General features: G+C 66.3%; 46 protein-coding genes, 6 tRNA genes and 1 pseudogene. 31 read left to right on the top strand and 22 right to left on the bottom strand.

All coding sequences use genetic code 11. The features are described 5' to 3' along the window. Positions 1-223: 223 nt before the first annotated feature. Genes M5J20_RS09630 through thrE form a run of 3 tightly spaced genes read right to left on the bottom strand, consistent with a single transcriptional unit; the run spans position 224 to position 2,810 of the window. On the bottom strand, positions 224-757 hold the full coding sequence (locus M5J20_RS09630; RefSeq protein WP_253579045.1) for a hypothetical protein: 534 nt from the start codon (positions 755-757) through the stop codon (positions 224-226). Positions 758-783: 26 nt separating this feature from the next. Then, complete coding sequence (locus M5J20_RS09625) at positions 784-1,284, bottom strand: histone (protein ID WP_253579043.1); 501 nt, start codon at positions 1,282-1,284, stop codon at positions 784-786. A 44-nt stretch (positions 1,285-1,328) separates the two neighbouring features. Continuing rightward, positions 1,329-2,810, bottom strand: coding sequence for a threonine/serine exporter ThrE (gene thrE / locus M5J20_RS09620; RefSeq protein ID WP_253579041.1), 1,482 nt, complete (start codon positions 2,808-2,810; stop codon positions 1,329-1,331). Between the two features lie 93 nt (positions 2,811-2,903). Here thrE and M5J20_RS09615 point away from each other — a divergent pair. From M5J20_RS09615 to M5J20_RS09605, 3 genes are all read left to right on the top strand, one after another. Continuing rightward, positions 2,904-2,976, top strand: a tRNA-Thr gene (locus tag M5J20_RS09615). 277 nt (positions 2,977-3,253) lie between these two features. Continuing rightward, complete coding sequence (locus tag M5J20_RS09610) at positions 3,254-3,958, top strand: response regulator transcription factor (RefSeq protein WP_253579039.1); 705 nt, start codon at positions 3,254-3,256, stop codon at positions 3,956-3,958. A 113-nt stretch (positions 3,959-4,071) separates the two neighbouring features. Next, positions 4,072-5,367 carry a sensor histidine kinase gene (locus M5J20_RS09605; RefSeq protein WP_256478246.1) on the top strand — a complete coding sequence of 432 codons (1,296 nt, stop codon included), beginning with the start codon at positions 4,072-4,074 and terminating at the stop codon, positions 5,365-5,367. Here M5J20_RS09605 and M5J20_RS09600 read toward each other — a convergent pair. Beyond that, positions 5,333-5,743 (bottom strand): HIT family protein, encoded by a 411-nt coding sequence (locus M5J20_RS09600; RefSeq protein ID WP_253579035.1) that lies wholly within the window; start codon positions 5,741-5,743, stop codon positions 5,333-5,335. The two genes, M5J20_RS09605 and M5J20_RS09600, sit on opposite strands and share 35 nt — an antisense overlap. A gap of 31 nt (positions 5,744-5,774) precedes the next feature. Here M5J20_RS09600 and purD point away from each other — a divergent pair, with 31 nt between their 5' ends. Then, positions 5,775-7,181 (top strand): phosphoribosylamine--glycine ligase, encoded by a 1,407-nt coding sequence (purD, locus tag M5J20_RS09595; RefSeq protein WP_253579032.1) that lies wholly within the window; start codon positions 5,775-5,777, stop codon positions 7,179-7,181. A 184-nt stretch (positions 7,182-7,365) separates the two neighbouring features. Beyond that, positions 7,366-8,796 (top strand): adenylosuccinate lyase, encoded by a 1,431-nt coding sequence (purB, locus tag M5J20_RS09590; protein ID WP_253579030.1) that lies wholly within the window; start codon positions 7,366-7,368, stop codon positions 8,794-8,796. Between the two features lie 163 nt (positions 8,797-8,959). Here the strand turns inward: purB and M5J20_RS09585 are convergent, their stop codons facing one another. Then, complete coding sequence (locus M5J20_RS09585; protein ID WP_253579028.1) at positions 8,960-9,580, bottom strand: hypothetical protein; 621 nt, start codon at positions 9,578-9,580, stop codon at positions 8,960-8,962. A 19-nt stretch (positions 9,581-9,599) separates the two neighbouring features. Here M5J20_RS09585 and M5J20_RS09580 point away from each other — a divergent pair, with 19 nt between their 5' ends. Genes M5J20_RS09580 through M5J20_RS09570 form a run of 3 tightly spaced genes read left to right on the top strand, consistent with a single transcriptional unit; the run spans position 9,600 to position 13,321 of the window. Continuing rightward, complete coding sequence (locus M5J20_RS09580; RefSeq protein ID WP_253579026.1) at positions 9,600-10,487, top strand: phosphoribosylaminoimidazolesuccinocarboxamide synthase; 888 nt, start codon at positions 9,600-9,602, stop codon at positions 10,485-10,487. Between the two features lie 11 nt (positions 10,488-10,498). Next, a complete protein-coding gene (locus tag M5J20_RS09575; protein ID WP_253579024.1) occupies positions 10,499-12,598 on the top strand; it encodes a S9 family peptidase in 2,100 nt (699 codons plus the stop codon). 48 nt (positions 12,599-12,646) lie between these two features. Beyond that, the gene (locus M5J20_RS09570; protein WP_253579022.1) at positions 12,647-13,321 is read left to right on the top strand and encodes a DUF2334 domain-containing protein; all 675 of its coding nucleotides are present in this window, start codon (positions 12,647-12,649) and stop codon (positions 13,319-13,321) included. A 400-nt stretch (positions 13,322-13,721) separates the two neighbouring features. On the opposite strand, the gene M5J20_RS09565 is transcribed toward M5J20_RS09570, so the two are convergent. The 4 genes from M5J20_RS09565 to M5J20_RS09550 form a co-directional block, all read right to left on the bottom strand. After that, on the bottom strand, positions 13,722-14,618 hold the full coding sequence (locus M5J20_RS09565; protein WP_253579020.1) for a metal ABC transporter permease: 897 nt from the start codon (positions 14,616-14,618) through the stop codon (positions 13,722-13,724). Further along, complete coding sequence (locus M5J20_RS09560; protein WP_253579018.1) at positions 14,618-15,301, bottom strand: metal ABC transporter ATP-binding protein; 684 nt, start codon at positions 15,299-15,301, stop codon at positions 14,618-14,620. Before M5J20_RS09560 ends, M5J20_RS09565 begins: the two co-directional genes overlap by 1 nt. 11 nt (positions 15,302-15,312) lie before the next feature. Further along, entirely contained in the window at positions 15,313-16,248 is a 936-nt protein-coding gene (locus M5J20_RS09555; protein ID WP_253579016.1) for a metal ABC transporter solute-binding protein, Zn/Mn family, read from the bottom strand. Positions 16,249-16,353: 105 nt separating this feature from the next. Then, entirely contained in the window at positions 16,354-18,246 is a 1,893-nt protein-coding gene (locus tag M5J20_RS09550; RefSeq protein WP_253579014.1) for a Rib/alpha-like domain-containing protein, read from the bottom strand. 312 nt (positions 18,247-18,558) lie between these two features. On the opposite strand from M5J20_RS09550, the gene purS reads away from it, so the two are divergent. The 3 genes from purS to purL are packed head-to-tail and all read left to right on the top strand — an operon-like array spanning position 18,559 to position 21,814. Continuing rightward, the gene (gene purS, locus M5J20_RS09545; RefSeq protein WP_253579012.1) at positions 18,559-18,789 is read left to right on the top strand and encodes a phosphoribosylformylglycinamidine synthase subunit PurS; all 231 of its coding nucleotides are present in this window, start codon (positions 18,559-18,561) and stop codon (positions 18,787-18,789) included. Next, positions 18,786-19,466, top strand: coding sequence for a phosphoribosylformylglycinamidine synthase subunit PurQ (purQ, locus tag M5J20_RS09540; RefSeq protein ID WP_253579010.1), 681 nt, complete (start codon positions 18,786-18,788; stop codon positions 19,464-19,466). The genes purS and purQ overlap by 4 nt, the downstream gene beginning before the upstream one ends. An 8-nt stretch (positions 19,467-19,474) precedes the next feature. Then, positions 19,475-21,814, top strand: a complete 2,340-nt coding sequence (gene purL / locus M5J20_RS09535; RefSeq protein WP_253579008.1) for a phosphoribosylformylglycinamidine synthase subunit PurL — start codon at positions 19,475-19,477, stop codon at positions 21,812-21,814. Positions 21,815-22,097: 283 nt separating this feature from the next. On the opposite strand, the gene M5J20_RS09530 is transcribed toward purL, so the two are convergent. Beyond that, positions 22,098-23,105, bottom strand: a complete 1,008-nt coding sequence (locus tag M5J20_RS09530) for an acyl-CoA thioesterase (protein ID WP_253579006.1) — start codon at positions 23,103-23,105, stop codon at positions 22,098-22,100. 24 nt (positions 23,106-23,129) lie between these two features. Here M5J20_RS09530 and M5J20_RS09525 point away from each other — a divergent pair, with 24 nt between their 5' ends. From M5J20_RS09525 to purM, 3 genes are read left to right on the top strand one after another with little or no spacing between them, the layout of a single operon-like run. Next, positions 23,130-23,507: a sterol carrier family protein gene (locus M5J20_RS09525; RefSeq protein ID WP_253579004.1), complete on the top strand. Its 378-nt coding sequence runs from the start codon at positions 23,130-23,132 to the stop codon at positions 23,505-23,507. Position 23,508: 1 nt separating this feature from the next. Beyond that, a complete protein-coding gene (purF, locus tag M5J20_RS09520) occupies positions 23,509-25,005 on the top strand; it encodes an amidophosphoribosyltransferase (protein ID WP_253579002.1) in 1,497 nt (498 codons plus the stop codon). Further along, positions 25,002-26,078 (top strand): phosphoribosylformylglycinamidine cyclo-ligase, encoded by a 1,077-nt coding sequence (gene purM / locus M5J20_RS09515; RefSeq protein WP_253579000.1) that lies wholly within the window; start codon positions 25,002-25,004, stop codon positions 26,076-26,078. Before purF ends, purM begins: the two co-directional genes overlap by 4 nt. Before the next feature lie 258 nt (positions 26,079-26,336). Here purM and M5J20_RS09510 read toward each other — a convergent pair whose 3' ends face one another. Further along, complete coding sequence (locus tag M5J20_RS09510; RefSeq protein ID WP_253578998.1) at positions 26,337-26,564, bottom strand: DUF3073 domain-containing protein; 228 nt, start codon at positions 26,562-26,564, stop codon at positions 26,337-26,339. A gap of 129 nt (positions 26,565-26,693) precedes the next feature. After that, positions 26,694-27,818: a CAF17-like 4Fe-4S cluster assembly/insertion protein YgfZ gene (ygfZ, locus tag M5J20_RS09505; RefSeq protein ID WP_253578995.1), complete on the bottom strand. Its 1,125-nt coding sequence runs from the start codon at positions 27,816-27,818 to the stop codon at positions 26,694-26,696. A 32-nt stretch (positions 27,819-27,850) separates the two neighbouring features. On the opposite strand from ygfZ, the gene M5J20_RS09500 reads away from it, so the two are divergent. After that, positions 27,851-28,768 (top strand): aminodeoxychorismate lyase, encoded by a 918-nt coding sequence (locus M5J20_RS09500; RefSeq protein WP_253578993.1) that lies wholly within the window; start codon positions 27,851-27,853, stop codon positions 28,766-28,768. Positions 28,769-28,799: 31 nt separating this feature from the next. Here M5J20_RS09500 and M5J20_RS09495 read toward each other — a convergent pair whose 3' ends face one another. Further along, entirely contained in the window at positions 28,800-29,444 is a 645-nt protein-coding gene (locus M5J20_RS09495; RefSeq protein ID WP_253578991.1) for a heme-binding beta-barrel domain-containing protein, read from the bottom strand. A 23-nt stretch (positions 29,445-29,467) separates the two neighbouring features. Between M5J20_RS09495 and mshD the strand changes: the two genes are divergently transcribed. The 5 genes from mshD (at position 29,468) to pstB (ending at position 34,808) form a co-directional block, all read left to right on the top strand. Next, a complete protein-coding gene (gene mshD / locus M5J20_RS09490; protein WP_253578989.1) occupies positions 29,468-30,361 on the top strand; it encodes a mycothiol synthase in 894 nt (297 codons plus the stop codon). Between the two features lie 155 nt (positions 30,362-30,516). Further along, positions 30,517-31,707, top strand: a complete 1,191-nt coding sequence (gene pstS, locus M5J20_RS09485; RefSeq protein ID WP_253578987.1) for a phosphate ABC transporter substrate-binding protein PstS — start codon at positions 30,517-30,519, stop codon at positions 31,705-31,707. 172 nt (positions 31,708-31,879) lie between these two features. Further along, complete coding sequence (gene pstC / locus M5J20_RS09480; protein ID WP_253578985.1) at positions 31,880-32,986, top strand: phosphate ABC transporter permease subunit PstC; 1,107 nt, start codon at positions 31,880-31,882, stop codon at positions 32,984-32,986. A gap of 168 nt (positions 32,987-33,154) precedes the next feature. Next, on the top strand, positions 33,155-33,994 hold the full coding sequence (gene pstA, locus M5J20_RS09475) for a phosphate ABC transporter permease PstA (RefSeq protein ID WP_253579049.1): 840 nt from the start codon (positions 33,155-33,157) through the stop codon (positions 33,992-33,994). Between the two features lie 37 nt (positions 33,995-34,031). Further along, a complete protein-coding gene (pstB, locus tag M5J20_RS09470; RefSeq protein ID WP_253578983.1) occupies positions 34,032-34,808 on the top strand; it encodes a phosphate ABC transporter ATP-binding protein PstB in 777 nt (258 codons plus the stop codon). 270 nt (positions 34,809-35,078) lie between these two features. Here pstB and phoU read toward each other — a convergent pair whose 3' ends face one another. Next, on the bottom strand, positions 35,079-35,753 hold the full coding sequence (gene phoU, locus M5J20_RS09465; RefSeq protein WP_253578981.1) for a phosphate signaling complex protein PhoU: 675 nt from the start codon (positions 35,751-35,753) through the stop codon (positions 35,079-35,081). Then, positions 35,743-36,915 carry a tRNA dihydrouridine synthase DusB gene (gene dusB, locus M5J20_RS09460; protein ID WP_253578979.1) on the bottom strand — a complete coding sequence of 391 codons (1,173 nt, stop codon included), beginning with the start codon at positions 36,913-36,915 and terminating at the stop codon, positions 35,743-35,745. The genes phoU and dusB overlap by 11 nt, the downstream gene beginning before the upstream one ends. Positions 36,916-37,075: 160 nt before the next feature. Between dusB and scpC the strand changes: the two genes are divergently transcribed. Next, the gene (scpC, locus tag M5J20_RS09455) at positions 37,076-38,587 is read left to right on the top strand and encodes a succinyl-CoA:acetate CoA-transferase ScpC (protein WP_253578977.1); all 1,512 of its coding nucleotides are present in this window, start codon (positions 37,076-37,078) and stop codon (positions 38,585-38,587) included. Between the two features lie 143 nt (positions 38,588-38,730). Here the strand turns inward: scpC and cydC are convergent, their stop codons facing one another. The 4 genes from cydC to M5J20_RS09435 are packed head-to-tail and all read right to left on the bottom strand — an operon-like array spanning position 38,731 to position 44,369. After that, positions 38,731-40,254, bottom strand: coding sequence for a thiol reductant ABC exporter subunit CydC (gene cydC, locus M5J20_RS09450; RefSeq protein WP_253578975.1), 1,524 nt, complete (start codon positions 40,252-40,254; stop codon positions 38,731-38,733). Then, complete coding sequence (locus M5J20_RS09445; protein ID WP_253578973.1) at positions 40,251-41,789, bottom strand: ABC transporter ATP-binding protein/permease; 1,539 nt, start codon at positions 41,787-41,789, stop codon at positions 40,251-40,253. The genes cydC and M5J20_RS09445 overlap by 4 nt, the downstream gene beginning before the upstream one ends. A 6-nt stretch (positions 41,790-41,795) precedes the next feature. After that, a complete protein-coding gene (gene cydB, locus M5J20_RS09440) occupies positions 41,796-42,800 on the bottom strand; it encodes a cytochrome d ubiquinol oxidase subunit II (protein WP_253578971.1) in 1,005 nt (334 codons plus the stop codon). Further along, positions 42,801-44,369: a cytochrome ubiquinol oxidase subunit I gene (locus M5J20_RS09435; RefSeq protein WP_253578969.1), complete on the bottom strand. Its 1,569-nt coding sequence runs from the start codon at positions 44,367-44,369 to the stop codon at positions 42,801-42,803. 165 nt (positions 44,370-44,534) lie between these two features. Between M5J20_RS09435 and M5J20_RS09430 the strand changes: the two genes are divergently transcribed. The 8 genes and pseudogenes from M5J20_RS09430 (at position 44,535) to M5J20_RS09395 (ending at position 46,709) form a co-directional block, all read left to right on the top strand. Further along, positions 44,535-44,607, top strand: a tRNA-Lys gene (locus tag M5J20_RS09430). An 82-nt stretch (positions 44,608-44,689) separates the two neighbouring features. Further along, positions 44,690-45,223, top strand: a pseudogene (locus M5J20_RS09425) (ZIP family metal transporter); the annotation flags it as partial. 39 nt (positions 45,224-45,262) lie between these two features. Beyond that, positions 45,263-45,676, top strand: a complete 414-nt coding sequence (locus M5J20_RS09420; RefSeq protein ID WP_253578967.1) for a YccF domain-containing protein — start codon at positions 45,263-45,265, stop codon at positions 45,674-45,676. A 57-nt stretch (positions 45,677-45,733) separates the two neighbouring features. After that, positions 45,734-45,806: transfer RNA gene (locus M5J20_RS09415), tRNA-Glu, on the top strand. A gap of 1 nt (position 45,807) precedes the next feature. After that, positions 45,808-45,884, top strand: a tRNA-Asp gene (locus M5J20_RS09410). 155 nt (positions 45,885-46,039) lie between these two features. Further along, positions 46,040-46,113 (top strand) — tRNA-Asp (locus M5J20_RS09405). 26 nt (positions 46,114-46,139) lie between these two features. Continuing rightward, a tRNA-Phe gene (locus M5J20_RS09400) sits at positions 46,140-46,212 on the top strand. A 212-nt stretch (positions 46,213-46,424) separates the two neighbouring features. Then, positions 46,425-46,709, top strand: a complete 285-nt coding sequence (locus M5J20_RS09395; protein WP_253578965.1) for a GNAT family N-acetyltransferase — start codon at positions 46,425-46,427, stop codon at positions 46,707-46,709. Here M5J20_RS09395 and epsC read toward each other — a convergent pair. Then, positions 46,706-47,296, bottom strand: a complete 591-nt coding sequence (gene epsC / locus M5J20_RS09390; protein WP_437177643.1) for a serine O-acetyltransferase EpsC — start codon at positions 47,294-47,296, stop codon at positions 46,706-46,708. The two genes, M5J20_RS09395 and epsC, sit on opposite strands and share 4 nt — an antisense overlap. An 82-nt stretch (positions 47,297-47,378) precedes the next feature. After that, complete coding sequence (gene cysK / locus M5J20_RS09385) at positions 47,379-48,320, bottom strand: cysteine synthase A (protein WP_253578963.1); 942 nt, start codon at positions 48,318-48,320, stop codon at positions 47,379-47,381. 324 nt (positions 48,321-48,644) lie between these two features. Between cysK and ramA the strand changes: the two genes are divergently transcribed. Together ramA and murA are read left to right on the top strand one after the other, a co-directional pair. After that, positions 48,645-49,490: an acetate metabolism transcriptional regulator RamA gene (gene ramA / locus M5J20_RS09380; RefSeq protein WP_253578961.1), complete on the top strand. Its 846-nt coding sequence runs from the start codon at positions 48,645-48,647 to the stop codon at positions 49,488-49,490. 33 nt (positions 49,491-49,523) lie between these two features. After that, positions 49,524-50,780 (top strand): UDP-N-acetylglucosamine 1-carboxyvinyltransferase, encoded by a 1,257-nt coding sequence (gene murA / locus M5J20_RS09375; RefSeq protein WP_253578959.1) that lies wholly within the window; start codon positions 49,524-49,526, stop codon positions 50,778-50,780. A 396-nt stretch (positions 50,781-51,176) separates the two neighbouring features. Here murA and M5J20_RS09370 read toward each other — a convergent pair. Further along, the coding region (locus M5J20_RS09370; protein WP_253578957.1) for a hypothetical protein at positions 51,177-51,449 on the bottom strand (273 nt) is incomplete at its 5' end.

The raw sequence follows: 51,449 nt of genomic DNA, 5'->3' as shown, positions 1-51,449 counted from the left end.
GGCATACACCCCCTCACCCGCTTCAACCCTGGCCAGCGCAGCCTGGCGCACATGCATAGGCGTCGAACGTCGACCCACAACAACCTCCCGGTCAGGTGGCGCATTCACCACATGACACCGCCGGGGCCATAATTGGGGTCTGACTATGGGGGCATGCAATCTGGGGGGCACCGGATCGAGACTGGCTGCCGTGGGCCCGGCTGCCGGTGGGACCGTTGAGGCGCTAGAGGCGCATGAGGCGGATGCTCGGCGGGTCGACCAAGACGTCCGCGGATGTGCCGGCCGGGGTGGCCGGGGCGGTGGGGGTGGTGATGAGGAGGCGCTCGGTGTCGGAAAGCGAGCGGACTTCGAAGGTCGCCCCGGGTTGAAGCAGCTCGGTGAGCTGGTCGTGGGTGTGGCGGGCGCCGCCGACGCAGGTGTCGCCGGGCGCGTCGAAGGTGATCGAGGTGAGGGCGAGGGACGTGGCGGCGTCCGGCGCATCAGCGGCCGGCCCGGTGGCGCCGCCGACCGTGGCCTGGCCGGTCAGTGTGGCGCAGGGGGTGGTGCCGGTGAAGTCGAGGGTGTCGCCGCGTTGTTTGACCTGCACGTTTGCTTTGCCGGCGGCGTCGAGAGGCAGGTCGCCGGGGAGGGCGGGGTCGGTATAGACGGCGACAACCTGCCACGTCGGGGGCTCGGCGCCGCAGGACGCGAGGGTCGGGCCGAGCAGCAACGGGGCGGCAACGGCCAGGGCGAGCGGGGAGCGGAACGGGCGGCGCATGGGCGAGGCGGGGCAGGAGACCGGGCCTAGCTCTCGGTGGTGGTGGTGGTGGTCTTCTTCGCGGTCTTCTTGGCCGTGGTCTTCTTGGCGGCCTTCTTTGTCGCCTTCTTGGCGGTCGACTTCGCCGCGGTCTTGGTGGCCTTCTTGGTCGTCTTCTTCGTGGCCTTCTTGGCGGTGGACTTCGTGGCGGTCTTGGTCGCCTTCTTGGTGGTCTTCTTCGTCGCCTTCTTGGTCGTCTTCTTCGCGGCGCCGGAGCGGCCAGAAGCGCCCGCGCCGGAACCCGCACCGGAGCCGGTAGCGTCGGCGGCGGAGTCGGCGCCGTCGGCAAGCGCGGCCTCGCGCTGCTCGTTGTAGTTCTTGTACACGAAGCCCTTGGGCTCGACGCCCAGCATGGACATGAGCGTCACGCCGTCGTGGAAGTCCTCGGCGTAGGTGGCCACGATCCGCCGCGCGCCGGAGGCCGTTTGCTCCTCCATCTCAATGATGGCGTCGTGGGCCGGGCGGGAGTCGGTGATCTTGGGTGGCACTTAGGGTTCCTCCTGGTGGAAAAAACGAACGTCGGAAAGCAAGTTTAGCGCTTACGGGGGCGGCGGAGTTGCTGGAAGGTGAAGCGGCCGACGCGGCGGAGTGCGCGATACGGCATGTACAGCTGCGGGGCGCGGATGCGGCGGGCGATCCACTCGCCGAAGACCACGCCGCCGGCGAGCGCCATGCAGGTGGCGATGGCGGAGAAGATGTTGGTGAGGCCCACGACCATCTGCTCGTTCATCACGGCGTACATGCCGCGGTAGACGCCGGAGCCGGGGAGGAAGGGCGTGACGCCGGCGACGGCTGTGATCACGGGGCTGATGCCGAAGCGGCGCGCGATGAGGCCGCCGGCGAGGCCCACGACGAGGGCGCACGCGGCGGTGGCCATGAAGCGGTCGGTGCCGAAGGGGATGAGGAAGACGTAGTAGATCGCGGAACCGGCGGCGGCGGTGATGAAACTCACCGCGATGGCGGCGCGTTCGGCGAAGCAGGTCACGGCGAAGGCGGCGGCGGCCGTGGCGCTGCCGAGGATGCGCCAGATCACGGAATCGAGGCTGGGTTTGCCGGGCATCGTCTCGACGGGTGGGAGGCCGACGCCGAAAAGGTCGGAGACGAAGAGGCCCATGGCCACGCCGGCGACGATGCCGCCCGTGTTCAGCGCGGTGTTGAAGAAGCGGGCTGAGGCGGTGACGGGGGAGCCGGTGACGCCGTCGAGAAGCGATTGCACCAGCGTGAGGCCTGCGAGCAGGACGACGATGCCCGACGCGATGACCTGGCTGGGCACGATCGTGCGGCCGATCGAGGCGGAGAAGTCGTAGAAGATGGCGGCCGGGATCGTCGCCAGGAAGCCGCCGAGCACGCAGTGGAAGAAGTACGGCAGCGAATTGCGCGAGAGCACCTTGTTGAAGCCCATGATGAGGAACGCGGTGAGGCCGCCGATCAGCGACATGAGCAAGTCGCCGCCGAGCAGAATCGCCACCGACGCGCCCATCAGCGCCCAGCCGCCGAGGAAGCGGGTGTTGCGGTAGGGGATGGGGGCGTTCTCGATCTCGTCGAGAATCTGCTCTGCGCGCTCCGGGCGCACCTCGCCGCCGCGGATGCCGCGGATCAGGCGGTCGGCTTCCTGCAGCTTGTGGTAGTTCTCGCTCATCATCGTGACCACGCGGAACACCGTCACCGGCGTGCGGCGGTCCGTGCCGATGATCGCGTTCATCGTGATCGTGTTCACCGTGATGTCCACGTGGCAGTAGTGCAGGCCGTACGACGACGTCACGGTGCGGATCTGCGCGATCGCGTCCGAGCTCGTCGTGCCGTTCGCGATGAGAATCTCGCCGATGCGCGCGCCGATCTGCATCACCGCCGCGACCTGCGCCGGATCCGTGAGATCCACCGGCGCGAGCACGGACGGCGGGGGAGACGTGCGCGCCTCATCAATCGTTGCCACGTTCTGGCGCGCACTCGGGTGCAGCGCCGCGCGCAGCCGCTCGCTCCAGCTTGCCGACGTTCGGATACTCTCCCTCTCCACCCCACAAACCCTAAGGGATTGGCGGTGTTTCGCGCAGCTGGCGGGTGTGTGTAGGCTTTTGCAGAGCATTGGCGGTGAATTCGCCGGTGCGGTGCTGGAGTGGCGCAATCGGTAGCGCAACGGTCTTGTAAACCGTAGGTTGCGAGTTCAAGTCTCGTCTCCAGCTCACGTTCTCTTTTTCTTAAATGCGCCACACTTTGGTTTTTCGGGAACTATGTGTGCATCGCACATCTATGTGGAGAAAAACCAAAATGTAGCGCATTAGCGCGAAGGGTTTGTCGCTTCCCGGGGCGGGGGAAATGCCCGGGGGGCGGGGGAAATGAACGTCGTAAAGCAAAAAGCCCTGAAGTTGTGTCCGCGCGTACAGTGGGCGTACAGGAAACGTTCAGCGCGCGGGTGTTGAATGAGCGTGTTTGCGAAGTTTGCGCGGGAAAGGATGCGACATGGCCGATAACCAGGGCGTGAAGGTGCTGGTAGTTGATGATGAGCCGAACATCGTCGAGCTGCTGACGGTGAGCCTGAAATTCCAGGGCTTCGAGGTGGAGAGCGTGAATTCCGGGCAGGAGGCGCTGGAGCTGGCGCGCACGTTCAAGCCGGACGCGTACATCCTGGACGTGATGATGCCGGAGATGGATGGCTTCGAGCTGCTGGGCAAGCTGCGCTCCGAGGGCCTCGACGGCCCGGTGCTGTTCCTCACCGCAAAGGACGCTGTGGAGGACCGCATCCACGGCCTGACCATCGGCGCGGACGATTACGTGACCAAGCCGTTCAGCCTGGAAGAGGTGATTACGCGTCTGCGCGTGATCCTGCGCCGCGGCAACGTGACGGAGGGCGCGAATGAGGATTCGACGCTTCGCTACGCGGACCTCACGCTGAACGACGAGACGCACGAGGTGACCAAGGCCGGCAAGATCGTCGACCTGTCGCCGACGGAGTTCAACCTGCTGCGCTACCTCATGCTCAACGCGGAGGTTGTGGTGAGCAAGGCGAAGATCCTGGACAACGTGTGGCACTACGACTTCGGCGGCGACGGCAACGTGGTGGAGTCCTACATCTCCTACCTGCGCAGGAAGGTGGATCAGGGCGAGCAGCAGCTGATCCACACGGTGCGCGGTGTGGGGTACGTGCTGCGTACGCCGCGTCAGTAACCGGGCCGGGGAGGCTTTGAGTGCGGTACCCGATTTCTGCGCGGCACTACCGCGTGACCACCCCGCTGCAGAAACGCCTGGTTGCGCTGGTGGTGGCGGTGGCGTCGCTGGCGATGCTGCTCAGCTTCACCATCGTCTACTTCCTCATGCAGCAAATTCTGTACCAGCGTGCGGATGACCAGCTCGAGGAGGGCCTGGAGACCTGGGTGGGCCAGACGGTGTGGCTGCCGGTCTACGGCGCGCCCAGCGAGTTCTACCAGAGCATCATGGTGCCCGGCCACGACACCCCCTGGGCGCCGACGCCGTCGACATCCCCGCCGGATTGGTCGCAGTTGAAGGCCTACGACAAGGCGCAGACGATCGGCTCGGTCGAGGGCAGCGAGGTGAACCGCCAGTGGCGCGCGATGGCGCACCAGGAAGACAACGGCACCGTCAAGCTGGTGGCGAAGAAGCTCGACGCTGAACGACGCATGCTCACCGGCCTCGCCTTGACCGAGGCAGCGATCGGCGCGTTGGCCACCCTGGGCATCGTGGTGGTGGGCCGGGAGCTGGTGCGGCGCTCGCTGGCGCCGCTGCGCGAGGTGGAGTCAACGGCGCTGGCGATTGCCTCCGGCGACCAGAACCGCCGCGTCCCCGCCTGGCCGCGCGACACGGAGGTGGGCAAGCTCTCCTACGCGGTGAACACCATGGTCACGCAGCTGCAGGACACCGCCGCTGAGGCGCAGAGCAAAGAGGAGCAGATGCGCCGCTTCGTGGGTGATGCGTCGCACGAGTTGCGTACGCCGCTGACGTCGATACGCGGGTACGCCGAGTTGTACCGCTCCGGCATGGCGCCGGACGCGGACATGGTCTTAAGCAAGATCGAGCAGGAGTCGGCGCGCATGCAGCTGCTCGTCGAGGACCTGCTGGCGCTGACCCGCGCCGAGGGCACCCGCCTGGACATGCGGCAGGTGGACATGCTGGAGCTCGCGGCGAACGCGGCCAGCTCGGCGCGCGCTGCGTTCCCGGGCCGTGTGATCCACATCAACCACGACTGCACCCGCCCCCCGGTTGTCGACGGCGACCCGGACCGCCTCCACCAGGTGCTGCTCAACCTCATCTCGAACGCGTTCAAGCACGCGGGCGAGGAGGCGGAGGTGACCATCACGCTGCGCGACAACCTGGACCGCCTGTTCATCGACGTCGCCGACAACGGCATCGGCATGAACCCGGACGACGCGGCGCACATCTTCGAGCGCTTCTACCGCGCCGACACCTCCCGCCACCGCGCCAACGGCGGCGGCTCCGGCTTGGGCCTGGCGATTACGAAATCCCTCGTCGAGCAGCACGACGGCACCATTTCGGTGCAGACCGCGCCGGGCGAGGGCTCGACGTTTACAATTTCGCTGCCACTGCCGCCTGAAGCGTAGCGGCGGCCTGGTCCATCTTGGCTGGATCGGTGGCATCGGCACGCATGGCGCTGGAGAGGTCGTAGCCGCTCATGTCGTCGGCCGGGAAGACGTGGATGTGCGCGTGCGGCACCTCGAAGCCCGCGATGAGGTAGCCGGCGCGCTCGCAGTCGAACTCCTCGACAATCGCCTGGCCGACAGCCTGCGCAACCTCGTTCATGCGCGCCCACAGTTCCGGCGCGAGGTCGGTCCACTTGTCCACTTCCTCCACCGGCACGATCAGCGTGTGGCCGTACGCCACCGGCTCGATGGTGAGGAACGCGGCGACGGTCTCGTCGCGGTACACGAAGCGGCCGGGGATCTCGCCGGCGATGATCTTGCTGAAGACGGTGCTCATGTACGCCGACGCTACCTGTAATCTCGGACCCATGCGCATCCTCGTCATCGGTTCGGGCGGCCGCGAACACGCCCTGCTTCACGGGCTGGCTGGCCACGAACTCACGGTTGCACCGGGCAACGCCGGGATGCATTCGCTTGCCGACGTCCGCCCCGTCGACGTCCAAGATCCCGCAAGCGTCGTCGCTTTGGCGCGCGAGGTGGACGCCGAGTTCGTGGTGATCGGTCCCGAGATCCCGCTGGTCGCGGGCGTTTCCGACGCGCTGCGCGAGGCCGGCGTGGCGGTCTTTGGGCCGTCTCAGGCCGCCGCGCAGCTGGAGGGCTCCAAGGCGTTTGCGAAGGACGTCATGGCGGCCGCGGGTGTGCTGACGGCGTCGGCGACGCAGGTCGCGCCGGGTTCTGGCGCGGCCGACGCGGCGGCTGCGCTCGAGGCCGCGCTGGAGGCCGCGCTGGACGAGTACGGACCCACCTACGTGGTCAAGGACGACGGCCTCGCCGGCGGCAAGGGCGTCGTGGTCACCCCGGACCGCGAGGCCGCGAAGGCTCACGCCGAGGCTGTCCTCGCCGCCGGCAACCCCGTGCTTTTCGAGTCCTTCCTCGAAGGCCCCGAGGTCTCCCTCTTCTGCCTCGTCGACGGCGAAACCGTCGTCCCGCTCCTGCCCGCGCAGGACCACAAGCGCGCCTACGACAACGACGAAGGCCCGAACACCGGCGGCATGGGCGCGTACTGCCCGCTGCCGTGGCTTCCCGACGACGGCGTAGAGCGCATTGTCGCCGAGATCGCCGAGCCCGTCGCGCGCGAGATGGTTGCCCGCGGCATCCCCTACCAGGGCCTCCTCTACGTCGGCGCCGCGTGGGGTCCGTTCGGCCCGGCCGTCGTCGAGTTCAACGCCCGCTTCGGCGACCCCGAAACCCAGCCCGTCCTCTCCATGCTCGATCCTTCGGGGCCTTCGCTTGCCGACGCTTTATTCGCCACCGCCACCGGCACCCTCTCTTCCTTGCCGTCGCTCGCCTGGAAGCCGGGCTTCGCCGCGACCGTGGTGCTGGCCTCGTCCGGCTACCCGGCCGGGCCCAAGACCGGTGACGTGATTTCTGCGGGCGACGGCGCGAGCGGCGGCGCCGCCGGCGGCGCCGCGCTCCTCGACGATCCGACCCGCGTCCTCCACGCCGGCACCGGCCGCAACGAGGACGGCGACTACGTTTCCGCAGGTGGCCGCGTGTTGAACGTCCTCGGCCACGGCGAGACTCTCGAGGCCGCCGTCGCTGCCGCGTACTCGGTGATCGAGCAGATCGAGCTGCCCGGTTCCTTCTACCGCAAGGACATCGCGCGCCCGGCCATCGAAGGCGCGATCGCCGTCGTCCCCGCAGAGGACACTTCCGCCGGAGACACTTCCGCCGGAGACACTTCTGCGGGGGACACCTCTGCGGAAGGCGAGTAGTCCGAAACGCAATGCGACACATTGTGGATTCCGCGGATCTATGTGCGCGACCCACACATAAAACTGCGGAATCCACAATTTGCTCCATTTCAAAACGGACAAACTGTGTTCCGGCGGGGGCGGGGAAGGAAACGTCGGAAAGCGAACGTCGGAAAGCGGAAAGCGCCGTGCGATAATTGGGGGCATGACCTCGAAACCCAAGAATTCCAACGTCCTGTCCAACCGCTACGCGTCGCCGGAGATGGCGACGCTGTGGAGCGCCGAGCACAAGATCATCCTCGAGCGGCAGCTGTGGATCGCCGTGATGCGCGCGCAGCAGGATCTGGGCGTGGAGATTCCGGCGGGCGCGATCGAGGATTACGAGCGCGTGATTGAGCAGGTCGATCTGGCGAGCATTGCGCGTCGAGAGGCGGTGACGCGCCACGACGTGAAGGCGCGCATCGAGGAATTCAACGCGCTGGCGGGGCACGAGGAGATCCACAAGGGCATGACCTCGCGCGATCTGACTGAGAACGTCGAGCAGCTGCAGCTGCTGCGTTCGCTGGAGCTCGTGCGCGGGAAGGCGGTGGCGACGCTGAAGGCGATCGGCAACCGCGCCGCCGAGTACCAGGAGCTGGTCATGGCCGGCCGCAGCCACAACGTCGCCGCGCAGGCGACGACGCTGGGCAAACGCTTCGCGACGGCCGCCGACGAAATGCTCATCGCCGTCGAGCGCATCGAGGAACTGATCGCACGCTACCCGCTGCGCGGCATCAAGGGCCCGATGGGCACCGCGCAGGACATGCTCGACCTGATGGGCGGCGACGAGGAGAAACTCACCGAGCTGGAGGCCGCGATCGCGCACCACCTCGGTTTCGACCGCGTCTTCGACTCCGTCGGCCAGGTGTACCCGCGCTCGCTCGACTTCGACGTTCTGTCGGCGTTGGTGCAGCTCGGCGCCGGCCCGTCCTCGTTGGCCACGACGATCCGCCTCATGGCCGGCAACGAGACTGTCACCGAAGGCTTCAAGGAGGGCCAGGTCGGCTCCTCCGCGATGCCGCACAAGATGAACGCCCGCTCCTGCGAGCGCGTCGGCGGCTTCCAGGTCATCCTCCGCGGCTACCTCACCATGGTCGCCGACCTCGCCGGCCAGCAGTGGAACGAGGGCGATGTGTTCTGTTCCGTGGTGCGGCGCGTCGCGCTTCCCGACGCCTGCTTTGCCATCGACGGCATGCTCGAAACCTTCCTCACCGTGCTGGACGAGTTCGGGGCCTTCCCCGCCATGATCAATAGGGAGCTCGACCGCTACCTGCCGTTCCTTGCGACGACCCGCATTCTGATGGCTTCGGTGCGCGCCGGCGTCGGCCGCGAGACCGCGCACGAGGTGATCAAGGAGAACGCCGTTGCCATGGCGCTTGACATGCGCGAACGCGGCACCGAGCAGAACCTCGTGGAGCGTTTGGCTGCCGACGATCGGTTGCCCCTCGGCGCCGCCGAGCTGGAGGCCGCGCTTGCCGACCGCCACGCCTTCATCGGCGCCGCCGAATCCCAGGTCACGCGCGTGTGCGCCCGCATCGACGAGCTGGTGGCCAAGTACCCCGACGCCGCTGCGTACCAGCCCGGCGAGATTTTGTAGTTCCGGGCGGGGGCGCCGGTTGTCCTTGAGGGCTGTTTGCCCTGGTCGCCGTTGCCGGCAAAACCCCAGGTCGCTACATTTGTCGACAGAATCTTTCATTCGACCGGCAAATCCCCAGGTCGCTACATTTGTCTGCAGAATCTTTCTGAGCGACGCCGTCGCCCTACTCCGACCAGACGACGACGGTGTCTTCGGCGGCGGGGAACGGGGCGGTAAGGCGGACGGCGTTGGCGGGGACGCCGTAGAGGCCGGACCAGCTGGCGACGTAAGTGTCGAAAGCCTCGCCGGCTGCGGCCATTTCCCGCAGGTCAGGGGTGTATCCGGTGGGGGTGGTGAGGTCGCCGCACATGGAGGGGTCGGGAATGGTGTTGGCGCGCAGTTGCGGGGGCAGCTCGGCGGCGGCGCTATCCTCGCTGCCGCCCGAAGCGCCGGCGCCACCGCCGCTGGCGCCACCCACCTCGTCAACAACAACCGGCTCGAACACGGGCACCGGGACGGTGACGTCGACGTCGAAGTCGCCGACCTCGACGGGGGCGAGGCGGACGGGGTAGCAGTGGACTTCGGGGTAGGTGGGGGAGGCGTCGATAAGCGAGGGCTCTGAAACGGTGACCTGCCACGTGACGGGGACGTTGAACTGGTGGTCGGCGGTCACCACGTCGGCGGTCTCCCCGAAGCCGAGGGCAACGGCGGCGGGGCCGACAGGCGTCGGCACGCTGAGTGGGGCGGGCGCAGCGCACGCCCCGAGGAGCAGTGTCAACGGGAGGACCCAAGCAGCGCGGCGCATGGCGAATATACTAACCCGCATGCGTGCAGACCTCTCTGACTACAAGCATCTGTCCGGCGGGAAAGTCCGCGAGATTTACCAGGTGGACAAGGACACGCTGCTGATGGTGGCGAGTGACCGGATCTCGGCGTTCGATTTCAGCCTGGAGCCGGCGATTCCGGATAAGGGGCGGATCCTGACGGCGACGTCGATGTTCTTCTTCGACCTGCTGGATGTGCCGAATCACCTGGCGGGCCCGATCGATGATCCGCGCATCCCTGAGGAGGTGCTCGGCCGCGCGATGGTAGTGAAGCGCCTGGATATGGTGCCTTTCGAGTGCGTGGCGCGCGGGTACCTCACCGGTTCGGGCAAGAAGGAGTACGACCAGCGCGGCAAGGTGTGCGGCGTCGCGCTGCCGGAGGGGCTGACGGAGGCGTCGCGCCTGCCGGAGCCCATTTTCACGCCGGCGACGAAGGCTGAGCAGGGCGATCACGACGAGAACGTGACGTTCGAGCACATGGCGAGCAAGATCGGCACGGAGCTGGCGGAGGAGCTGCGCGACCTCACCCTTGAGGTGTACAGCGCGGCCGCCGCGCACGCGGAGAGCTGCGGCATCATCCTCGCGGACACGAAGCTGGAGTTCGGCATCGACGCCGACGGAACGGTCGTGCTTGCCGACGAAGTCCTCACCCCCGATTCGTCCCGCTACTGGCCGGCGGATTCCTACGAGGAAGGCAAGGTGCAGCCGAGCTTCGATAAGCAGTACGTGCGCAACTGGCTGACCGGCCCGAAGGCGGAGTGGGATCCGGCCGAGGGCACGCAGCCGCCGGAGCTGCCGGGCTCCGTGGTCGAAGCGACGCGCGACCGCTACATCGAGGCCTACGAGCGCCTCTCCGGCAAGCGTTTCGCCGACTGGCCGGGGGCGTAAACTCGGGCGGTATGTCTGCACCTCAACCGCCCGTCGCACGCAAAGCCCCGATCACCCGCTCGTTCCACGGCCGCGAGTTCGCGGACAACTACGAGTGGCTGCGCGAAAAGGAAAACGCGGAGGTCATCGCGCATTTGGAGGCGGAGAACGCCTACACCGACGCGATGACCGCCGGCCTCGCGCCGCTCACGGAGGCGGTGTACGGCGAGATCAAGTCGCGCGTGAAGGAGACGGACATGTCCGTCCCGCAGCGCCAGGGCGATTGGTGGTACTACGGCCGCACGCAGGAGGGCCAGAGCTACGGCATCTCCTGCCGCGTGCCCGTCGCGGGCGACCCGTGGACCCCGCCCGAGGTCACCGAGGACATGTCAGGGGAGCAGGTGCTTATCGACGCTAATATCCTCGCCGACGGCCACGAATTCTTCGCGATGGGTGCTTCGTCCGTCGCAACGAGCGGCCGCCTGCTCGCGTACTCCACGGACACGGTCGGCGACGAGCGATTCGAGCTGCGCATCAAGAACCTGGACACGGGCGAGCTTCTCGACGATCATTTGACCGGCCTCTTCTACGGCGCCGTCTGGGCGGGCGAGGAGTACTTGTTCTACCTGCGCGTCGACGATGCGTGGCGCCCGCACCAAGTGTGGCGCCACCGCGTGGGCACCGCGCAGGACGAGGACGTGCTGGTGTACCAGGAAGATGACGAGCGCTTCAACGTCGCCATCGGCGCCGACCGCGCCGAGCAGTACCTGTACATCGTCGCCGCCAGCCCGCTGACCTCGGAGTATCGCGTCGCCCCGCTCGCCGAGCCGACCGCCGACTTCGAGATCCTCTGGCCCCGCGAGTCCGGCGTGGAGTACCACCCGGATTACGCCGTGGTGGACGGCGAGGAGTACTGGGTGGTCACCCACAACGCGTTGGGGGCGAATTTTGCGGTTGGTGTGTGTCCGATCGTCGATACGCTCCCTGCCCTGCGCGATTTGAAGCAGCTCGTGCCGCATTCGGACACGATGCGCGTGGAAGGTGTGGACACCTACCGCGACTTCATGTTCGTGAGCTACCGCCGCGAGGGCATTTCGCGGCTCGCGGTGGCGGAGGGGTTCGCGCCGCTGCGCGAGCTGGAGTTCGACGAGGAGCTCTACACCGCGTCGCTCGCCGGCAACCCGGAGTGGGACGCGCCGGTGGTGCGCATCGGCTACACCTCGTTCACGCAGCCTGGGCAGGTATTGGACTATCGCGTATCGACGTCTGAGTTCACCCTCCTCAAGGAACAGGAAGTGCAGGGCGGCTACGACCCGAGCGAGTACGAGGCGTTCCGTCTGTGGGCCACGGCCGAGGACGGCGTCGAGGTGCCTATCTCGGTGGTCCGGCGGGTTGGCGGCGCTGCGGCGGAGGGGCCGGCGCCGCTGCTGCTGTACGGATACGGCTCCTACGAGGCGTCGATCGATCCGGCGTTCTCGGTTGCGCGGCTGTCGCTGCTGGACCGCGGCATGGTGTGGGCGTGCGCCCACGTGCGCGGCGGCGGCGAGATGGGCCGCACATGGTACGACCTTGGCAAGATGCTGCACAAGCGCAACACCTTCACCGACTTCATCGCCTGCGCCGATACCGTCGTCGAGGCCGGGTTGACCACTTACGGCCAGATGGTCGCCGAGGGCGGCTCCGCCGGCGGCCTCCTCATGGGCGCCGTTGCCAACATGGCGCCGGAGAAGTTCGCCGGCATCCTCGCGGTCGTGCCGTTTGTGGACCCGCTGACTTCGATCCTCATGCCCGAGCTGCCGCTCACCGTCGGCGAATGGGAGGAGTGGGGCGACCCGTACCACGACGCCGAGGTTTACGACTACATGACCAAGTACGCCCCCTACGAGAACGTGGTGGCGCAGCAGTACCCGCCGATCCTCGCCGTGACCTCGCTCAACGACACCCGCGTCCTCTACGTCGAGCCCGCCAAGTGGGTGGCCAAGCTGCGCGAGGTGGCCGGCGGCGGGCCTTTCCTGCTGAAGACGGAGATGTCCGCCGGCCACGGCGGCGTGTCCGGCCGCTACGCCAAGTGGAAGCAGACGGCGTTCGAGTACGCGTGGGTGCTCGACGCGGCTGGGGTCGGCCGGGAGTAGTTTGGCTTCACCCAGCGGTGTGCGGCCGGCTGTGCGACAATGTTCCGTATGCCCGGCCGCTTGCTCGTTTCGATCTCCTCGATTTTCGACGCAACGCTGGACAACGTCACAAGCCTCGTCCGCGAGCTCGACCGCGAGGAAATTCCGGTATCGCTGCTGGTCGCGCCGCACATCGATAAGAAGTGGCACCTGGCGAAGGACAAGAAAACCCGCAGCTGGCTGCTGGAGCAGCGCGGCGAGCGGGCGCTGCTCCTCAACGGTTTCGACCAGCCGGTGCAGGGCCGCCGCTCCGAATTCGCCACGCTCGAGGAACACGAAGCGCGCCTGCGCCTCAAAGGCGCCACCCGCCAGATGGAGGCCCTGGGCTTCGATCTCGACATGTTCGCGCCTCCGCGCTGGCGGCTTTCCGACGGTACCTTAGAGGTCCTCGACGAATTCGACTTCGCCCTCGCGGTTTCCGAGCGCGGTATTTACCGCCTCGACCACGACGATTTCGTCCAGTGTCGAAATCTTTCCGTCGGCGAGGGTTATGGCGCCGCGAAGTGGTGGCGCCGCAACATCATCCGCGCCGCCGAGCGAGGTGCCGAGCGCGGCAACACTATCCGTTTGTCCGTCTCCGGCCGTGAGCTCGGCGACAAGAAGGTCCGCCGCGACTTCCTCTTCGCCGCCGTTTCCGCAGTTCGCGAGGGCGCCGAGCCGTCCGACTACCGCGCGTTCCGGTAGTCATCTCCATTTGGGAGTTTTGGAACCTCTATCTGGTAACCCCACTTTGGGAGCGTGGGTGTTTCTAGATGGGAGTTAGTCCTGGTCGCGGTCCGGCCCGACCCTCCGAGGATGCGAACAGCTCCCAGATGCGGGCAACCAGATAGGGGTTACCAGTTTGAGGCTCCCAGGCTGAGGCTCCCATCTTGTAGGCCGAGGTCAGGCCGCTGCGTTCCGATCCTCTGTTCCGATCCTCTCTTTTGATCCTCTTTTGCGAGCCTCACTTCCCGAGCCGCTCGCCACGATCCAGAGGGTTATATGCAGCCGATTTCAATGAATTAATGCGACTGGATCGTCTCGGGAGGCTCGGCAACAGAGGATCGATCTGGAGGATCGGAACGCGGGCCCGGGACCTGGGGGTTTAGACCGCGGGATTGGTCGGCGCGGCGACAGCCGTGGCGTCGGTGCGGGAACCCACCCGGATCCTCCGCCCGCGCACGGCGGCAACCGCCCGGCACACCAAGTAGATCCCGAAAGAGATGAAGGCGACGAAGACGGAGACGGGGATGCCGGGGGCCAGCGACAACACCATGCCGCCCACGGCGGCGACCTCGGCAAACACGACTGACAACCAGACGGCGCGGACGGGGTTGGCGGTCACGCACGCGGCGGCGGCGCCTGGAGTGATCAGCAGGGACATCACCAGCAACGCACCGACGATCTGCACCGACTGCGCCGACGCCACACCAACCAACACGGCGAACAGCAGCGACATCGACCGGACGGGGACGCCGCAGGCGGCGGCCATCTCGGGGTCGGAGGAGGCGAAAATGAGGGGTCGCCAGAACACGAGGACGACGGCGCAAACGAAGAGCGTCGTCAAGGCGAGGAGCCACACGTTCTGGGCGGACACACCGACGATTTGGCCGGTGAGCAGCGCCAACGCGCGGTTGGAGTTGCCCGGGTAGAGGTGGATGAACAGCACGGAGAGGCCCATGCCGAAGCTCATCACGACGCCGACGGCGCTGTCCTGCTGGCCCCGAAAACCAAGCGCCGCCAGCACCAACGCGGCGACGACGGCACCGGCGACAGCGCCGAAACCGACGTTCAGGCCGAACAGCAGCGCGGCGGAGGCGCCCATCAGTGCGAGCTCGGAGGTGGCGTGCACGGAAAACGACATCTGGCGCAGCACGATCAGCGGCGCCATTACGCCGGACAGCACGCCCAGCAGCGCGCAGCACACCAGCGTGGTCTGCACGAAATCGACGCTGAGCAAATACGAGGTGTCAGCCCACCAAGACGACCACCAAGACGACATCACAGCACCACCATCCGGCCGTCGACCTCAACGACGTCGACGCGGGTGCCGTAGAGGTCGCTCAAGACGTCGGAACGCATGACCTCGGCAACAGGGCCGACGACGTGCCCCTCCGGTCCGATGTACAGCACCCGATCGACCACTCCGAGCAGCGGATTTATCGAGTGCGTGACGCACATAACGGCCGCCCCGGACCCCGCCAGGCGCGCAACGGTGTCGCGTTGGCGGGCGGGATCGAGGGAGAGCAACGGTTCGTCGGCAAGCAAAAGCTCCGGCTCCTGCGCAAACGCCTGTGCCTGGCGGATGAGCTGCTGCTGCCCGCCGGACAAGAGCCCCACGCGCTGGTCCGCGAAGTGCAGGGCGCCGACCTGGGCGAGGTGCTTTTCGACGTTCGCTTTCGGGGCGCGTCGCAACGCACCCGGCGCCATCGCGAGGGAGACGAGGTCGCGGCCGCGCATGGGGAGGTCGCGCGGGAACATGCGCTGTTGGGGGATGAGTCCGATGCGGGCGTCGGTGCGCACGGTGCCCGCGGTGAGGCGGCGCGTGCCCAGGATGGTGCCCAGGAGCGTCGATTTGCCGACGCCGTTCGGCCCTAGGACGGCGATGAATTCGCCGCGCGCCACGGTCAGGTTGAGGCCGGACCAGAGGGGGGCGACGGCGGCGTCATCGAAGTGGAGGATCACGAAAGGGGAGTTTAGTGAGTCGCGTGCGGCAACTCAGCGTGCGAGTGCGGCTCCGCCTTCTCGACGATCGCGGCGATCTCATCCACGACCTGCTCGAAGTAGTCGAGGAAGTGCATGCCGGCCGGCGGGGTCTCGCGCATCTCGACGATTGGGACGTTGTGGTCGCGCGCCGCCTGCGCGAGGCGCTCCGTGGCGTTGTTGGTGCTCTGCGGGTTGACCACGAGGAAGTCGAGGATGCCGCTCTCGACGAGCTCGAGCATCTCGGCGACCGCGTTCACGGACGGCTCGGACTCGTCGAGGGTCGCCTGGAGGTAGGCCTCCGGAGTGATGTCGTGCAGCTCGGTGCCCCAGATCAGCGGCGCGGCGATCGGCTCCGTCATGGCGAGGTGCACGTGGTGGAAGCTGGCGAGGCGCTCCTCGATTGCGTCCATCCGCTTGACGACGTCCGCCGCCGAACCGCCGACGCGCTGCTCAACCTGCTTCGCCACTTCCTTCACCTTGGCGGGGGAGAACCAGACGTGCTCCAGCTCGTCGAGGGAGTCGGGGATGTGGGCGTGGCTGTGGTCGTGCTCGCCCGTCGCCGGCGGCACCGCGAAAATGATCCGGTCCTGCTCGGCGACGGTGTAGATCGCTGCGTCGTAGTGGCCGCCGTTGGCCACCACCGTGCCCGCCTCCCGCACGCGCGCGAGATCCTTCGCGGCCGGCTCGAAGTGGTGCGGGTCGATGGACTCGTCGCTGATAATCGATTCCACATCTTCACCCAGCACCGCCGCCGCCACGTCGGCCCACACGTTCGTCGTCGCGATCACGGACTCCGCACCGCTTGCCGACGTCTCCTGCGTCGCGCCCGTCGTCGTCGCGGATTCACTGGAGCAGGCCGCGAGCGACGCAGCCGCGAGCATCGCCGCCGCGCACGCGGCCAGCGGCTTACCGAAAACCATTTTCATACACGCAATTTAACCACTAACGAAAACGGCTTTCAATTCGTGGCGCTGGAAAGCAGAAACCCCGCCCGAAGGCGGGGCTCATGCTTCACGACGCTCGGTTACTACCTAGCGGGAGGAAGAACCGCCGCCCGGGGTGCACACCGTGGCGATGTGGGCTGCGGCGTTGATGCCGTAGACCAGTGCCGCCAGGCCGCCGAGGAGCTGCGCCGAGTTCGTGCCGAATTCACGGAGCTGCTCGTCGAGTGCTGCCATCGGCAGTGCGAGCGCCGGGACGAACGCGTTGAACTGCTTCTGGATATCAGCGTTGATGTCGCCGAGCTGGCTGGACATCTGGTTGCCCATGTCGAGACCGGTGCCGGCGAGGATGCCGATCGGGATGAGCGCGAGCAGCGGCAGGCCCCAGCCGAGTGCTGCAGCGGTGCAGCGCTCCTGCTCTTCGGCGGTGAGCTTGGAGACCTTGGAATTGTTGCTTCGAGCGATCTTGCCGAAGTTCTGTGTGGTGCCATCGGCGAATGTAGCTACAAGCTCGTCCTTACCGTTGAACTCCAGCTTGGTGATGTTGACGACACCATCCTTGCCGTCGCGGCCGTCCTTGCCTGCGGCACCGGTGTCGCCCTTGTCACCCTTAGGGCCCTGGGAACCGGAGCCGTTCGAGCCGTTACGGCCGTCTTTACCGTCCTTGCCAGGAGCGCCGGTGTCGCCCTTCGGACCCTGGGCTCCGTCCTTACCGTCGGTGCCTTTGACCTTGCCCAGTTTCTGAATGGTGCCATTGGTCAGGGTGACCACGAGTTCACCTTCGTCGTTAACCGTGAACTCCTTTACGCCAACGCCATCCTCGCCCTTGGCACCGGTGTCACCCTTGTCGCCCTTTTCGCCTCGGGTGCCCTGCTCGCCTTGCGGACCCCGCTCGCCTTGCGGACCCTGCTCGCCTTGCGGACCCTGCTCGCCTTGCGGACCCTGCTCGCCTTGCGGACCCTGCTCGCCTTGCGGACCCTGCTCGCCTTGCGGACCCTGCTCGCCTTGCGGACCCGGGGTACCAGTCTGATCGGCGGGCTTCTCAGTTACCTCGTATGGAACCTCCACGAAGTCTTTAGTCCCGTCTGGGTACGTGACCACAACAGTCGTTTCGAAATTGCCAACATTAGAGGTGCTTGGGGTCGATTCAAACTCAAAGGTAGTGCCGCTGGGGAGCTCATCGACGTTTGCAATCAGACCCTCCGGCTCCAGGCTGTCACCTTGCTGAACTTTCTTGTCCTCGGCAGCCCCAGGCGTGTACTTGGATGCATCGGCGGGGGGATAGGTTCCGTTCACTACACCGCCGCGGATTTTAACCGGCAGTTCGGCATCTTTTGCGTCTACCGAAAGCAGCTCGAAATCTTTAGCGTTGTCATTAGTGTCATCACCCAAGACGGCGCGGCGCATAATCTGGTTTGCGCGCACATCTTTCCCTACCGAGATAGGGGTGCCCTCCATTAGCTTGTTCAAGGGGCTCTGAGTAGCGCCCCAAGTCACGGAGTCAATGATTTTGTCCTCCGGGTCCGCTACAATAAGCCGGCCTTCACGGTAATCCAATTCGAACCTGTTTCCGTCGTATTCTTGGTCGGCATAGCCATCATCGAAGACCTTCGACTTGTCATAGTTACCGGAGCGATAGGTGCCCGCTCGCACGATGAAATTGCTCTTCGGCTCGATAGTGCCTTCCAGGCGGATGAGGTTTTCCTCGAGTGTGGTGTAATCCTGATAGGGCAGCTGGCCTCGAAGTGACCATCCATCAATGCTGATCGGCAGGTCGGTTGGATTGTACAGCACGACGTAGTCGTGTTGGAACGTAGACCAGAAAATGCCCTCGCTGCTGCCGTATTGCCCGCCGCCAGCGTGAATTTCCTGAATCACAAGGTCCGAGCCGTCTGGTTTGGCCTGTGCTGACGGAGCTACCGCCACAGTGCCAGCCGCAAGGGCAATCACAAAGGTCGTGCTTAGCGCACGGAACGAGTTCATGGACATGTAAAACCTACCTCGGGAACTAGATGGGAAGAAGGGTGATGCACCCGCCAAGGTAGGCACGAATCTGTGCAAAAGCTTGCGGCGGTGCCAGGCTTCTCCAAGAATTAACTTTGGATTCACCTTCGCTACTGCGTCCACACCGGCGACCACGTTCGCCATTCAAGACGATGCCCAACCCCCACCGTCGTAAAGCAAAGCCCTCGCCCGCACCCGTCACCCCCAAACCCGCAGCTCACGCCCAAATTGCGCGGTCCGATATACTGAACGTCGACCTCCACCTCTACTTCTCAAACACGAAGGATTCTCATGGCACGAGTCGTGGTTAATGTCATGCCCAAGGCTGAAATTCTGGATCCGCAGGGCCAGGCGGTGCAGCGCGCGCTGGGGCGGATCGGCATCGAGGGTGTGCAGGATGTGCGCCAGGGCAAGCGGTTCGAGATCGAGGTGGATGATTCCGTCACGGACGAGGACCTGCGCCGCATGGCTGAGACGCTGCTCACCAACACCGTGATCGAGGATTTCGAGGTTGTGCGATGAGCGCAACCATCGGCGTAATTACGTTCCCGGGCACGCTGGATGACGTGGACGCGCTGCGTGCCGTCCGTCTCGCCGGCGCGACCCCGCGCGAGCTGTGGCACGCGGACTCGGACCTCGACGGTGTGGACGCTGTCGTGGTCCCCGGCGGCTTCTCCTACGGCGACTACCTGCGCTCCGGCGCGATCGCGGCGCAGGCCCCGATGATGGGCGCCGTGATCGAAGCTGCCAAGGGCGGCATGCCGGTGCTGGGCATCTGCAACGGCTTCCAAATCCTCACCGAAGCCGGCCTGCTGCCGGGCGCACTCACCCGCAACCAGGGCCTCAACTTCCACTGCGTGGACACGTTCCTCGAGGTGGCCAACGCTGACACGGCCTGGACTTCGCGTTTCGACGCTGGTCAGCACATCTACATCCCGGCCAAGCACGGCGAGGGTCGTTTCCAGGCCACCCCGGAGACCGTCGAGGCGCTGGAGAAGGAAGGCCGCGTGGTGTTCCGTTACACCGACAACTTCAACGGCTCCGTCAACGCCATCGCTGGCGTGACCAACGAGACCGGCCGCGTTGTCGGCCTCATGCCGCACCCGGAGCACGCGATTGAGCTGCTCACCGGCCCGTCTGAGGACGGTCTGGGCCTGTTCCATTCCGCGATCGACGCGATTTCCAAGATCGGAGCGTGATCAATTCCATGACTGTGGTGAACGATACCGTCGAGAAGGCGACTGCAAACCCGGACCTCGCGCAGCCGTACGCCGAGCTGGGCCTGAAGGACGACGAGTACCAGAAGATCAAGGACATCCTGGGCCGCCGCCCGACGGACGCGGAGCTGACCGTCTACTCCGTGATGTGGTCCGAGCACTGCTCCTACAAGTCCTCCAAGGTGCACCTGCGCTACTTCGGACAGACGATGACGGAGGAGATGGCCTCCAAGCTCCTCGCCGGCATCGGCGAGAACGCCGGCGTGGTGGACATCGGCGGCGGCGACGCCGTGACGTTCCGCGTGGAGAGCCACAACCACCCGTCGTTCGTCGAGCCGTACCAGGGCGCGGCCACCGGCGTCGGCGGCATTGTGCGCGACATCATGGCCATGGGCGCGCGCCCGATTGCCGTGATGGACCAGCTGCGCTTCGGCGCGATCGACACCGACGACACCAAGCGCGTCCTGCCGGGCGTGGTGCACGGCATCGGCGGCTACGGCAACTGCCTGGGCCTGCCGAACATCGGTGGCGAGACCGTCTTCGACCCGGCGTACGCGGGTAACCCGCTGGTCAACGCGCTGTGCGTGGGCACGCTGAAGGTCGAGGACCTGCACCTCGCGTTCGCCTCCGGTACCGGCAACAAGGTGATCCTCTTCGGCTCCCGCACGGGCCTCGACGGCATCGGCGGCGTGTCCGTGCTCGGCTCCGCCACCTTCGAGGAGGGCGAGGAGCGCAAGCTGCCGGCCGTGCAGGTCGGCGACCCGTTCGCCGAGAAGGTGCTCATTGAGTGCTGCCTCGAGCTCTACCACGCCGGTGTCGTGGTGGGCATCCAGGACCTCGGCGGCGGCGGCCTCGCCTGCGCGACCTCCGAGCTCGCTGCTGCCGGCGACGGCGGCATGCGCGTTGACCTCGACGCCGTCCCGCTGCGCGCCGAGAACATGTCCGCGGCGGAGATCCTCGCGTCCGAATCCCAGGAGCGCATGTGCGCCGTGGTCGCGCCGGAGAACGTCGACCGCTTCATGGAGATCTGCGCGAAGTGGGACGTCGGCGCCGCCGTGATCGGCGAGGTCACCGACGAGCGCGACCGCCTCGCCGTCTACCGCAACGGCGAGCTGGTCCTCGACGCGCCGCCTTCGACTATCGACGAAGGTCCCGTCTACGAGCGCCCCTTCGCGCGCCCGGCTTGGCTTGACGACGTGCAGTCCGCGGGTGCCGACGGCGGCGTGGAGAAGTCCGACGACCTGCGCGGCACCTGGCTGCGCATGGTCGCCTCGCCGGCGCTGTGCTCCCGCGACTTCATCACCGAGCAGTACGACCGCTACGTGCGCGGCAACACCGTCCAGGCCAAGTACGCCAACTCCGGCGTGCTGCGCATCAACGAGGAATCCCGCCGCGGCGTCGCCGTCTCCGCCGACTCCTCCGGCCGCTACACCTACCTCGACCCGAACATGGGCACCCGCCTGGCGCTCGCGGAGGCGTACCGCAACGTTGCCGTCACCGGCGCACGCCCCGTCGCCGTCACCAACTGCCTCAACTTCGGCTCCCCGGAGAACCCCGCCGTGATGTGGCAGTTCCGCGAGGCCGTGCACGGGCTTGCCGACGGCGCACTCGAACTCACCATCCCCGTCTCCGGCGGCAACGTGTCCTTCTACAACCAGACCGGCGAGACCCCAATCTTGCCGACGCCTGTTGTCGGCGTCCTCGGCGTCATCGAGGACGTGGCCGAGGCCGTGCCGCACGCCATCCCGGCCGCTGTGGAGGAGCCGCTCACCCTCGTGTTGCTCGGAGAGACCCGCGACGAGTTCGGCGGTTCCGTGTGGCAGGACATCTCCGGTCAGGGCCTGGCCGGCCTGCCGCCGCAGGTGGATCTGGCTAACGAGGAGCGCCTCGCCGAGTACCTGCTCTCCGCAGGCGCGGATGCTGGCGCGGATGCTGGCGCTCGCGCCATCGTCGCCGCTCACGACCTCTCCGAGGGCGGCCTCTCTCAGGCTGTCTTCGAGATGCTGCTTGGTTCCGACAAGGGCGCTGAACTGGATCTTTCCGGCGTCAACGAGGACGTGTTCACCGCGCTGTTCTCTGAGTCTGCGTCCCGCGTGCTCATCGCCGTGACCGGCGACCGCGCCGACGCTGCCGTCCAGCGCGCCGCCGATGCCGGCGTTCCGGCCACCGTGATCGGCACGACGACCAACGACGGCGTGATCCGCGTCGCGGGCGCTGGCGTCGAGGCCGCCGCGGGCTTCGAGATCCCAGTCTCCGAGCTCGCCGGCGCCTGGGCAGCGACCCTGCCGCAGCACTTCGGCCACGCAACCGCGCCGAACGCCGCAGTGTAGTTCGCTGCGCGTAGCCCGCCGAGCGCCCTGCGCGAAGCGCCCTGCGCCAAGCGCCCCGCGCAATGCGAAAAAGTCCTTTCCCGCCGCCGAGCGGGGGAGGACTTTGTCTTTTCCTTAATGCGCTAATTGTGTGATTTCCGAGATCAATGTGTGCGGCGCGCACATATGTCACGGAAATCCAAAGTATGGCGCATTTCAAAAAAAGAAACACGCTCCCCGAGGCGAGACAGGGAGCGAGCTCCTCGCGCGCGCACCCGCACCTCGCGCGCGCACCGGCGGCGAACTAATCTCGGCGCTGGGCGGCACCGGGGACGCGGACGAGCGGGACCGGCTCGTACTCGGCGCGTAGATCTTTCAGGGTCTGGGTGTGCTCCCAGAGCCGCTTGTCTTCCTCAGTCACCGGGGTGAACTTGCGGGCGGGCAGGGGATTGCCGTCGACATCGATGCCGATGTACGTTACGGAGGCGTGGATCGCGTCGGTGAGGCTGTCGCGCCCGCCGCGCGGATCGCCGGAGCGCACGTGAATGGAAGTGTGCAGCGAGCGGGAATCGGTGCGGGTCAACCGCGCCTCAACCTCAATCAAATCGCCGATGTGAATCGGCTGGTAGAAGCGGATACCGCCGGCGTAGACGGCTACGGTGCGCTCGCCGGTCCACTCCATCGTGCAGGCCACGCCGGCCTCGTCGATCCACTCCATGGCGGTGCCGCCGTGGACGTTGCCGCCCCAGTTCACGTCCGTCGGCTTCGCAAGGAAGCGGTTCACCAAAATGGGCGCGGTGGAATCGTCGGTGTAGCTCTGCTCGCTCATCTCGGCTTCGATGGCTTTGCGCAGGTCGATGCGGGAGAGTGCGGCTTCGGCGACGCGTCGCTCTTCGTCGTCGGAAGGCACGAACTCCGGCACCGGAGTGGGGCGGCCGGTGACAGCGTCCTTGGCCACGAAGATGACCAGGCAGTCGCAGGCGCGGGTGAACACGCCCTGGCGTGGGTCGGCGCTCAACACCTCGTTGACGATGTGCATTGAGGAGCGCCCGGTCATGGCGATGCGGGAGCGCACCTCCACGATGTGCCCGGAGGGAATGGGCCGGGTGAAGTGGATGTGGCCCACGTACGCGGTGACGCAGTACGTGCCGGACCATTGCGCGGCGCACGCGTAGGCGGCTTTATCAATCCACTCCAGCACGCGGCCGCCGGAAACGCCTTGGGCGCCGGCGAAGAGGACGTCGTTAGGCGCGGCCATGAAGCGCAGCGTGATGGAGGGGGACTTCGTTGCGGCGACGGGCGTGTTCGGCATGGGCATAACCCTAATATGGGCCGCATGGCAAAGAAGCTGGATCCCGCGGAAACGAAGCGTGCGGTGGATGAGGTTGCGGGGTGGCTGCAATCGAACGTCGGCAAGCCAAGTCGGAGCCAGCTGGCCGCGGCGGTGCGGGCGACAGCGCGGACGCTTGCGGAGGAGCTCCCCGGGCACGCGGTGGAGCTGCGTGTGCCCCCGTTTGTGGCGGTGCAGTGCGTGGAGGGGCCGCGGCACACGCGCGGCACGCCGCCGAATGTGGTGGAGATGGACCCGGAGACGTGGCTCAAGCTGGCGACGGGTGTGAGCACGTTCGAGGCTGAGCTGTCCGCGGGCAGGGTGGATGCGTCGGGGTCGCGTGCGGCTGAGGTTGCCCGCGGGCTGCCGGTGGTGAGGCTGTAAGATGACGGCTGTGCAGACCGGTTTCGATGCCACGCGTGCCGATGAACCCCGCGAGGAATGCGGCGTGTTCGGCGTGTGGGCTCCACAGGAAGACGTGTCCAAGCTGACCTATTTCGGTCTTTTCGCCCTGCAGCACCGCGGCCAGGAAGGCGCGGGCATTGCGGTGGGCGATCACGAAAATATCGTGGTGTTCAAAGACACCGGCCTGGTCAGCCAAGTGTTTGATGAGTCGGTGCTCGACGCGCTGCAGGGTGATGTGGCGATCGGCCACACGCGCTACTCCACGGCCGGCGGCAATTCGTGGGAGAACGTGCAGCCGATGTTCCGCACGTCGCCGAACGGCACGGACGTGGCGCTGGCCCACAACGGCAACCTGATCAACTACATGGAGTTGCAGCAGGAGGCGATTGCGAAGAAGCTCATCCCGGCCGCCGGCGTGAAGGGGCAGGGCTCCTCCTCCGACACCGCCGTTGTGTCCGCGCTGCTTGCGGATCTGATCCGGGACGAGCGCACGCTTCTCGACGCCTGCCGGGAACTCCTCCCACGCATCAAAGGCGCCTTCTGTTTCATGATCACCGACGGGCACACGCTCTTCGCCGCGCGCGACCCGCACGGTGTGCGCCCGCTTTCGCTCGGGCGTCTCGACGGCGGCTGGGTGATCGCCTCGGAGACGGCGGCGCTGGATATCGTCGGTGCCTCGTTCGTGCGCGACGTGGACCCGGGCGAGATGATCTGGGTGGACGCGTCGGGCGTGCACTCGGAACGTTTCGCCGAGGAGACCCGCGCGCACTGCGTGTTCGAGTACGTCTACGTCGCGCGTCCGGATTCGGTGATCGACGGGCAGACGGTGAACTCGGCGAGGATTGATATCGGGCGTCGGTTAGCGCGTGTGCTCCCGGTGGACGCGGATCTGGTGATGCCGGTGCCGGAGAGCGGCACGCCGGCGGCGATCGGCTACGCGGCCGAGTCCGGGATCCCGTTCAAGCAGGGCCTGATGAAGAACGCGTACGTGGGCCGCACGTTCATCCAGCCGTCGGATACGCTGCGCCAGCTGGGCCTGCGCCTGAAGCTGAACCCGGTCCGCCAGGTGATTGAGGGCAAGTCGCTCGTGGTTGTGGACGATTCCATCGTGCGCGGCAACACCCAGCGCAAACTGATCCGCATGCTGCGCGAAGCCGGCGCGGGCGAGGTGCACGTGCGCATCGCGTCGCCGCCGGTGAAGTGGCCGTGCTTCTACGGCATCGACTTCGCCAGCCCCGGCGAGCTCATCGCCAACCACGGCCGCGGCGGCTCCGACGCGGAGATCGCCGAATCCATCCGCACAATGATCGGCGCGGATTCGCTCGCTTTCGTGCCTATCGACGACATGGTTGCGGCCTCCAAGCATGCCCCAACCGACCTGTGCGCCGCGTGCTTCACCGGCCACTACCCGCTGGGTCTGCCCGAGGGCAACCCCAATGCCGACCTTGTCCGCCGCATCCAGAGAGGTGAATCATGAGTGAAAACCCTGCCGGAAACCCGGTGTCCTACGAGGCCGCCGGTGTCTCCATCGAGGCCGGCGACAAGGCCGTCGAGCTGTTCGCGCCGCACGCCAAGCGCGCCACCCGCCCCGAAGTCCGCGGCGGCCTCGGCGGCTTCGCCGGCCTCTTCGCGCTGGGCAAGTACAAGGAGCCGCTGCTCGCTGCGGGTTCCGACGGCGTAGGCACCAAGCTCGCCGTCGCCCAGGCGATGGATAAACACGACACCATCGGCATCGACCTGGTGGCCATGTGCGTCGACGACCTGGTGGTCTGCGGCGCCGAGCCGCTGTTCCTGCAGGACTACATTGCCATCGGCAAGGTCGTGCCGGAGAAGGTCGCCGAGATCGTCGCCGGCATCGCCGAGGGTTGCGTCCAGGCCGGTTGCGCGCTGCTCGGCGGCGAGACCGCCGAGCACCCCGGCGTGATGGACCCGGATGAGTACGACGTCTCCGCCACCGCCGTCGGTGTCGTTGAGGCCGACGAGCTGCTCGGCCCCCACCGCGTCCGCGAGGGCGACGTGATCATTGGCATGGCCTCTTCCGGCCTGCACTCCAACGGCTACTCGCTGGCCCGCCACGTGCTGCTCGAGCGCGCCGGCCTGCCGCTCGACGGCCACATTGAGGAGCTCGGCCGCACCCTCGGTGAGGAACTCCTCGAGCCGACCCGCATCTACGCCCTCGACTGCCTCGAGCTGGCCGCGGAGTGCGACGTCCGCACCTTCTGCCACGTCACCGGCGGCGGCCTGGCCGGCAACATGGAGCGCGTGATCCCCGAAGGCCTCGTCGCCGAGATGCACCGCGCGACCTGGACGCCGGGCCAGATCTTCCGCACCATCAAATCCATCGGACAGGTGCCGGATGAGGAGATGGAGAAGACCTTCAACATGGGCGTCGGCATGGTGGCCATCGTCTCCGCCGCCGACCGTGACCGCGCGCTGGCCATCCTGGCCGCCCGCCACATCGACAGCTGGGTGCTCGGCGAGGTCCGCGCGGCCGGCGAGGCCGACGGCGGCGCGCGTGCCGTGCTCACTGGCACGCACCCGCAGTACTAGCGCTGCTTGCGTGCTTGCTTTGCGCTGACAGCTCCAATGTGTGCCGATCGTTGGAGCTGTCAGCGATTGGAGCTCTCAGCGTCACCTCTCTGACCTGCGGGTTTCAAATCGACGCCTGTCCACGACGACGTTGACAGCTCCAACTTGCATATGAAAATGGAGCTGTCAGCGAAAGCGGGGCGGGGAAGAGAACGTCGGCAAGCAAAAAGCACCCCGAAGGGTGCTGTGCAGAACGCGCGGACCACGCCGCGCTACAGGCTAGCGAGCTGCCGCGGCGTTGCCGCCGAAATCATCAGCGTCGTCGTCCCAATCGGCGTAGTCAGCGTAGTCGCCGTACTGGTCCACCTCGTCATCCTCGTCCCAGCTGTTCGCCGGTGCCTGACCCGCGAGCTCACGCTGCAGGGAGTCGAGGTCCATTTCGGGAGAGTTGTACTTGAGCTGGCGAGCGACCTTGGTCTGCTTTGCTTTGGCGCGTCCGCGACCCATGGCGTGACCCCCTTGAGGTGGTTCGGGCGGCCTAGAACAGGCGGCCTCTTCTATTCGAAAGTATTGTCCTGCGTGACATCATAGCCAATACCCCCAAAAAATTCCCTTCCGCCCTGTATGCTGCGCGTTTTACGCTGGCCCCAGACCTCGCTTGAGCTTTTCGACGGCTGCCTTACCCGCCTTCTCGCCTTCGAAAACCGGGAGGGACGCGGGGTCGACGGAGGCGGCGGTGCCGTCGATATCTAGGGGAGTGTCGGGGAGGGCGGAGCGCTTGACCAGGGCGAGGGCGATGGGGCCCTCGTCGGCGTCGTGGATCACGGTGCCGAGGCGGCCTACCTTGCGGCCGTTCGCGGTGATCACGGTGCCCGGCTCGGGCTCGGTGGGGGAGGAGCCGTCGAGCTGCAGCATGACGAGGAGGCGGGGGGAGCGGCCGAGGTTCTCCACGCGCGCGACGGTTTCCTGGCCGCGGTAGCAGCCTTTGTGCAGGTGGACGGCGCCCGGCCAGGCGCCGGCGCCTTCTGCAGCGCTGGCGCCAGCACCGCCGGCATCGCCGCCGCGGGTGATGAACCGCGGCACCTCGTGCGCAATGGACTTCTCGTCCAGGTCCGCGCGCAGTTCCGGCTCGCCGGCGCGCACGCGCTGGGCGGTGTACGCCAAAAGGCCGGTGAGGTCGCCGCCGGCGTCGGTCCACGCGCGGGCGGCGGCGGGAAGTTCGGGGCGGGGAAGACAGACGTCGATACGCGAAAAGCCCTGCAGCCACGGCACCTCGCGCTCCCACAGCGCCCCGGGGATGCGCTGCGCGAAGCCGGCGGGGCCGAGGAGGGTGACGATGGCGAGGTCCGCCTCGTCGACCGTGACGTCGGACCAGAAGATCATGCGGCGCAGGTAGTCGAGGAGCGAGGGGCCTTGGGCGGCGGGAACGTCGAGGTGGAAGGTGGTGCCGTCGTAAAGCATGTCGGCGTGGTGCAGCACGTGGCCCTGCATGTCCAGGTCGAGCGCGGCGCCGGCGAAGCCGGGGGAGGCGTCGTCGAGCTTCTGCGAGAGCAGGTTGTTGAGGAATACCGGCGCGTCCGGCCCGGCGACGGTGATCACGGTGCGCTGGGAGCGGTCGACAAGCCCGGGGCGCTCGGCGAGGCGGCGCTGCTCGCCGAGGGGGTCGCCGTAGTGGAGGGGGACGCCGGCGGCGTCGAGAAGCGAGGCGCCTTCGGACGCGGCGGCGCCGGGGAAGTCCAACAATGCAGAGCGGTACGTCACGCGGCCCGATCATAGGGGCATAATGGCGGGTTATGGGTCAATCGCTGCTTCCCCCTGAACCCGTGATCTACCTCGTGGAGCCGTTCGGCGGGCCGATACGCAGGCAAAACCCCAACATGCCGCACGTGTTTTGGGATGACGCGGCCGTCACCCGCGGCGACGGCGTCTTCGAGACAATCCTGGTCCGCGGCGGGCGCGCGCTGAACCTGGACAAGCACCTCGCGCGCTTCACCCGCTCCGCTGCCGCGCTCGCGCTGCCCGAGCCGGACGCGCAGCAATGGGTCAAGGCCACCGAGGAGGCCGTCGCGGATTACTGCAGGGAGCGCATGCTTGACGACGATCCTTCCCTCGCCCCCGAAGCAAAATGCATGTGGACCATGACCCGCGGCCGCGAGACCACGGGCGTGCCCACCGCGTGGCTCACCGTGCGCCCGGTTGCCGACGACGTGCTGCGCCAGCGCGAGGAGGGTGTCGCCGTGGTGACCACACCGAGGGGCCTCAGCGTGGCTGCCGACGTGCCGTGGATGGCCGTCGAGGCGAAGACGTTGAACTACGCGGCGAGCATGGCGGCGCTGCGATGGGCGCGCTCGCAGGGCTACGACGACGTTATCTATACGGAGCCCACAGACGACGGAGAGCGTGTGCTCGAGGGTGCGACCAGCAGCGTGGTCATGGTGAAGAAAGACCAGCGCCTGCGCACCCCCGCGCCTGGGCCCGGCATCCTGCCCGGCACCACGCAGGCGGCGCTATTCGACTACGCCTCCGAGCGCGGCTGGAAATGCAAGGCCAAGGACATCTACCTGGGCGAGCTGTACAAGGCGGAGTCGGTGTGGCTGGTCAGCTCCACGCGCATCTGCGCGCGCGTGACCAGGCTGAACGACAAGAAGCTGCCGGTGCCGGACAACGAGGCGGAGATCCGCGAGCTCATCGCCGCGGCGGTAGGGCGCTGACGCGCCCTACCCGGCAGGGTGCGTTGGCGCCCTAGCCCGCGACGCGCTCGAGCTCGGCGGACATGTACGGCACGAGCCCGCCGTCGACCACGCGCTCGTCCACCCAGCCGAGGTTGTTGTTCGGCATCAGGCCGTACAGGCGGCGGCCCGGGCCGTGGTCGGCGGGGCCGGTTTCGGTGGCGATGGTGCTGGCGCTCTCGATGCGCCACGCGCGCTCGTTGACCGGCTGGCCGTAAAGCACCTCCACGAGGCCGCGGGAGCTGGTCAGCGTCACCTCAATCTCGTCCTTCTCGGAGATGCGCCAGAAGCCCACCTCGCGCTGGTCGGCGCCGGCGGCGCCGCCTTCGTCGTCGAGACGCCAGATGCGGGACTCGAAGCGCAGGTAGTTCTCGCCGTCGTGGGAGATGACCAGCTGCTGGCCGAAGCTGTACTGCTCGCCGTGGTCATCCGCCTGGCCGGTGCCCTGCCACACGCCGACGAGCGGCAGCAGCGCCAGCAGCCCGTCGTGCAGGCTGGGGCCCTGGCGGAGGTTCGCCGTGTCATCCTCCAGCGGGAAGTCCTCGAAGCCGAGGCCCGGGATATTGCGGTGCGCGGTGCGCTTCGACTGCTCCGCGGCGAGGTTCACGGCCGCGCTGCCGTCGAGGGTGTCTTTGGTGGTGATTTCGTTGTCAGACATGCGTCCCAGCGTAGCCTTGGGGCATGACAGCCGAGATTGCACGCACATCCGCGCCGGTGGCAGGCGCACAGGCCCTGCTCGACGAGGTCGAGGCCCACGACGGTATCGCCGCCTTCTCCGAGCAGTTCCTCGCCGCGCTCGACGACCCCGCCCGCGAGCACACCCACCTCGTCGCGCACGAGGGCGAGCACCTCATCGGCGTCGCGTCCTGTGCGCCGGACGGGGGAGTGGAGCTTGCCGTCCACCCGGATTTCCGCAGGCAGGGCGTTGCGTCGGGGCTCATTGCGCGTATCGACGATCCTTCGAGCAAGGCCTTCTGGGCCCACGGCGACCTCGAGGCGGCCCAGGGTCTGGCGGCTGCACGGGGCATGGAAAAGACCCGCGAGCTGCTGGTGATGGCCATCGACGCGGACGCGCTGGAGGCCGGTCCGGTTGAGCTGCCGGAGGGGTTCGCCGCGTTGAACTACACGGAAGCGTGCGAGCGTTTCGGGCGCGACGAGGTGGAGCAGGCGTGGTTGGACGTGAACAACGACGCGTTCTCGTGGCACCCGGAGCAGGGCGGATGGGATCTCGACCGGCTCCACCGCGGGATGGCCGCGGAATGGTTCGACCCGGAAGGGGTGTGGTTGCTGTATGACGAGCGTCGGCAAGCACCTGTGCTCGCAGGGTTCCACTGGACGAAGCGGCACCCGGGCGGGACTGGTGAGGTCTATGTGGTTGGCCTGTCTTCGAGTTACCGGGGGGAGGGAATGGGGGGGCCTCTCATGGGGGTCGGGCTGAAACACCTCGTGGAAGGTGGATCGTCGCAGGTCATCCTGTATGTCGAGGCCGATAACGAGCCCGCGGTGAAACGCTACAATGAGATCGGGTTCACAATTGCGGAATCACATGTTGTGTATCGCAATCAAGTCTCCTAGCTGGGCTTTTACAGCCAATTTTGAGAGTTCATTGATTGTTAACTTGCCTAGATACCGATGGTTAACCACCGCCCCGTAGCTTTACCGGCTGTGAGTAATCGGAGTTGATCTGCGTCTGCCAGAAGGCAGGAGTGGTTCAAGCCCTTCGGGAACCGATGCTCTTTGCATTGATCTACTTAACACCGGAAAGGTACCCCGTGATCCGCAACTTCAAGCGCACCGCCGCAATCATCGGCGTCGTCGCAGCATCCTCCGCTTCCCTCGTTGCCTGCGGCAACTCCAACGACACCGCTGCAGACAACACTGCAACCGAGACCGCGGTTGAGACCGCTACCGACGCAGCTGCAACCGAGACCGCTGCCGCCAAGGGCGACTACGAGCTCTCCGGCCAGACCGGTTCCCTCGTTGCTGAGGGCGCTTCCTCCCAGCAGAACGCTATGGACTACTTCGGCTCCGTGTACGCAGCCGAGGTTCCGGGTGCCTCCCTGGCCTACACCCCGTCTGGCTCCGGCTCCGGCATCAAGAACTTCATCGCTAACCAGGCTGTCTTCGCTGGTTCTGACTCCCCGCTGAAGGAGGAGGAGGTCCAGCAGGCTGCTGACCGTTGCGGTGGCAACGAGGCATGGCACCTGCCGTTCGTCATCGGCCCGGTTGCAATCGCTTACAACCTGGACGGCGTTGACGAGCTGAACCTGACCGTCGATAACATCGTCGACATCTTCCAGGGCACCATCACCAACTGGAACGACCCGGCCATCGCCGAGTCCAACCCGGGTGCTTCCCTGCCGGACCAGGACATCAACGTCTTCTACCGCTCCGACGAGTCCGGTACCTCCGACAACTTCCAGAAGTTCCTGAAGGCAGCTTCCCAGGACAAGTGGGAGTCCACCGGTAAGGCATTCCCGAACGCTGTTGGTACCGGTGCAAACGGTTCCTCCGGTGTTGCACAGGAAGTTTCCGCTACCCCGGGTGCTATCACCTACGTCGAGGCTGGCTTCGCTGACCAGAAGGCAAACATCGACTTCGGTGCTGGCCCGGTTGAGCTGAACGAGGAGTCCGTGGGCAAGGCTCTGGACAACCTGACCTTCAAGACCGAGGGCCACAACATGGTTGTTGACTCCTCCGCTCTGTTCGCTTCCCACGACAACGGTGCATACCCGCTGGTTCTGACCACCTACGAGATCGTCTGCTCCGCCGGCTACGACGAGGCAACCGCTAACCAGGTGCGCGACTTCCTGAACATCGCTCTTGACTCCCAGGATGATGAGCTGGCTGACGCTGGCTTCATCCCGGTTACCGGTGCTCACGCAGACCGCCTGCGCGAGGCCATCAACGCGATCCAGTAAGACTCGCTACTTCGGGCCGCGGGACCTGACCTTGTCGTAAGGTGCTGCGGCCGATAGACCCCCCCATCTCTGACACATAGTCGATTTCGGGGGGTCTATCTGTGCGGGGATGCAGGCAGTGTTCTGCGTCACCGTTGCTTAATCCAACCCATATCCCAAAGGATTCGCGAACATGGCTGACAACGAACTGCCTGCTACCGAACACGACGACCGCGGCGCAGGTCCCGCGACGAAGTCCGATCCCGTAATCCAGCACTCCACCGCCACTCCGAAGGAGAAGGGCCAGGACCCGGCTACCACGGGCACCCCGGTGACCGGCGAGACTGCTGCAGCGAACGACACCGGTGCCGGCGTGAAGCGCCCGGGCGACCGCGTGTTTGAGGCGCTGTCCACCATCTCCGCAGCGCTGATCACCGTGCTGGTCGCTGCAATTGGTATCTTCCTGCTCATCCAGGCTTTTGAGCCGCTGCGTCGTAACGAAGGCGGCATCCTCGGCTTCTTCACCTACGGCGGCCAGTGGCAGACCGCAAACCTGGATTCCATGAAGTTCGGTATCCCGAACCTCTTCTTCTCCACGCTGACGATCTCCCTGATCGCCCTGATCATCGCCATGCCGGTTGCACTCGGCGTCGCGCTGTTCCTCTCCAACTACGCGCCGGCCAACCTGGTTCGCCCGCTGGGCACCCTGGTTGACATGCTCGCCGCCGTGCCGTCCATCGTGTACGGCCTCTGGGGCGCGCAGGTCCTCGGCCCGCTGCTGGGCAAGTTCTACACCTGGCTGAACTCCTGGGCAGGCGACTTCTTCCTCTTCGCCACCTACCAGAACTCCCCGCCGTTCTCCACGGGCCGCAACATGATGACCGGTGGCATCGTGCTCGCCATCATGATCCTCCCGATCATCGCCGCGACCGCACGCGAGATCTTCGTGCAGACCCCTCCGGGCCAGATCGAGTCCGCCCTGGCACTCGGCGCAACCCGCTGGGAAGTTATCCGCATGACCGTCATTCCGTTCGGTATGTCCGGCTTCATCGCAGGTTCCATGCTCGGCCTCGGCCGCGCACTTGGTGAGACCATGGCTCTGTACATGGCCGTCGCTCCGGCGAACAGCTACCGCGGCTCGCTTTTCGACGGTGGTACCACCTTCGCTACCGCCATCGCTAACGCGTCCGCCGAGTTCAACAACCCGATTTCCGCTGGTGCCTACATCGCCGCCGGTCTGGTGCTGTTCCTCCTGACCTTCATCGTTAACTCGATCGCCCGCGCGATCGTCAACAAGTAGTGGGGAGCTAGGAAGAAAATGTCTACCGCAGTACCCAACAATGGCGCCAACACCGGCGCAACCTCGTCGAAGGTGACCACCACCACGACGACCACCACCACCGCCACCGCGGCCCCTGAACGCAGCGGCGACAACCCGTTCACCGACATCTCCTCCGGCCGCAAGAACATGAACTCCTTCATGGGCGGCCTGATGTGGTTCTGCATGATCCTGGCGCTCATCCCGCTGCTGTGGCTCCTGCTGACCGTTATCGGCCGCGGCTGGTCCGCAGTGTTCGACCCGGCCTGGTGGACCCAGGACATGGTCGGCGTCCGCGCGACGAAGGCTGGCGGCGGTGCCGCGCACGCAATCGTCGGTACGCTTGTGCAAACCCTCATCGCGTCGCTGTTCGCGATCCCGGTCGGTATCTTCACCGCCATCTACCTGGTGGAGTACTCCAACGGCAACCGCCTGGGCAAGCTCACCACCTTCATGGTGGACATCCTTTCCGGTGTGCCGTCCATCGTTGCCGCCCTGTTCGTCTACGCACTGTGGATCACCATGCTGGGCCAGCAGCGTTCCGGCTTCGCCGTGTCGCTCTCGCTGATCCTGCTCATGATCCCGGTTGTGGTCCGCAACACCGAAGAGATGCTCCGCGTGGTTCCGATGGACCTGCGCGAGGCCACCTACGCACTCGGCGTGCCGAAGTGGAAGACCATTGCACGCATCGTGCTCCCGACCGCCCTGTCCGGCATCGTCACCGGCATCATGCTGGCCATCGCCCGCGTGATGGGCGAGTCCGCGCCGGTGCTGGTCCTCGTCGGCTCCACCCCGGCACTGAACTGGTTCAACATGTTCGACCAGCCGCAGTCCTCCCTCCCGCTGTACATGCTGGACATGTGGAAGGCCGGCGCTTCCGGCCCTGCGAACGACCGTCTCTGGGGCGCGGCTCTGACGCTTGTCATCCTCGTCGTCACCCTGAACCTGCTCGCCCGCTTCGTGGCGAAGAAGTTCTCGGTCAAGAAGTAACCCACCCGCGTACCACCACATTCAGGAGTAAACCCAGATGTCTACCAAGCTCGTTCTCGACGACGTCAACATCTACTACGGCGACTTCCACGCCGTGCAGAACGTCAACATGCACATCCCGGCCAAGGCCGTGACCGCGTTCATCGGCCCGTCCGGCTGCGGTAAGTCCACCGTGCTTCGCACCCTCAACCGCATGCACGAGGTCATCCCCGGCGCATCCGTGAAGGGCAACATTCTTCTCGACGGCCACAACATCTACGGCCCGAAGGTTGACCCGGTGGCCGTGCGCAACACCATCGGCATGGTGTTCCAGAAGGCAAACCCGTTCCCGACCATGTCCATTGCCGAGAACGTCGTTGCCGGCCTGACCCTGCAGGGTGAGAAGGACAAGAAGAAGCTCGCAGAGATCACCGAGGAGTCCCTCCGCGGCGCCAACCTCTGGGACGAGGTCAAGGACCGTCTGGACAAGCCGGGCGGCGGCCTCTCCGGTGGTCAGCAGCAGCGTCTCTGCATCGCTCGCGCGATCGCCGTGCGTCCTGAGGTGCTCCTCATGGACGAGCCGTGCTCCGCTCTCGACCCGATCTCCACTCTCGCCGTTGAGGACCTGATCCACGAGCTGAAGACCGACTACACCATCGTCATCGTGACCCACAACATGCAGCAGGCTGCTCGTGTGTCCGACAAGACCGCGTTCTTCTCCCTCGAGGCAACCGGCAAGCCGGGCCACCTCGTCGAGTTCGACGACACCACCACCATCTTCGAGAACCCGTCCCAGAAGGAGACCGAGGACTACATCTCCGGTCGCTTCGGCTAAAGGTTCTTTGGCGGGAGCCACTCCCGTTTTTCGACGCTCGCCGTCTTCCCCGTTCGCGGGGAGGGCGGCGTTCGCCGTTTGTGGGGGTTGGTGCGGGGGTGCGCAGGTCCCCAACCAGGCCCCCAGACGCTGAGAGCTCCACCTGTCCGCTTCAGTTGGAGCTGTCAACGCAGTTGTGGACGTGTGTCAAATTAGAACATGCAGGTCAGAGGGTTGATGCTGAGAGCTCCACGCGTTGACAGCTCCAAAGGCCGGGCGAGATTGGAGCTGTCAGCGTTCGCGGCGGCCGTGGACCATGAAGTCCACCTGGCGGGCGATGGCGACGCAGTGGTCGGCGAAGCGCTCGTAGTAGCGGCAGATCAGCGCGAGTTCGACGGCCTGGCGCACGGAATGCGGCCAATCGCCGCAGGTCAGGCGGGCGAGTTCGCGGGCGCAGTCATCGACGACATCGTCCATTGTCACCAGCTCGACAGAGGCGGGCTCGCCGGAGGCGATGAGCTCGACAACGCGGGCGGCCATCTCCTCAGCGGCGCCGGCCATGTCGCGGACGCGCTGGACTACGTCGTCGGGAAGCACCTGTTCGGGGTGGTGCTGGCGGGAGATCTTGGCCACGAGCTTGGCCAGGTTGCTCATGCGCTCGAGGTCTGTCTCGATGTGGATGTAGGCGAGGACTTGGCGCAGGTCGCTGGCCACCGGGCTTTGGCGGGCGAGGAGGACAAGGGCGCGGTCTTCGCAGCGGCGGTGGACTTCGACGGCGGTATCGGAACCCGTGAGGGCCTCCTCGGCAGCTTCGAGGTCCTGGTCGAGGAGCGCGGCCGAGGCGTTCGCGAGGTTCAGGCGGGCGAGCTCGGCCATTTCGAGAATGTCGCTCTGGTAGGCGTCGAGCGCGCCGCGGAACTCGGTGCGCAGCCGCGTGCCGGGGCGGCCTGCAGTGCTATCCGCCATTGTTCTCGATCTCCGCGCCTTCGGGGACGGTGTCGTCCTCCGGGTCGTCGAGCCAGCCGTCGGGCAGGGCCACCTTGGAGGGGGAACCCTGGCGGCCGCGGGCATCGTCGGCGTGCTCAGCCACCGCGCCGGCCAGGTCCGGTGAGGACCAGATCTGCTCCAGCAGCGCGTGCAGCTGCATAAGCGACTCGACTTGGGCGAGGGAGCGCCGGAAATCGCCGCCCACGGGGAAGCCGCGCAGGTACCAGCCGGTGTGTTTGCGGATGTCGCGGCAGGCGTGGGACTCGCCGTCGTGAAGCGAAAGAAGCTCAGCGTGGCGGTAGATGATGCGCGCGACCTCGCCGAGCGTCGGTTCGGCGGGCACGTCTTCGCCGCGCAGTTGCGCGCCGAGCTGGGCGAACAGCCAGGGGCGGCCGAGGCAGCCGCGGCCGACCTCGACGCCGTGGCAGCCGGTTTGCGCCATCATGCGGGCGGCGTCGTCGGCGGCGAAGATGTCGCCGTTGCCGATCACGGGCAGGCCGGTGCCGTCCATGTGCTCGACAAGGCGCGTGATCTCGTCCCAGTGCGCGACGCCGGCATAGCGCTGGTCGGCGGTGCGGGCGTGCAGCGCGACCGCGGCGGCGCCTTCCTCGGCGGCGATCCGCCCGGCGTCGAGGTGCGTGTGGTGCTCCGCGTCGAGCCCGATGCGGAACTTCACCGTCACGGGGATGCCGGAACCCTCGGTGGCGCTGACGGCGGCGCGCACAATGTTGCCGTACAGCCGGCGCTTGTAGGGGATCGCGGAACCGCCGCCGCGGCGCGTGACTTTGGGCACGGGGCAGCCGAAGTTCATGTCGATGTGGTCGGCGATGTCTTCCTCGACGATCATCCGCACCGCGTCGTAGGTGTACTTCGGGTCCACGGTGTAAAGCTGCATGGAACGGGGGCGCTCGATGTCGGCGAAGGTGGTCATGTGCAGCGTTTTCTCGTTGCGCTCGACCATCGCGCGCGCGGTGATCATCTCGCAGACGTACAGGCCGGACGCGGTGCCGGTCAGCTCCTGCTCAATCTCGCGGCACAGCACGCGGAACGGCATGTTGGTCACGCCCGCCATGGGCGCGAGAATGACCGGCGAGTCGAGCTCGATCCCGCCGATGCGTAGCGCCTGGGTTGCAACCGTCATGGTGCACTATCTTTCCCTCCCAGAAGCGCGCAGTCCAATCACACTTTCGGGGGTGAGGCACACGCTTTTCGACGCTAGCAATAAACTCAGAATGCAAGATAGGTCACAATGTGTGGGGAAAGTGTTCTCCACCCGTTCGTCTATATAGAGAGGGATTGAAATGAGCGACCGAATCGCAAGCGCCAAGCTCCGCGACAAGGTGATGACCGCGGCTGAGGCCGCCGAGTTCATCGAGCACGGCGACAAGGTCGGTATCTCCGGCTTCACCGGCGCCGGCTACCCGAAGGCCATGCCGGGTGCGATCGCCGAGAAGGCGAAGGCCGCCCACGAGAAGGGCCAGGACTACTCCATCGACCTGTTCACCGGCGCTTCCACCGCCCCTGAGTGCGACGGTGTCCTCGCCGAGGCGGGCGCGCTGCGCTACCGCATGCCGTACCAGTCCGACCCGGCCATGCGCAACGCCATCAACGCCGGCCAGATGAAGTTCCAAGACATCCACCTGTCCCACTCCGGCATGATGGTTGAGCAGGGCTTCTTCGGCGACCTGGATGTTGCCATCGTCGAGGCCGTGCGCATCACCGAGGACGGCAACATCGTCCCGTCCTCCTCCGTCGGTAACTCTGTGGAGTTCCTCAACGCCGCGAAGAAGATCATCATCGAGGTCAACTCCTGGCAGTCCGAGGACCTCGAGGGCATGCACGACATTTGGACCGTGCCGGCCCTGCCGAACCGCATCCCGATCCCGATCACCAAGGCGGGCGACCGCATCGGCACCACCTACATCGAGATCGACCCGGAGAAGGTCGTCGCCGTCATCGAGACCAACGACCCGGACCGCAACGCCCCGTTCAAGGCACCGGACGCGATCTCTGAGCAGATCGCCGGCAACTTCCTCGACTTCCTCGAGAACGAGGTCAAGTTCGGCCGCCTCACCTACGACGGCTACGTCATGCAGTCCGGCGTCGGCAACGTCCCGAACGCCGTGATGGCGGGCCTGATGGACTCCAAGTTCGAGAACATCCAGGCCTACACCGAGGTGATCCAGGACGGCATGGTCGACCTGATCGACGCCGGCAAGATGACCGTGGCTTCCGCAACCTCCTTCTCGCTCTCCCCGGAGTACGCGGAGAAGATGAACAACGAGGCTGCCCGCTACCGCGAGTCCATCATCCTGCGCCCGCAGTCCATCTCCAACCACCCGGAGGTTATCCGCCGCACGGGCCTGATCGCCTCCAACGGCATGATTGAGGCGGACATCTACGGCAACGCCAACTCCACCCACATCAACGGCTCCCGCCTGATGAACGCCCTCGGCGGCTCCGGCGACTTCACCCGCAACGCCTACATCTCCTCCTTCATCTCCCCGTCGGAGGCGAAGGGCGGCGCCATCTCCGCAATCGTGCCGATGGTGTCCCACGTCGACCACACCGAGCACGACGCAATGGTGTTCATCACCGAGTACGGCGTCGCCGACCTGCGCGGCCTCGCACCGCGCGACCGCGTGGCAAAGATGATCTCCATCGCCCACCCGACCTACCGTCCGCTGCTCGAGGAGTACGTGGAGCTCGCCTCCAAGTGCAAGTACCAGCAGACGCCGCACGACCTGAAGCACGCCTTCGACTTCCACATCCGCATCGAAGAGACCGGCACCATGCAGAAGGGCGACGCGTAACGTAGCTTCGCCGGAGCTGCTTAGCTAGCTCCACGAACCCCCAATGCTTCCTTCGCGGGTTGCGCTGGGGGTTTCGTCTGCTTGCGACACTTTCGGCAGGTTTACGTCGACACTTCCGGCAGGTTTACGTCGACACTTCCTGATCAGGCTGGCCGGGGGAAGGTCTCCACGCCCACGGGGCCGTCGACGTGGGTCACCACGATGACGGTGCGGTCCGGTTTCGTACCCGGCAGCGGCTCGGTGGTGAGCATCCGCAAGACCGCGGCAGCGGTGTCGGGGGAGAGGTGCTCGGTGGGCTCGTCGAGGAGCAGCACGTCCGCGTCCGAGACGAGTGCGCGGGCGAGCAGCAGGCGGCGGCGCTGGCCTGCGGAGAGGGAGGACGCGCCGTCGGCAAGCAGGAGGTCCAGGGGGAACTCGAAGCCGGTCGCCGAAAGTGCCTCGGTGAGCACCGCGTCGGGGGCGGTGGGGTTGGCTACCAGCAGGTTTTCGCGCACGGTGGTGGCGAAAATCCAGGCATCCTCCGCGAAGAAGCGCGCGCCGGCGGGTTGCGTAACGCGGCCCGCGCGGGGCGGCTGCAGCCCGGCGATCGTGGCCAGGAGCTGCGTTTTGCCGCTTCCCGACGGTCCCCTCACCACCATCCGCTCGCCGTCTGCGAGGCGGAAGTTCCACACCGTGTCGCCGTGGAGGGTGGCCAGATCGTGGGCGACCACCCCGCGTGTCGCCGCGCGTGCGGGTTCCGGCGGCGCGGGCTGCTCCGCCACAGCGCGTAGGCGGGACGCGGCGCGCCGGGCGGCATCGACGTGGATGGCGGCCGAGGCGAGCGGCCCGTGCGCTTCGAATGCGGCGAGCGGGAGCATCACCAGCATGCCCAGCCACGTCGGCGAGCCTGTGTAGGCGGTCGCCGCCACCCACAGCACGGCGACGGCGGTGAGCCCCGTCGCCCAGGCCTGCAGCCCGGCGGCCAGCGCCTCGGGTCGTTTGGAAGCCACCCACGCCTTGCTCGCTGCGGTGGATGCGCGGGCCGCCTCCGCCGCGCGCGCCTCGGTGAGGCCGGCGGCGGCGAACTCGACCCGCTCAGCGAGCACCGAGTCGAGTTGTGCGATGAACGCGTTCTCCGCGGCTACTACGTCGGAGTTGCGTGAGGCGCGCACGGCCAGCGCAGGCACCGCCACACCCGTTACCAGGAAACCGCAGGCCATAGCCAATGCGGCCAGGGGGTGCAGCAGCACCGTACCCACAAGCGCCACCGCGCTCACCACCGCGGCCACCCCAGCGGGCACGATCGCGCGCACGATGACGTCGGTCACGCGCTCGGTATCGGCAACGAGCAGCGCCTGGGCATCGCCACGCGACGCCGCAGGGGCGCGGGACTGGGCGTCGTAGAGCGCGGCGCGCAGCTCTGTGAGCGAGCGCAGCGCGAGCTTGTGGGACACAAGCCGGTCGAGGTAGCGGAACACCGCTCGCGAGATGCCGAGGGCGCGCACGGCGGTCACCGCAACGGAAAGCTCCAGCACCGGTGGCATCTCCCACGCCCGCGTAATCAACCAACCGGAGAGCACCGCAAGCCCCAGCGCGGTGAGCAACGTGACGCTGCCGGCCAGGATCGGCGCGAGGAAGTCGCGGCGGCGCACACCCGCTAGCCGCAGCACATATGCGATGTCTCTCACAGCGCCACCACCTCATCAGCAGCTGCCACGACGCGGTGGTCGTGGGAGGCAACGAGGACGGTGCGGCCTTCGTCGGCAAGCGTGCGCAGCCGCCCAATCACGTCCGCGGCGAGCTCGGGGGAGAGGTGCGCCGTGGGCTCGTCGAGGAGCACCACGCTTGCCGACGCCGCCAACACACGCGCAAGTCCCACCCGCTGCCGCTGGCCTGCGGAGATGCCGCTGCCGTCGGCGGCCACTCGGTGATCGAGCGGCAACCCCGGCAGGGCCGCCAGCTCGCCCGCGGGGGCGGTGCCCATGAGTGCGAGGTTCTCCGCCACCGTGCCGGCCGCCACCGCGGGGCGGGCGGGGAGGTAGGCGATGTCGCCGCCGATGGTGATGGTGCCGGTGACGGCGCTATCCGGCAGCGTGCCCAGCACGGCCAGCAGGGCGGTGGATTTGCCCGAGCCGTTCGCCCCGGTGAGCACGGTCAGCGTGCCGGGTTGAGCGTGGAAGCTGAGGTTCTTCGGCCGGGTGCCGTCGCGGCCGGAAACGCTCAAGCCCTCCGCGCGCACGCCGGGGGCGCCGCTGCGGAGGTAGGACCCGGCGACGGGCGGGTCGGCGTCGATAAGCGAGAGCACCGCGTCGGCGGCCTCGAGCCCGTCGGCGGCCGCGTGGTAGGAGGCCCCGATGCGCCGCACCGGGTTGAACACCTCCGGCACGATGATGAGCACCACCAGGCCCGGCAGCAGCGCGATCTCGCCGACCACCAGCCGTAGGCCGATGCTCACCGCCACGACGGCGACGGAAAGCGTCGCTAAGAATTCGAGCGCAAACGAGGAGAGGAAGGCCAGGCGCAGCACGCCCATCGTGGCGCCCTCGTGCCGCGCGCCGGACTCGCGGATCTGGCGCGCCGGGCGTTCGGTGGTGTGCATCGCTCGCAGCGTCGGCGCGCCCGCGAGCAGATCGGCGAGCTGCGTGCCCAGCCCGGCAGTGACCTCGAGGCGGCGGCGCGTGTGATCGGCGGTGAGCTTGCCGATGAGCACCATGAAAAACGGGATGAGCGGCAGCGTGAGCACGCAGATCAGGCCGGACACCCAGTCGTAGGAGAACACCACCGCGAGCGCCAGCGGCGTCCCCACACACGTGGCCACCAAAGCGGGGAGGAACTCCGTGAGGTAGGGCCGGAAATCGCCGAGACCCTTCGTGAGCACGTGGCGCCAGTAGCCGGCGCGCTCCTCAACTTCCCGCGGGTCGCGGGTGGTAAGTGCCGCCATAGCTTGCTCGCGCAGCTCGTCGATCACGGCGCCGACTGACCTGTTCGCTCCTCGCGTTGCTGCCCACGCGACCAGCCCGTGCAGCAGCACGACCGGGATCACTAGGTAGGGCAGGAAACCGACTGCGTCGCCCGTCACCACCTTCGCGGCGACGGTGCCGATGCACACCCCGCGCGCGATGACCAGCGCAGATTCGAGGGCTTGCGCAACGCCCGTGCGCACGATGAACCCCCGCACCGGCGGGACGAGCCGGATGAGGCGGGGGTCGATCGGGGATGCCAACGGGATCTAGACGCGCACGCGCTTGCGGAACTGCCAGTACGTCCAGATCTGGCCGATGGCGACAACCGGGAAGATCACCACGGCAGCCCAGGTCATGATCTTCAGCGTGTAAGGGCTGGAGGAGGCGTTGTAGATGTCCCAGCCCTCGAACGCCGCGCTGGTGGACGGCATGACATCCGGGAAGAGGCTGCCGAAGAGCACGATCGAGCAGCCCAGGATGGCCACGGTGGTGGACCAGAAGGCGAGCTTGTCGTTGCCGCGCGCGAGGCCGAGGACGGTAGCCAAGAGCGCGAGGACGGTGATGGCGAGCGGGATCCAGGTTAGGCCCTCACCGATGGTGAGCTGGATCCACAGCAGGTAGATCCCGCCGCCGACCAGCACGATCGGGCTGAGCACCTTCAGGCCGATGGCGTGCGCCTCGCTGCGCAGCGGGTCATGCGCTTTGCGGCCGATGAACGTCGCGCCGTGCAGCATGAACAGCGCCACAAATGCCACGCCGCCGAGGAGCCCCAGCGGGTTGAGCAGACCGAGGAAACCGTCGTTGAAGCTGTCCAGGCGGCCGTTCTCGTTCAGCGGCACGCCGCGGACGATGTTGGTGAAGCCCACGCCCCACAGGAAGCTGGCCAGGTAGGAGCCGACCGCAATCGCGGTGTCGCAGCGGCGGCGCCACTCGTACGTGTCCACCTTGCCGCGCCACTCGATGGCCACACCGCGCAGGATCAAGCCGATCACGATGAGCACCAGCGGCAGGTAGAAGCCGGAGAACAGGGTGGCGTACCACTCCGGGAACGCGGCGAAGATCGCGGCGCCGGCGGTGATGACCCACACCTCGTTGCCGTCCCACACCGGGCCGATGGTCTTGATCGCGGCGGTGCGGCGGCGGTCGTTTTCCTCGCCCGCGCCTTTCATGAACGGCAGCAGCATGCCGACGCCGAAGTCGAAGCCCTCAAGGATGAAGTAGCCGGTGAAGAAGAAGGCGATGAGGATGAACCAGATGATTTGCAGATCCATTTAGCGCTCCTTGCCCTGCGTATCGACGACAGTGGATCCGGCAGTGCCCGTCGGAGTGGCCCCGAAGCTCAGCGGCTCCAGCGTCGTGTCTTCGTCCGGCCCGTAGGTGATTTCCGCAACCCGCTCCGAGTCACCGTGGTGCAGGCCGGGCTGGTCGAGGCCCTTCTTGGTGTAGCGGGTGATGAGCCACACCCAGAGGACCGCGCCGACGCCGTAGATGAGGGTGAACAGCGACATGGACAGCAACACCTGCCACGGCTGGTGGTCGGACACGCCGAAGTCCACGATCATGTGGATCTGGTCCTGCATGCCCTCCGGGTTCTGCCCCTCGTAGGCGGGGTTCGGGTGGACGATCCACGGCTGGCGGCCCATCTCGGTGAACACCCAGCCGGCGATGTTGGACAGCCACGGCGCCGGCAGTGCGACGATGCAGGCCGGCATGATCCACTTGGCGCTGGGCACGCGCTTGCCGCGAGTCATCCACAGCGCGACGACGGCCATGATCATGCTCACCACCATGAAGCCGATCATCATGCGGAACGACCAGTAGGTGACGAACAGGTTGGGCGTGTAGTTGCCCGGGCCGTACAGCGCCTCGTACTGCTCCTGCAGGTCCAGCACGCCCTGGAGGGTGACGCCGCTGAACTTGCCGTCCGCCAAGAAAGGCAGCACGTAGGGGATGCCGATGAGCTGGACGGCCGATTCACAGTCGTTCAGCGTGGAGATGGACAGGACCGAGAAGTGCGGGTCCATCTCCGTGCGGCACAGCGCCTCCGCGGAGGCCATCTTCATCGGCTGCTGGGTGAACATCAGCTTCGCCAGCTTGTCGCCGGTGGCGAAGATGAGCACGCTGGCCACCAGGATGGTCCAGGCGCCGAAGCGGGTGCAGCTGCGCCAGATTGTCGCGGCGTTGCCCTCCGGGTCGCCCGCGCGCTGCTCCTTGACCATCCACCAGCCGGCGAGGCCGCAGACCAGCGTGCCCGCCAGCATCCAGGAGCCGAACACGGCGTGCGGGAAGGCGGCGAGCACCGTCGGGTTGGTCAATAGCGCCCAGAAGTCCACGAGCTCGGCGCGGTCCGTCTCCGGGTTGTACACCGCACCCACCGGGTGCCGCATGAAGGAGTTCGCGGTGATGATCCAGTAGGCGGAGATGTTCACCGCCACCGCCACTGTCCAGATGGAGGCGAGGTGCGCCCACTTGGGTACGCGCCCCCAGCCGAAGATCCACACGCCGAGGAAGATCGACTCGAAGAAGAAGGCGGTCAGGCCCTCGAAGGCGAGCGGGGCGCCGAAGACGTCGCCGACGAAGCTGGAGTACTCGGACCAGTTCAGGCCGAACTGGAACTCCTGGACGATGCCGGTGACGATGCCCATAGCGAAGTTGATCAGCAAGATGTTGCCGAAGAACCTCGTGGCGCGGTACCAACGTTCGTCGTTAGTCCGGTGCCAGATCGTCTGCATGATGGCCACCATCGGGGCGAGGCCCATGGTGAGCGGGACAAAAAGATAGTGGTAAACGGTAGTGATGCCGAATTGCCACCGCGAGAGATCGACGAGATCAAGCTCCATGAGCAGCACCCTCCTTCGGGTTAAAGACGCGGTCGCTCATAGTTTGATCGTCTCTTTCGATCTCCGGTGAGGGAACCGGCGTTTTGTAACCGGGATCGCCCTCCTTAGGGGGTGGCTAGGCCTGATTTCAGCCCACCCGGGCGGATTGACTACGATGAGTACGTTGGGCCTTTAGCTCAGTTGGTAGAGCTACGGACTTTTAATCCGCAGGTCCCGGGTTCGAGCCCCGGAGGGCCCACTTGAAGACCGGAAGCGTTTCCGGTCTTTTCGCTATCCGCTGCTCACGGGGGTGCCCGCCCATGGACGTTGCCTCGGACGACGTGAACCCGCACGAGGGCGTGGCCGCAGGCGCGGCCTCCGGGGCGGCCGCCCGAAATGCCGGCCGGGTCCAGCGTGCCTCGCAGATGCGCAACGTCGGCCTGCTCACCGCCATCGCAATCGCAGTGCACAACTTCCCCGAGGGCTTCGCCACGTTCGTCGTCGCCCTCGAAGACCCGGTGCTGGCGTTGCCGATCGCCCTGGCCATCGCCATCCACAACGTGCCGGAGGGCATCGCCGTCGCCGTGCCGCTGCGCGAAGCCACCGGCCAGAAGTGGCGCGCCGCCGGCTGGGCCACCATCTCGGGCTTGGCGGAGCCGCTCGGCGCAATCGTCGGCTTCCTCCTTTTGCGGCCGTTCATCGGCCCGGAGGCCCTGGGTGTGAGCTTCGCCGCGATCGCCGGCGTCATGGTGTTCGTCAGCCTGGACAAGCTCTTGCCCACCGCGATCGAGTCCGGCCGCCACCACACCGCCGTCTACGGCATGCTCGCCGGCATGGCTGTCATGGCCGTGAGCCTGCTGATCCTGCCGAGCTAGACCCGCACGCGGTCGCCCAGACCGCGCTACGCTGCGGTCATGGGTCTCATTCGCTTCATCCTCAACGTGATCTGGTTCTTCACCGCCGGCATCTGGCTCTTCCTCGCGTACTCGTTCGCGGGCATTGTCGCGTGCCTGCTCATCGTCACCATCCCGTTCGGCCTGGCGTCGTTCCGCATCGCGGGCTACGTCATCTGGCCGTTCGGCCGCGAGGTGGTCTCCTCCGGCACGGGCGCGCTCGGCATGATCGGCAACATCCTGTGGTTCGTCTTCGCCGGTATGTGGCTGGCGATGGGCCACGTTGTCACCGCCGGTGTCCAAGCGATTACCATCATCGGCCTGCCGATGGCCTGGGCCAACCTCAAGATGATCCCCGTCACCTGCTTCCCGTTCGGCGCGCAGGTCGTCAGCTCCTCCGATCGACGCTCGATGTACGCGCCCGTCGTTCGCTAAGCTGCCCGTTTGGTCCGGCGCGGGGCGCTGATTTATGATTGCGAGGCTGTTATCAGCGCCCCTATCGTCTAGAGGCCTAGGACTCCGCCCTTTCACGGCGGCAACACGGGTTCGAATCCCGTTGGGGGTACGGCCCTGTGGCGCAGTTGGTTAGCGCGCCGCCCTGTCACGGCGGAGGTCGCGGGTTCAAGTCCCGTCAGGGTCGCCATTAGCCCGAGGTTCGCCTCGGGTTTTTTGCTTTGCGACGACACTTTCCCGCCGCCACCTGCTGATTTGTGGCCTCGGCGCGGGTCTGTGTAAGGTATCAACTCGTGCAAGCGACGGCCACAACAGCCGGGAAGCGGGCACAGAACAAGAGAATATGGCCCTGTGGCGCAGTTGGTTAGCGCGCCGCCCTGTCACGGCGGAGGTCGCGGGTTCAAGTCCCGTCAGGGTCGCAGAACAGCTTGGTTTAAGCAGTTCTGGCTAGATAGCTCAGTCGGTAGAGCACACGCCTGAAAAGTGTGGGGTCGCCAGTTCGATCCTGGCTCTAGCCACAATGAATTCCCCGTCGCACGTGATGCGGCGGGGAATTTTTGCTTCTTGCGTCATTGGCTGGGCGAGGGGGCGAGAGGGGCTGCAGCCGTTTACCGCTTCTCTGCACAGGCACCCTTAAAAAGGCCTTTCTGCAGGGGTTGGGTAAACGGCTGCAGCAAAGCGGCTGGCCCGAGGCGGGGCACGGGCGCCCCGGGATCAGTAGGGTGGGTGCATGTCTGAGAACAACTACACCGTTAGCCTCAACGAGGCCGCCCAGCGTTACGAGATCAAGGTCGGAGGAGAGCTGGCCGGGTTCGCCGACTACAGCGACCTGATCGGCGTGCGCGTCATGCCGCACACCGAGGTGGATCCGAAGTTTCGCGGCCAAGGCCTGTCTAAGCCGCTGATCAAGTACGCGCTGGATGACATCCGCGAGCGCGGGATGGGCGTCGTGCCCATGTGCTCCGCGGTGAGCGCCTGCATCGACGCCAACCCGGAGTACAAGGACCTGGTTTAAATGATGTAGCTGCCGGGGTCGACGTAGTTGTCCGGGTCGACGAGGCGGACCTGCTCGTCGGACTTGCGCTCACGCGCCTTCGCCGGGATGCCGACGGCGATGGAGTTCTCCGGCACGTCCTTCGTCACCACGGCGTTCGCGCCGATGGCCGAGTTCGCGCCAATCGTGATGGGGCCGAGCACTTTCGCGCCGGCGCCGATGGTCACGTTGTCGCCGATCGTCGGGTGGCGCTTCGTCTGCGTGAGCACCTGCCCGCCGAGGGTGACGCCGTGGTAGAGCATGACGCCGTCGCCGATCTCGGCGGTCTCGCCGATGACGATGCCCATGCCGTGGTCGATGAAGAAGCGGCGCCCGATCGTCGCACCCGGGTGGATCTCAATGCCGGTGAGGAAGCGGTTGAACTGCGCCAGGATGCGGGCCGGCGCCTTCCAGCCGCGAATCCACATCGCGTGGCACACCCGGTGGATCCAGATTGCGTGGAGGCCGGAGTACACAATCGCGTTCTCCACGTCGCCGCGCGCGGCGGGATCGTGGTCGCGCGCGTTGGCGAGGTCTTCCCGGATGGTGGAGATGATCGAATACAACATGCCGGTGAGCTTACAGACCGAACCCCCGCCCCCTGCCCGTTGTATTCGGGCTGGGGGCGGGGGTAAATGAACGTCGGAAAGCTTAGTCCCGGATGTCGTCGTAGAGGAGGGTGGAGACGTAGCGCTCGCCGAAGTCGCAGACGACGACCACGATGGTCTTGCCCTCGTTCTCCGGGCGCGCGGCGACCTCGAGGGCTGCCTTGACGTTTGCGCCGGTGGAGATGCCGCCGAGGATGGCGTCCTCGCGGGCCAGCTCGCGGGAGGTGGCAACCGCATCCTCGTTGGTCACGGTGATGATCTCATCGACGATGGTGCGGTCGAGGGTGCCCGGCACGAAGTTCGCGCCCAGGCCCTGGATCTTGTGCGGGCCGGCCTCGCCCTTGCTCAGCAGCGGGGAAGCAGCCGGCTCGACGGCGATGGCCTTGAGGTCCGGGTTCTGCTCCTTGAGGTACTTGCCGGCACCGGAGATGGTGCCGCCGGTGCCCACGCCAGCGACCAGGATGTCCACCTGGCCGTCGGTGTCAGCCCAGATCTCCGGGCCGGTGGTGGTGTAGTGGGCGCGCGGGTTTGCCTCGTTCTCGAACTGGCGGGCCAGGATGGCGTTCTCGGTCTCGGCGACGATCTCGTTCGCCTTCTCCACAGCGCCCTTCATGCCGGCAGAACCCGGGGTGAGCACGATCTCCGCACCGAAGGCGCGCAGCACGACACGACGCTCGGTGGACATGGTCTCCGGCATGGTCAGAATGACCTTGTAGCCCTTCGCCGCGCCTGCGAGCGCGAGCGCGATGCCGGTGTTGCCGGAGGTGGCCTCCACGATGGTGCCGCCCGGCTTCAGCTCGCCGGAAGCCTCGGCGGCCTCGACGATTGCCTTACCGATGCGGTCCTTCACAGAGTTCGCCGGGTTGTAGAACTCCAGCTTCGCCAGCACGCGGGCCTTCGCGCCGTGCGCCTCGGTGATGCCGTGCAGCTCAACCAGCGGGGTGCCGCCGACGAGGTCCAGGACGTTATTTGCAACGTTTGCCACTACTACTGCTCCTTAGATTCGGGCTTGCATTCGCTAACGGTTCCGAAGTATACATACGAAAAGTAGACCGTCCAGTCTTTTCCAAAAAGACTGTGTGGTCTCTCATGTTGAGCAGGGGAAACGAAACGTCGGAAAGCGAAAGCCCTTGCTTTCCGACGTCTCCCCCCGACCGCTTCCCCCGGGGGCAACGCGCGGGTGTAGGGAAACAGACAGCTTCCAACATGCGGGCTTCGGCGAGGGCAAGTTTTGCTACCCCCGCTCAGGCGTTATGATCAGGAGCGTTGAAGTGGCAGCGAGAAAGCTGGCGGGAAGGTTGAAGAACCCATGACGGTTGATGCCCAACGGATCAAAGATGACGACGACGCGATCCGCGCCGCGCTTACCGCGCTGAAGACGGCTACCGGGATTCCGGTGGCGATGTACGGCACCCTGCTGGCGGATAACCGCCTCCAGATCACGCAGTGGATCGGCCTGCGCACCCCCGCGCTGCAGAACCTGACCATCGAGCAGGGGTGCGGTGTGGGTGGACGTGTGGTGACGACCCGCCGCGCCGTGGGTGTGTCCGACTACACCCGCGCGAACGTGATCTCCCACGAGTACGACAAGGTGATCCAGGACGAGGGCCTGCATTCTGTGGTGGCTGTGCCGGTGATTGTGCAGCGCGAGATCCGCGGCGTGCTTTATGTGGGTGTGCACTCCACGGTGCGTCTCGGCGACAAGGTGATCGAGGAGGTCACCCTCACCGCCCGCACCCTGGAGCAGGACTTGGCCGTGAACTCCGCGATGCGCCGCGCCGACGGCGGCAAGGCGCCGGCCAAACCGGGCCGCGTGATGAACGGCGCTGAGTGGGAGCAGGTGCGCTCCACCCACTCCAAACTGCGCATGCTGGCCAACCGCGTGGAGGATGAGGCGCTGCGCAAGGAGCTCGAGCAGCTCTGCGACCAGATGGTTTCGCCTGTGCGCGTGAAGCAGTCGACGAAGCTGTCCGCCCGCGAGCTGGACGTGTTGTCCTGCGTGGCGCTCGGCCACACCAACGTCGAGGCCGCGGAGGAGATGGGCATCGGTGCCGAGACCGTGAAGTCCTACCTGCGCAGCGTGATGCGCAAACTGGGTGCGCACACCCGCTACGAGGCGGTCAACGCCGCCCGCCGCATCGGCGCGCTGCCCTAAGCCTGCCCCGCCATCGCCGGTACTCTTGGGAGCGTGAAAGAGAAATTCCTGGTTACCGGTGGTTCCCGCCTGTCCGGCGTGGTGAAGGTTGACGGCGCGAAGAACAGCGTGCTGAAGCTCATGGCGGCGGCGCTGCTCGCCGAGGGCACGACCACGCTGCACAACTGCCCCGAGATCCTGGACGTGCCGCTGATGGCTCAGGTGCTGGTGGGCCTCGGCTGCGACGTGGAGATCGACGGCGCCACGGTGCGCATTCACACACCGGCCGAGGTCTCCCCCAACGCGGACTTTGAGGCCGTGCGCCAGTTCCGCGCCTCCGTCGCGGTGCTGGGGCCCTTGGTTGCCCGCTGCCATGAGGCGCGCGTGGCGCTGCCGGGCGGCGACGCCATCGGCTCCCGCCCGCTGGACATGCACCAGACCGGCCTGGAGAAGCTGGGCGCCACCACGCATATCGAGCACGGCGCCGTGGTGGCGCGTGCGGACCACCTCCGCGGCGCCACCATCAAGCTGGACTTCCCCTCCGTCGGCGCGACGGAGAACATCATCACCGCGTCCGTCCTCGCCGAGGGGCAGACGGTACTGGACAACGCCGCCCGCGAGCCGGAGATCGTGGACCTCTGCGACATGCTCTGCGAGATGGGCGCGCGCATCGAGGGTGCCGGCACATCCACCATCACCATCGACGGCGTGGATTCCCTCGCCCCGACCGAGCACACCGTGGTCGGCGACCGAATTGTGGCAGGCACTTGGGCGTACGCGGCGGCGATCACCCGCGGCGACATCACGGTCACCGGGATCGCGCCGCGCCACCTGCACCTCGCGCTGAGCAAGCTCAAGCTCGCGGGTGCCGACGTTGAGACCTACGACAACGGCTTCCGCGTCCGCATGGACACCCGCCCCAAGGCCGTGGATTACCAGACCCTGCCGTTCCCCGGCTTCCCGACGGACCTGCAGCCGATGGCTATAGCCATTTCCACGATTGCCGACGGCGCATCCGTCATCACCGAGAACGTCTTCGAGGCCCGCTTCCGCTTCGTCGACGAGATGCAGCGCCTTGGCGCCGACGCCACCGTGGACGGCCACCACGTGGTTCTGCGCGGCGTCGAGCAGCTCAGTTCCACCGATGTCTGGTCCTCCGACATCCGCGCCGGCGCCGGCCTCGTCCTCGCCGGCCTTGTCGCCGATGGCGTGACCACGGTCCACGACGTCTACCACATCGACCGCGGCTACCCGTCCTTCGTGGAGCAGCTCAACGCCCTCGGCGCGAACATCGAGCGCGTCCAGAGCTAAGACGCTTTTCGACGTTTGTTTGTGTGTTTGTTGGTGTGTGGTTTGTGGGGTTGTGCTGGGGGTTTGTGTTGTGTGGGTGGGGTGTGTAACTTAGTTCGAGTCAGCGCGACCGACAACGCCCCGCCGAGACAGTTTGTGTCTGGTGTGTGAGCGGTTAGGAAAACTACCGTTGACGATCTAAGAAACTAGCGTGACTCGCAGCACCTGGATTTGGTTCTGGGGTGTTGGGGTGTGCGTGTGTTGTTTGAGAACTCGATAGTGTGCCAATGCATTTTTTGTTTGTGGTTGGTTGTGTGCCTGTGGCATTGGCTGCGCCCTGGTTTTTTGGGGTGTGGTTGGTGTGTGCCGGTGGTGGTGTCTTGAATCCATTGATGGGGATGCCATTGTTGGTGTGGTTCATGATTGATTCGCATCATTTTTTTGCAAGTTTTTTGGCCAGCCCCATGTTTTTCCTCGTCGGATGGTGGGGTTGGTTGTTTGCAGTAATTTTTGGAAAACATTTTTTGCCAGTACACGCACTACTGTGAAGCACCTGTTTGGTGTTTGGTGGTGTGTGGTTGGTTGTTTTGGTTGGGTATTGGGCTTTTCACGGCCTGTTTCTTCTGAAACGTGGCACCCATGTTGTGTGGGTGTTTTTTGTGGAGAGTTTGATCCTGGCTCAGGATGAAC

The organism is Corynebacterium stercoris, assembly GCF_024160105.1.
GTDB classification, from domain to species: Bacteria; Actinomycetota; Actinomycetes; order Mycobacteriales; family Mycobacteriaceae; genus Corynebacterium; species Corynebacterium stercoris.
This window is presented reverse-complemented; position numbering and strand designations above follow the sequence as displayed.

What these genes read in the sequence shown, in the direction of transcription:
- epsC (WP_437177643.1), bottom strand. Translation starts at nt 47,296, where the DNA reads ATGTTGTATTCGATCATCTCCACCATCCGGGAAGACCTCGCCAACGCG.
- M5J20_RS09600 (WP_253579035.1), bottom strand. Translation starts at nt 5,743, where the DNA reads ATGAGCACCGTCTTCAGCAAGATCATCGCCGGCGAGATCCCCGGCCGC.
- M5J20_RS09575 (WP_253579024.1), top strand. Translation starts at nt 10,499, where the DNA reads ATGTCTGCACCTCAACCGCCCGTCGCACGCAAAGCCCCGATCACCCGC.
- mshD (WP_253578989.1), top strand. Translation starts at nt 29,468, where the DNA reads ATGACAGCCGAGATTGCACGCACATCCGCGCCGGTGGCAGGCGCACAG.
- purF (WP_253579002.1), top strand. Translation starts at nt 23,509, where the DNA reads ATGACGGCTGTGCAGACCGGTTTCGATGCCACGCGTGCCGATGAACCC.
- M5J20_RS09610 (WP_253579039.1), top strand. Translation starts at nt 3,254, where the DNA reads ATGGCCGATAACCAGGGCGTGAAGGTGCTGGTAGTTGATGATGAGCCG.
- phoU (WP_253578981.1), bottom strand. Translation starts at nt 35,753, where the DNA reads ATGGCGGATAGCACTGCAGGCCGCCCCGGCACGCGGCTGCGCACCGAG.
- M5J20_RS09395 (WP_253578965.1), top strand. Translation starts at nt 46,425, where the DNA reads ATGTCTGAGAACAACTACACCGTTAGCCTCAACGAGGCCGCCCAGCGT.
- M5J20_RS09585 (WP_253579028.1), bottom strand. Translation starts at nt 9,580, where the DNA reads ATGCGCCGCGCTGCTTGGGTCCTCCCGTTGACACTGCTCCTCGGGGCG.
- M5J20_RS09555 (WP_253579016.1), bottom strand. Translation starts at nt 16,248, where the DNA reads ATGAAAATGGTTTTCGGTAAGCCGCTGGCCGCGTGCGCGGCGGCGATG.
- scpC (WP_253578977.1), top strand. Translation starts at nt 37,076, where the DNA reads ATGAGCGACCGAATCGCAAGCGCCAAGCTCCGCGACAAGGTGATGACC.
- M5J20_RS09420 (WP_253578967.1), top strand. Translation starts at nt 45,263, where the DNA reads ATGGGTCTCATTCGCTTCATCCTCAACGTGATCTGGTTCTTCACCGCC.
- M5J20_RS09435 (WP_253578969.1), bottom strand. Translation starts at nt 44,369, where the DNA reads ATGGAGCTTGATCTCGTCGATCTCTCGCGGTGGCAATTCGGCATCACT.
- M5J20_RS09525 (WP_253579004.1), top strand. Translation starts at nt 23,130, where the DNA reads ATGGCAAAGAAGCTGGATCCCGCGGAAACGAAGCGTGCGGTGGATGAG.
- purM (WP_253579000.1), top strand. Translation starts at nt 25,002, where the DNA reads ATGAGTGAAAACCCTGCCGGAAACCCGGTGTCCTACGAGGCCGCCGGT.
- pstB (WP_253578983.1), top strand. Translation starts at nt 34,032, where the DNA reads ATGTCTACCAAGCTCGTTCTCGACGACGTCAACATCTACTACGGCGAC.
- purD (WP_253579032.1), top strand. Translation starts at nt 5,775, where the DNA reads ATGCGCATCCTCGTCATCGGTTCGGGCGGCCGCGAACACGCCCTGCTT.
- purL (WP_253579008.1), top strand. Translation starts at nt 19,475, where the DNA reads ATGACTGTGGTGAACGATACCGTCGAGAAGGCGACTGCAAACCCGGAC.
- purS (WP_253579012.1), top strand. Translation starts at nt 18,559, where the DNA reads ATGGCACGAGTCGTGGTTAATGTCATGCCCAAGGCTGAAATTCTGGAT.
- cydB (WP_253578971.1), bottom strand. Translation starts at nt 42,800, where the DNA reads ATGGATCTGCAAATCATCTGGTTCATCCTCATCGCCTTCTTCTTCACC.
- purB (WP_253579030.1), top strand. Translation starts at nt 7,366, where the DNA reads ATGACCTCGAAACCCAAGAATTCCAACGTCCTGTCCAACCGCTACGCG.
- pstC (WP_253578985.1), top strand. Translation starts at nt 31,880, where the DNA reads ATGGCTGACAACGAACTGCCTGCTACCGAACACGACGACCGCGGCGCA.
- M5J20_RS09510 (WP_253578998.1), bottom strand. Translation starts at nt 26,564, where the DNA reads ATGGGTCGCGGACGCGCCAAAGCAAAGCAGACCAAGGTCGCTCGCCAG.
- M5J20_RS09580 (WP_253579026.1), top strand. Translation starts at nt 9,600, where the DNA reads ATGCGTGCAGACCTCTCTGACTACAAGCATCTGTCCGGCGGGAAAGTC.
- M5J20_RS09495 (WP_253578991.1), bottom strand. Translation starts at nt 29,444, where the DNA reads ATGTCTGACAACGAAATCACCACCAAAGACACCCTCGACGGCAGCGCG.
- M5J20_RS09565 (WP_253579020.1), bottom strand. Translation starts at nt 14,618, where the DNA reads ATGTCGTCTTGGTGGTCGTCTTGGTGGGCTGACACCTCGTATTTGCTC.
- M5J20_RS09570 (WP_253579022.1), top strand. Translation starts at nt 12,647, where the DNA reads ATGCCCGGCCGCTTGCTCGTTTCGATCTCCTCGATTTTCGACGCAACG.
- pstS (WP_253578987.1), top strand. Translation starts at nt 30,517, where the DNA reads ATGCTCTTTGCATTGATCTACTTAACACCGGAAAGGTACCCCGTGATC.
- pstA (WP_253579049.1), top strand. Translation starts at nt 33,155, where the DNA reads ATGAACTCCTTCATGGGCGGCCTGATGTGGTTCTGCATGATCCTGGCG.
- purQ (WP_253579010.1), top strand. Translation starts at nt 18,786, where the DNA reads ATGAGCGCAACCATCGGCGTAATTACGTTCCCGGGCACGCTGGATGAC.
- M5J20_RS09550 (WP_253579014.1), bottom strand. Translation starts at nt 18,246, where the DNA reads ATGAACTCGTTCCGTGCGCTAAGCACGACCTTTGTGATTGCCCTTGCG.
- M5J20_RS09500 (WP_253578993.1), top strand. Translation starts at nt 27,851, where the DNA reads ATGGGTCAATCGCTGCTTCCCCCTGAACCCGTGATCTACCTCGTGGAG.
- M5J20_RS09630 (WP_253579045.1), bottom strand. Translation starts at nt 757, where the DNA reads ATGCGCCGCCCGTTCCGCTCCCCGCTCGCCCTGGCCGTTGCCGCCCCG.
- ramA (WP_253578961.1), top strand. Translation starts at nt 48,645, where the DNA reads ATGACGGTTGATGCCCAACGGATCAAAGATGACGACGACGCGATCCGC.
- M5J20_RS09605 (WP_256478246.1), top strand. Translation starts at nt 4,072, where the DNA reads ATGCTGCTCAGCTTCACCATCGTCTACTTCCTCATGCAGCAAATTCTG.
- dusB (WP_253578979.1), bottom strand. Translation starts at nt 36,915, where the DNA reads ATGACGGTTGCAACCCAGGCGCTACGCATCGGCGGGATCGAGCTCGAC.
- M5J20_RS09530 (WP_253579006.1), bottom strand. Translation starts at nt 23,105, where the DNA reads ATGCCGAACACGCCCGTCGCCGCAACGAAGTCCCCCTCCATCACGCTG.